This window comes from Stappia sp. TSB10GB4, from assembly GCF_900185745.1.
Classification (GTDB): Bacteria; Pseudomonadota; Alphaproteobacteria; order Rhizobiales; family Stappiaceae; genus Stappia.
This window is the reverse complement of the sequence record NZ_FYAV01000082.1, coordinates 1-56883: the sequence shown is the minus strand read 5'-3', so window position 1 is coordinate 56883 and position 56883 is coordinate 1. Positions and strand designations below refer to the sequence as shown.

The 56883-nt window shown below is 67.3% G+C and carries 46 protein-coding genes and 1 tRNA gene (1 of these 47 only partly in view); 21 read left to right on the top strand and 26 right to left on the bottom strand.

The window, feature by feature from the left end; all coding sequences use genetic code 11:
- From tilS to serA, 6 genes are all read left to right on the top strand, one after another.
- Nucleotides 1-728: the 3' portion of a tRNA lysidine(34) synthetase TilS gene (tilS, locus tag TSB10GB4_RS22450; RefSeq protein WP_186397554.1), read on the top strand. Its footprint begins 610 nt before the window's first position; 728 of the gene's 1338 nt are visible here — the last part of the coding sequence; the start codon falls outside the window, past its left edge; it ends in the stop codon at nt 726-728.
- Nucleotides 729-857: 129 nt separating this feature from the next.
- Entirely contained in the window at nt 858-2786 is a 1929-nt protein-coding gene (ftsH, locus tag TSB10GB4_RS22445) for an ATP-dependent zinc metalloprotease FtsH (RefSeq protein ID WP_186388427.1), read from the top strand.
- A 309-nt stretch (nt 2787-3095) separates the two neighbouring features.
- Nucleotides 3096-4442: a phosphoglucosamine mutase gene (gene glmM / locus TSB10GB4_RS22440; RefSeq protein WP_186388426.1), complete on the top strand. Its 1347-nt coding sequence runs from the start codon at nt 3096-3098 to the stop codon at nt 4440-4442.
- 271 nt (nt 4443-4713) lie between these two features.
- The gene (locus TSB10GB4_RS22435; RefSeq protein ID WP_186397553.1) at nt 4714-5511 is read left to right on the top strand and encodes an outer membrane protein; all 798 of its coding nucleotides are present in this window, start codon (nt 4714-4716) and stop codon (nt 5509-5511) included.
- 227 nt (nt 5512-5738) lie between these two features.
- Nucleotides 5739-6914 carry a phosphoserine transaminase gene (locus tag TSB10GB4_RS22430; RefSeq protein WP_186388424.1) on the top strand — a complete coding sequence of 392 codons (1176 nt, stop codon included), beginning with the start codon at nt 5739-5741 and terminating at the stop codon, nt 6912-6914.
- Between the two features lie 89 nt (nt 6915-7003).
- Nucleotides 7004-8590 carry a phosphoglycerate dehydrogenase gene (gene serA / locus TSB10GB4_RS22425; RefSeq protein ID WP_186397552.1) on the top strand — a complete coding sequence of 529 codons (1587 nt, stop codon included), beginning with the start codon at nt 7004-7006 and terminating at the stop codon, nt 8588-8590.
- A 129-nt stretch (nt 8591-8719) separates the two neighbouring features.
- On the opposite strand, the gene TSB10GB4_RS22420 is transcribed toward serA, so the two are convergent.
- The 3 genes from TSB10GB4_RS22420 to TSB10GB4_RS22410 form a co-directional block, all read right to left on the bottom strand.
- Nucleotides 8720-10450, bottom strand: coding sequence for a hypothetical protein (locus tag TSB10GB4_RS22420; RefSeq protein ID WP_186397551.1), 1731 nt, complete (start codon nt 10448-10450; stop codon nt 8720-8722).
- Between the two features lie 60 nt (nt 10451-10510).
- Nucleotides 10511-11800 (bottom strand): adenylosuccinate synthase, encoded by a 1290-nt coding sequence (locus TSB10GB4_RS22415; protein ID WP_186388421.1) that lies wholly within the window; start codon nt 11798-11800, stop codon nt 10511-10513.
- Between the two features lie 163 nt (nt 11801-11963).
- Nucleotides 11964-13232 (bottom strand): MFS transporter, encoded by a 1269-nt coding sequence (locus tag TSB10GB4_RS22410; protein ID WP_186397550.1) that lies wholly within the window; start codon nt 13230-13232, stop codon nt 11964-11966.
- Between the two features lie 179 nt (nt 13233-13411).
- Between TSB10GB4_RS22410 and TSB10GB4_RS22405 the strand changes: the two genes are divergently transcribed.
- Nucleotides 13412-14356 carry a DMT family transporter gene (locus TSB10GB4_RS22405; RefSeq protein WP_186397549.1) on the top strand — a complete coding sequence of 315 codons (945 nt, stop codon included), beginning with the start codon at nt 13412-13414 and terminating at the stop codon, nt 14354-14356.
- On the opposite strand, the gene TSB10GB4_RS22400 is transcribed toward TSB10GB4_RS22405, so the two are convergent.
- The 3 genes from TSB10GB4_RS22400 to TSB10GB4_RS22390 form a co-directional block, all read right to left on the bottom strand.
- A complete protein-coding gene (locus TSB10GB4_RS22400; protein ID WP_186397548.1) occupies nt 14353-16551 on the bottom strand; it encodes a CHASE2 domain-containing protein in 2199 nt (732 codons plus the stop codon). The genes TSB10GB4_RS22405 and TSB10GB4_RS22400 overlap by 4 nt on opposite strands.
- Nucleotides 16552-16731: 180 nt before the next feature.
- Nucleotides 16732-17634: an RNA polymerase sigma factor RpoH gene (gene rpoH, locus TSB10GB4_RS22395; protein ID WP_186388417.1), complete on the bottom strand. Its 903-nt coding sequence runs from the start codon at nt 17632-17634 to the stop codon at nt 16732-16734.
- A 157-nt stretch (nt 17635-17791) separates the two neighbouring features.
- Entirely contained in the window at nt 17792-18829 is a 1038-nt protein-coding gene (locus TSB10GB4_RS22390) for an RluA family pseudouridine synthase (RefSeq protein ID WP_186397547.1), read from the bottom strand.
- On the opposite strand from TSB10GB4_RS22390, the gene TSB10GB4_RS22385 reads away from it, so the two are divergent.
- Together TSB10GB4_RS22385 and TSB10GB4_RS22380 are read left to right on the top strand one after the other, a co-directional pair.
- A complete protein-coding gene (locus tag TSB10GB4_RS22385) occupies nt 18828-19187 on the top strand; it encodes a hypothetical protein (RefSeq protein ID WP_186388415.1) in 360 nt (119 codons plus the stop codon). The genes TSB10GB4_RS22390 and TSB10GB4_RS22385 overlap by 2 nt on opposite strands.
- 140 nt (nt 19188-19327) lie before the next feature.
- Nucleotides 19328-19403 (top strand) — tRNA-Glu (locus tag TSB10GB4_RS22380).
- 224 nt (nt 19404-19627) lie between these two features.
- On the opposite strand, the gene TSB10GB4_RS22375 is transcribed toward TSB10GB4_RS22380, so the two are convergent.
- The 7 genes from TSB10GB4_RS22375 to TSB10GB4_RS22345 form a co-directional block, all read right to left on the bottom strand.
- Nucleotides 19628-20491 (bottom strand): protein-glutamate O-methyltransferase CheR, encoded by an 864-nt coding sequence (locus TSB10GB4_RS22375; protein WP_186397546.1) that lies wholly within the window; start codon nt 20489-20491, stop codon nt 19628-19630.
- On the bottom strand, nt 20488-21702 hold the full coding sequence (locus TSB10GB4_RS22370) for a chemotaxis response regulator protein-glutamate methylesterase (RefSeq protein ID WP_186397545.1): 1215 nt from the start codon (nt 21700-21702) through the stop codon (nt 20488-20490). The genes TSB10GB4_RS22375 and TSB10GB4_RS22370 overlap by 4 nt, the downstream gene beginning before the upstream one ends.
- A 21-nt stretch (nt 21703-21723) precedes the next feature.
- Nucleotides 21724-22089, bottom strand: coding sequence for a PleD family two-component system response regulator (locus TSB10GB4_RS22365; protein WP_186388412.1), 366 nt, complete (start codon nt 22087-22089; stop codon nt 21724-21726).
- Between the two features lie 47 nt (nt 22090-22136).
- On the bottom strand, nt 22137-22616 hold the full coding sequence (locus TSB10GB4_RS22360) for a chemotaxis protein CheW (protein WP_186388411.1): 480 nt from the start codon (nt 22614-22616) through the stop codon (nt 22137-22139).
- Entirely contained in the window at nt 22613-25378 is a 2766-nt protein-coding gene (locus TSB10GB4_RS22355) for a chemotaxis protein CheW (protein WP_186388410.1), read from the bottom strand. The genes TSB10GB4_RS22360 and TSB10GB4_RS22355 overlap by 4 nt, the downstream gene beginning before the upstream one ends.
- A gap of 131 nt (nt 25379-25509) precedes the next feature.
- The gene (gene chpT, locus TSB10GB4_RS22350) at nt 25510-26154 is read right to left on the bottom strand and encodes a histidine phosphotransferase ChpT (RefSeq protein ID WP_186388409.1); all 645 of its coding nucleotides are present in this window, start codon (nt 26152-26154) and stop codon (nt 25510-25512) included.
- 205 nt (nt 26155-26359) lie between these two features.
- Complete coding sequence (locus TSB10GB4_RS22345; protein WP_208984930.1) at nt 26360-26866, bottom strand: hypothetical protein; 507 nt, start codon at nt 26864-26866, stop codon at nt 26360-26362.
- Between the two features lie 289 nt (nt 26867-27155).
- On the opposite strand from TSB10GB4_RS22345, the gene TSB10GB4_RS22340 reads away from it, so the two are divergent.
- A complete protein-coding gene (locus tag TSB10GB4_RS22340) occupies nt 27156-27746 on the top strand; it encodes a DUF1134 domain-containing protein (RefSeq protein ID WP_186388408.1) in 591 nt (196 codons plus the stop codon).
- 222 nt (nt 27747-27968) lie between these two features.
- Nucleotides 27969-29126: a hypothetical protein gene (locus TSB10GB4_RS22335; protein ID WP_186397544.1), complete on the top strand. Its 1158-nt coding sequence runs from the start codon at nt 27969-27971 to the stop codon at nt 29124-29126.
- Between the two features lie 39 nt (nt 29127-29165).
- On the opposite strand, the gene TSB10GB4_RS22330 is transcribed toward TSB10GB4_RS22335, so the two are convergent.
- The 7 genes from TSB10GB4_RS22330 to TSB10GB4_RS22300 form a co-directional block, all read right to left on the bottom strand.
- Entirely contained in the window at nt 29166-30002 is an 837-nt protein-coding gene (locus tag TSB10GB4_RS22330) for a dipeptide ABC transporter ATP-binding protein (RefSeq protein WP_186388406.1), read from the bottom strand.
- Nucleotides 29999-30877 carry an ABC transporter ATP-binding protein gene (locus TSB10GB4_RS22325; RefSeq protein ID WP_186397543.1) on the bottom strand — a complete coding sequence of 293 codons (879 nt, stop codon included), beginning with the start codon at nt 30875-30877 and terminating at the stop codon, nt 29999-30001. Before TSB10GB4_RS22325 ends, TSB10GB4_RS22330 begins: the two co-directional genes overlap by 4 nt.
- A gap of 4 nt (nt 30878-30881) precedes the next feature.
- Nucleotides 30882-31799 carry an ABC transporter permease subunit gene (locus TSB10GB4_RS22320; RefSeq protein ID WP_186397542.1) on the bottom strand — a complete coding sequence of 306 codons (918 nt, stop codon included), beginning with the start codon at nt 31797-31799 and terminating at the stop codon, nt 30882-30884.
- A 13-nt stretch (nt 31800-31812) separates the two neighbouring features.
- Complete coding sequence (locus TSB10GB4_RS22315) at nt 31813-32820, bottom strand: ABC transporter permease subunit (protein ID WP_186388403.1); 1008 nt, start codon at nt 32818-32820, stop codon at nt 31813-31815.
- 123 nt (nt 32821-32943) lie between these two features.
- The gene (locus TSB10GB4_RS22310; protein WP_305849871.1) at nt 32944-34548 is read right to left on the bottom strand and encodes an ABC transporter substrate-binding protein; all 1605 of its coding nucleotides are present in this window, start codon (nt 34546-34548) and stop codon (nt 32944-32946) included.
- A gap of 352 nt (nt 34549-34900) precedes the next feature.
- Entirely contained in the window at nt 34901-37378 is a 2478-nt protein-coding gene (locus TSB10GB4_RS22305) for a mechanosensitive ion channel domain-containing protein (protein WP_186397541.1), read from the bottom strand.
- Between the two features lie 118 nt (nt 37379-37496).
- Nucleotides 37497-39089, bottom strand: a complete 1593-nt coding sequence (locus TSB10GB4_RS22300; protein WP_186397540.1) for an aldehyde dehydrogenase (NADP(+)) — start codon at nt 39087-39089, stop codon at nt 37497-37499.
- 273 nt (nt 39090-39362) lie between these two features.
- Here TSB10GB4_RS22300 and TSB10GB4_RS22295 point away from each other — a divergent pair, with 273 nt between their 5' ends.
- On the top strand, nt 39363-40463 hold the full coding sequence (locus TSB10GB4_RS22295) for a DUF2336 domain-containing protein (protein WP_186397539.1): 1101 nt from the start codon (nt 39363-39365) through the stop codon (nt 40461-40463).
- 9 nt (nt 40464-40472) lie between these two features.
- Here the strand turns inward: TSB10GB4_RS22295 and TSB10GB4_RS22290 are convergent, their stop codons facing one another.
- The 4 genes from TSB10GB4_RS22290 to fliI form a co-directional block, all read right to left on the bottom strand.
- Nucleotides 40473-40910 carry a paraquat-inducible protein A gene (locus tag TSB10GB4_RS22290; RefSeq protein WP_186388399.1) on the bottom strand — a complete coding sequence of 146 codons (438 nt, stop codon included), beginning with the start codon at nt 40908-40910 and terminating at the stop codon, nt 40473-40475.
- Between the two features lie 3 nt (nt 40911-40913).
- Nucleotides 40914-41387 (bottom strand): acetyltransferase, encoded by a 474-nt coding sequence (locus TSB10GB4_RS22285; protein WP_186397538.1) that lies wholly within the window; start codon nt 41385-41387, stop codon nt 40914-40916.
- Nucleotides 41388-41512: 125 nt separating this feature from the next.
- Nucleotides 41513-41923, bottom strand: a complete 411-nt coding sequence (fliJ, locus tag TSB10GB4_RS22280; protein WP_186388397.1) for a flagellar export protein FliJ — start codon at nt 41921-41923, stop codon at nt 41513-41515.
- Nucleotides 41924-41952: 29 nt separating this feature from the next.
- Nucleotides 41953-43278 carry a flagellar protein export ATPase FliI gene (gene fliI / locus TSB10GB4_RS22275; protein WP_186397537.1) on the bottom strand — a complete coding sequence of 442 codons (1326 nt, stop codon included), beginning with the start codon at nt 43276-43278 and terminating at the stop codon, nt 41953-41955.
- 384 nt (nt 43279-43662) lie between these two features.
- Here fliI and ctrA point away from each other — a divergent pair, with 384 nt between their 5' ends.
- Entirely contained in the window at nt 43663-44352 is a 690-nt protein-coding gene (gene ctrA / locus TSB10GB4_RS22270) for a response regulator transcription factor CtrA (protein ID WP_067218837.1), read from the top strand.
- A gap of 99 nt (nt 44353-44451) precedes the next feature.
- Here the strand turns inward: ctrA and TSB10GB4_RS22265 are convergent, their stop codons facing one another.
- Nucleotides 44452-45615 (bottom strand): pyridoxal phosphate-dependent aminotransferase, encoded by a 1164-nt coding sequence (locus tag TSB10GB4_RS22265; protein ID WP_186397536.1) that lies wholly within the window; start codon nt 45613-45615, stop codon nt 44452-44454.
- A 146-nt stretch (nt 45616-45761) separates the two neighbouring features.
- Here TSB10GB4_RS22265 and TSB10GB4_RS22260 point away from each other — a divergent pair, with 146 nt between their 5' ends.
- From TSB10GB4_RS22260 to TSB10GB4_RS22250, 3 genes are all read left to right on the top strand, one after another.
- Nucleotides 45762-46442, top strand: coding sequence for a GntR family transcriptional regulator (locus TSB10GB4_RS22260; protein ID WP_244571008.1), 681 nt, complete (start codon nt 45762-45764; stop codon nt 46440-46442).
- A gap of 118 nt (nt 46443-46560) precedes the next feature.
- Complete coding sequence (locus TSB10GB4_RS22255) at nt 46561-47658, top strand: DNA adenine methylase (protein ID WP_244571007.1); 1098 nt, start codon at nt 46561-46563, stop codon at nt 47656-47658.
- Complete coding sequence (locus tag TSB10GB4_RS22250; RefSeq protein WP_186397535.1) at nt 47658-48497, top strand: DpnII family type II restriction endonuclease; 840 nt, start codon at nt 47658-47660, stop codon at nt 48495-48497. Before TSB10GB4_RS22255 ends, TSB10GB4_RS22250 begins: the two co-directional genes overlap by 1 nt.
- An 88-nt stretch (nt 48498-48585) precedes the next feature.
- Here the strand turns inward: TSB10GB4_RS22250 and TSB10GB4_RS22245 are convergent, their stop codons facing one another.
- Complete coding sequence (locus TSB10GB4_RS22245) at nt 48586-49302, bottom strand: GntR family transcriptional regulator (RefSeq protein ID WP_186397534.1); 717 nt, start codon at nt 49300-49302, stop codon at nt 48586-48588.
- 277 nt (nt 49303-49579) lie between these two features.
- Here TSB10GB4_RS22245 and TSB10GB4_RS22240 point away from each other — a divergent pair, with 277 nt between their 5' ends.
- The 5 genes from TSB10GB4_RS22240 (at nt 49580) to TSB10GB4_RS22220 (ending at nt 56677) form a co-directional block, all read left to right on the top strand.
- Complete coding sequence (locus tag TSB10GB4_RS22240; protein WP_186397533.1) at nt 49580-50473, top strand: dihydrodipicolinate synthase family protein; 894 nt, start codon at nt 49580-49582, stop codon at nt 50471-50473.
- Nucleotides 50474-50541: 68 nt separating this feature from the next.
- Entirely contained in the window at nt 50542-51786 is a 1245-nt protein-coding gene (locus TSB10GB4_RS22235; protein ID WP_186397532.1) for an FAD-binding oxidoreductase, read from the top strand.
- A gap of 29 nt (nt 51787-51815) precedes the next feature.
- The gene (locus TSB10GB4_RS22230; RefSeq protein WP_186397531.1) at nt 51816-52847 is read left to right on the top strand and encodes a 4-hydroxyproline epimerase; all 1032 of its coding nucleotides are present in this window, start codon (nt 51816-51818) and stop codon (nt 52845-52847) included.
- A 67-nt stretch (nt 52848-52914) separates the two neighbouring features.
- Nucleotides 52915-54027, top strand: coding sequence for an ATP-dependent RecD-like DNA helicase (locus TSB10GB4_RS22225; RefSeq protein WP_186397530.1), 1113 nt, complete (start codon nt 52915-52917; stop codon nt 54025-54027).
- A gap of 160 nt (nt 54028-54187) precedes the next feature.
- Nucleotides 54188-56677 carry a Tex family protein gene (locus TSB10GB4_RS22220; protein ID WP_186397529.1) on the top strand — a complete coding sequence of 830 codons (2490 nt, stop codon included), beginning with the start codon at nt 54188-54190 and terminating at the stop codon, nt 56675-56677.
- Nucleotides 56678-56883 lie beyond the last annotated feature (206 nt).

The following is a 56883-nucleotide window of genomic DNA, read 5'->3' as shown; positions in this document are numbered from 1 at the left end:
CGGCCTATGCGCGCACCCGCCTGCGCCGCCTGATGCCGGCGCTGGCCCGAGAGGGGCTCGATGCCACGACGCTTGCCGCCACCGCCGGGCGGCTGGCCTCGGCGGCGGCCGCCATCGACGCGCAGGTCGACGCGGCGCTGGCCGCCGGAGCCCTGCGCCATCCGGCCGGCCCGGTGCGGCTGCGGCTGGAGGCGATCGCCACCCTGCCGCGCGAGAGCCTGCTGCGCCTCTTCGCCAGGCTGCTGGCCGCGACCGGCGGCGAGCCCTATCCGCCGCGTCTCGCCCGGCTGGAGGGGCTGGTGGAGCGTCTGGCGGGACATGCCGAGATCCAGTCGACGCTGTCCGGCGTGGTGGCGCGCCGGCGCGGCGGCGAGATCGTCTTCTGGCGCGAGCCGGGGAGAGGCGGACTTGCGCCGGTGACACTGCGCGGCCCCGGCCGGGCCGTCTTCGACCGGCGCTTCCTGCTGGAGGTGGAGCGGGGCGAAACGGTTCGTGTCGTGCCCTTGGGGACGCTCTCGGAGCACGGCATCGACCGCAAGGCGGCGGGCGACTGGCCGGCACCTGCCTTCGCCGCCGCACCCCTGCTGCTCGGTCCGGGCGATGCGGCCTATTGTCCCGGCCTTGCCGGAACGCCGCCCGAACGGATCCGACTGGTTCCCTTCGGGCCGGAAGAAAGCCTGCGGCGGGCGGAACTTGCCGCCAATCCGTTCGCTGTCGAAGATTTTTAAGAAAAACGAGACCTGTTGCGTGCGAATCTCCATCGTCGCCTTGGCAGCCCCTTTCGGCGGACCTATCTTGGCCTTAAAGAACGTCTATCCAGCGCAGACCGCCGCCGTGCCGCGGTGAAGGAACCGCTCATGAACACCAATTTTCGCAATTTTGCCCTCTGGGTGATTATCGGCCTGCTGCTGATCGCCCTGTTCCAGCTCTTCCAGAGCCCGGGACAGCGCACGGTGACGAACGACATCCCCTTCTCTCAGTTCCTGAACCAGGCCGAGCAGGGCGATGTGCGCGAGGTGACGATCCAGGGCCAGCAGATCATCGGCACCTATAACAGCGGCGGTGCGTTCCAGTCCTATGCGCCCGAATCGGCCGGCGAATATGTCGAGCTGCTGCGCTCCAGGGATGTGCGCATCATCGCCCGTCCGCCGCAGGAGAGCTTCTCGCTGCTCGGCGCGCTGATCTCCTGGTTCCCGATGCTGATCATCCTCGGCATCTGGATCTTCGTGATGCGCCAGATGCAGGGCTCGGGCGGCAAGGCGATGGGCTTCGGCAAGTCGAAGGCCAAGCTGCTGACCGAGGCGCATGGCCGCGTCACCTTCGAGGATGTCGCCGGCATCGACGAGGCCAAGGAAGACCTGCAGGAGATCGTCGAGTTCCTTCGCGATCCGCAGAAGTTCCAGCGCCTTGGCGGCCGCATCCCGCGCGGCGTGCTGCTGGTCGGCCCTCCGGGCACCGGCAAGACCCTGACCGCGCGCGCCGTCGCCGGCGAGGCGAACGTGCCCTTCTTCACCATCTCGGGCTCCGACTTCGTCGAGATGTTCGTCGGCGTCGGCGCCAGCCGTGTCCGCGACATGTTCGAGCAGGCGAAGAAGAACGCGCCCTGCATCATCTTCATCGACGAGATCGACGCGGTCGGCCGCCATCGCGGCGCCGGCCTGGGCGGCGGCAATGACGAGCGCGAGCAGACGCTGAACCAGTTGCTCGTCGAGATGGACGGCTTCGAGCCGAACGAGGGCGTCATCATCATCGCGGCAACCAACCGTCCGGACGTGCTCGACCCGGCGCTGCTGCGCCCGGGCCGCTTCGACCGGCAGATCGTCGTGCCGAACCCGGATGTCACCGGCCGCGAGAAGATCCTCAAGGTCCATATGCGCAAGGTGCCGCTGGCGCCGGACGTCAATGTCCGCACGCTGGCGCGCGGAACCCCCGGCTTCTCCGGTGCCGACCTGATGAACCTGGTCAACGAGGCGGCGCTGCTGGCGGCTCGCCGCGGCAAGCGGCTGGTGACCATGGCCGAGTTCGAGGACGCCAAGGACAAGGTGATGATGGGCGCCGAGCGCCGCACCCTGGTGATGACCGAGGAAGAGAAGAAGCTCACCGCCTATCACGAGGCAGGCCACGCGCTGGTGGCGCTGCACATGCCGGCGTCCGATCCGATCCACAAGGCGACGATCATCCCGCGCGGACGCGCGCTTGGCATGGTCATGCGCCTGCCGGAGAAGGACCAGGTCTCGCTGACCCGCGCCAAGTGCAAGGCCGACCTTGCGGTGGCGATGGGCGGCCGCGTCGCCGAGGAGATGATCTTCGGCTACGAGAAGGTGACCTCGGGCGCCTCGGGCGACATCCAGATGGCGACCCGTCTGGCGCGGGCCATGGCGACCCAGTTCGGCATGTCCGACAAGCTCGGTCCGCTGCTCTATGGCGAGAACCAGGAAGAGGTGTTCCTCGGCCATTCGGTCGCCAAGAGCCAGCACGTGTCGGAAGACACCCAGCGCATTGTCGACGCGGAGATCAAGGCCTTCGTCAACACCGGCTACGAGACGGCGAAGCGCGTTCTGTCCGAGCACGAGGATCAGCTCCACATCATCGCCAACGGTCTTCTCGAATACGAGACGCTGTCGGGCGACGAGATCCGCGACCTGCTCGACGGCAAGCCGCCGGTGCGCGAGACCGACGACGACCAGCCGACGGCGCGCGCCTCGGCGGTGCCGAAGACCGGCGCCAAGCGGCGCGGCGAGGGCGATGCTCCGACGGGCGGCATGGAGCCGCAGCCGCAGGGCTGATCCTTGCGCGGCTGACGGCCCGAGGCCGTCCTCCCGTCAACGCGAAACGGCCCGGCAGGCTACTGCCGGGCCGTTTTCATGCGGCGGCGCGGTCCCGCGCGGCCTTGCCGGCTGTAACGAACGAAAACAAATTTTGAACTCCTTTCTGGCAGCTTGGTGCTACATGGAGGAACCGCCGGCCGGGCTGGAGTTCGTGCCGCGCTTGGGACACCGGACCGGCCACAGGCCGGCGCGGCCGACACGCGGACGCAGGCCGATGTGCCGACCGGCCGAACCGGCTGGCCTCCCGCCGCAAAAGACAGGGTCGACATGACGCGCAAGTATTTTGGAACCGACGGCATTCGCGGCACGGCCAACCGTGCGCCGATGACCCCGGACATCGCCCTCAAGGTCGGCATGGCCGCCGGTCTGTCGTTCCGCAACGGCTCGCACCGTCACCGGGTGGTGATCGGCAAGGACACGCGCCTGTCCGGCTACATGATCGAGAATGCGCTGGTCGCCGGGTTCACGGCGGTCGGCCTCGACGTGCTGCTGCTCGGGCCGATGCCGACGCCGGCGGTGGCGATGCTGACGCGCTCCGTGCGTGCCGATCTCGGCGTGATGATCTCCGCCTCGCACAACCCCTACCAGGACAACGGCATCAAGTTCTTCGGCCCCGACGGCTACAAGCTCTCCGACGAGGCGGAAAGCGAGATCGAGAAGCTGATCGAGCAGGACCTGTCGCGGCAACTTGCCTCTCCCTCCGATCTCGGCCGGGCCAAGCGCATCGACGGCATGCGCGATCGCTATGTCGAATTCGCCAAGCGCACCCTGCCGCGGGAGATGAGCCTTGCCGGCCTGCGCATCGTCGTCGATTGCGCCAATGGCGCCGCCTACAAGGTCGCCCCCGAAGTGCTGTGGGAACTCGGCGCCGAGGTGATCGCCATCGGCGTCGATCCGGACGGCTACAACATCAACCTGAAATGCGGCTCCACCGACACCGATGCCCTGTGCCGCAAGGTGCATGAGGTGCGCGCCGATATCGGCATCGCGCTCGATGGCGATGCCGACCGGGTGATCATCGTCGACGAGAACGGCAAGGTGGTCGATGGCGACCAGTTGATGGCCGTTGTCGCCCAGTCCTGGCTGGAGGATGGGCGTCTGGCGGCCTCCGGCATCGTCGCCACGGTGATGTCCAATCTCGGGCTGGAGCGCTATCTCGGCGGTCTCGGCCTGACGCTTGCCCGCACCAAGGTCGGCGACCGTTATGTGGTCGAGCACATGCGCCAGCACGGCTACAATGTCGGCGGCGAACAGTCGGGCCATATCGTCCTGTCCGACTTCGCCACCACCGGCGATGGTCTCGTCGCCGCGCTGCAGGTGCTGGCCTGCGTGTCCAAGCTCGGCCGGCCGGTTTCCGAGGTCTGCCGCCGCTTCGATCCGGTGCCGCAGATCCTGCGCAATGTCCGCTATTCCGGAGCCACGCCGCTGGACGATCCGGGCGTGCAGCAGGCCATCGAGGATGGCCGCAAGACGCTCGGCACCAGCGGCCGTCTGCTCATCCGTCCGTCCGGCACCGAGCCGCTGATCCGTGTGATGGGCGAGGCGGACAACGAGGATGTGCTGACCGGGGTCGTCGACCGGATCGCCGCGGCGGTGGCGCGCGCCGCCGCCTGACGCCGAACGGTCGTTCTGCTCGCCAAGCTGCAAGGGCCGCTTTCCGAAAGGAGGCGGCCCTTTCGTATGGTTAACAGTCTGCAAAGATGCGGGGAGACTGTTGCTTATCGCAATTTCTCTCTTCTTTTGTTTACTATTCATTAACGTAAAAAAACACGGTTAAATTTTACGGTTAAGCCCACCTTAAGCATTTTCGGCAAATCTAGCCTCGTGTTTCACGTGCGCGGCCGGCAAACGAAGACTGTACGGACGCACTTACGAGGACCGAGACATGAGCAGCCAAATCAAGAAAATGTGCCTGGCTGGCGTCGCGATGATCGTCTCGTCAGCCGTCCACGCAGCGGATATGCCGATCCCGGTGATCGAGCATGTTCCGCAGGTGCCGGTCGTGACGGGAGGGTGGTATCTGCGTGGCGACATCGGCTACAAGATCTACCAGACCCCGAGCGTTGCCTACGGGCCGCTGCACTTCCGGAACGAGAAGATGGCCCGCACCGGCATGATCGGTGCCGGCGTCGGCTACAAGTTCAGCGACTATCTGCGCGCCGACGTGACGGTCGACTACGAGTTTCCGGCCAAGGTCACCGGCTATGCGCCGTGCCCGGCGCCGTGCGGCGGCCCCGGCATTGGCGGGTTCTCCAAGGAGACGGCGAAGATCGACGTCCTGACCTTCCTGGTCAACGGCTATGTCGACCTCGGCACCTGGGCCGGCTTCACGCCCTATGTCGGCGGCGGCATCGGTACGTCCTACGTCACCGCCAGCGACGTGAAGTTCCTCAATCCGGACGGCGCCTCCGGCAAGTATCCGGGCGGCAGCAACTGGAACTTCTCCTGGGCGCTGATGGCGGGCGGGTCGTATGAGTTGACGCCGAACTGGGCGATCGACGCCGGCTACCGCTACCTGAACATCGGCAATGCCTACACCAAGAGCTTCAGCACGGGCGGCGCCAATCCGTCCTACAAGATCCGCTACCAGGATCTTGCCGCGCACGAGTTCCGGGTCGGCATGCGATACACGTTCAACTCCGGCCCGACCTTCATGCCGGAGCCGATCGTCGCCCGATACTGATCGGACCGCCCTCCGCGGCATGGCGCCGCGGATGGCTGCCATGGACAGTCGAGACAGTCATGGGACCGGGCCTTGTACCCGGTCCTGTGCGTTCTGCTCTTCCCTTCGATCGGGGCCCCCAACCGGCTCCGTTGTTTTGACCGCTTGCGGGCCACACGCGCTTCGGCTATCTCCGTCAGCGGGACACTCCTCCCCAACGAGGAGCACCTATCTGGAAGGGTAGTCAGATGACGCAGCATGCAGAACCGGCCGTTCGGCCGGAAAATCCCCGTTTCTCCTCCGGTCCTTGCGCGAAACGTCCCGGCTGGTCCGCCGCGGCGCTCGCCGACGCGCCGCTCGGCCGCTCCCACCGCGCCAAGCCGGGCAAGGCCAAGCTCGCCGAGGCAATCGAGCTTACCCGCGAAATCCTGCAAGTGCCGGCGGACTATCGCATCGGCATCGTTCCGGCGTCCGACACCGGCGCCGTCGAGATGGCCATGTGGACGCTGCTCGGCCCGCGCGGCGTCGACCTGCTGGCCTGGGAGAGCTTCGGCTCCGGTTGGGTGAGCGATGCGGTCAAGCAGTTGCGCCTGGCCGACACGCGGGTCATCGAGGCGCCCTATGGCGCGCTTCCCGATCTTTCCACCGTCGATTTCGCGCGCGACGTGGTCTTCACCTGGAACGGGACGACCTCCGGTGTGCGCGTGCCGGATGCCGAGTGGATCGCGGCCGACCGTGACGGCCTGACGATCTGCGACGCCACCTCGGCCGCCTTCGCCCAGCCGCTGGACTTCGCCAAGCTGGATGTCGTCACCTTCTCCTGGCAGAAGGTGCTGGGCGGCGAGGCGGCGCATGGCATGCTGATCCTCAGCCCGCGCGCGGTCGAGCGGCTGGAGAGCTACACCCCGGCCTGGCCGCTGCCCAAGATCTTCCGCATGACCAAGGGCGGCAAGCTGATCGAGGGCATCTTCAAGGGCGAGACCATCAACACGCCGTCCATGCTCTGCGTCGAGGACTATATCGACGCGCTGAAATGGGCGAAGGAGATCGGCGGCCTTGACGCGCTGATCGCCCGTGCGGACGGCAATGCCGGCGCCATTGCCGACTGGGTCGCGCGCACCGGCTGGGTCGACTTCCTGGCGAGCGATCCGGCGACCCGTTCCAACACCTCCGTCTGCCTGCGGATCGTCGATCCGCGCGTCGCCGGGCTCGATGCCGGGCAGCAGGCCGGCTTCGCCAAGGCGATGGCCACCGCGCTCGAGGCTGCCGGTGTCGCCTATGACATCGGCTCCTATCGCGACGCGCCGTCCGGCTTCCGCATCTGGTGCGGCGCCACGGTGGAGCAGGCCGATGTCGAGGCGCTGCTGCCCTGGCTCGACTGGGCCTTCGAGCAGCAGTTGCAGGCGCTCGGCAAGGCCGCCTGAGCCTTTCCCCACACGACAGACGAACACAGGCCGTCCGGTCCCGCGCGAGGGCGCGGGACCGTGGTCCGGCAAGCCAGGGAGACTGACCTATGGCCCCCAGGGTTCTCATTTCCGATCAACTGTCCGAGGCCGCCGTCGAGATTTTCCGCTCGCGCGGGGTCGAGGTCGACTACCGGCCGGATCTCGGCAAGGACAAGGACGCGCTGCTTGCCGCCATCGGCGACTATGACGGCCTTGCGATCCGCTCCGCCACCAAGGTGACGGCCAAGCTGCTTGCCGCCACCGACCGGCTGAAGGTGGTCGGACGCGCCGGCATCGGCGTCGACAATGTCGACATTCCGGCGGCGTCCGCCAAGGGCGTCATCGTCATGAACACGCCCTTCGGCAATTCGATCACCACGGCCGAGCATGCCATCGCGATGATGTTCGCCGTCGCCCGCCAGATCCCGGCCGCCGATATCTCCACCCAGGCCGGCAAGTGGGAAAAGTCGCGCTTCATGGGCGCGGAGATCACCTCCAAGACCTTCGGTCTGATCGGCTGCGGCAATATCGGCTCCATCGTCGCCGACCGGGCGATCGGGCTGAAAATGCGGGTGGTGGCCTATGATCCGTTCCTGTCCGACGAGCGCGCCGTCGACCTTGGCGTCGAGAAGGTCGATCTCGACACGCTGCTGGCGCGCGCCGATGTGATCTCGCTGCACACGCCCTTGACCGACAAGACGCGCAACATCATCGACGCTGCGGCGATTGCGAAGATGCGCGACGGCGTCATTCTCATCAACTGCGCCCGCGGCGGGCTGGTCGACGAGGCGGCGCTGCGCGCGGCGCTGGACAGCGGCAAGGTCGGCGGTGCCGGCGTCGACGTCTTCGTGGACGAGCCGGCGACGGAGAACGTGCTGTTCGGCGCGCCCAACCTGGTCTGCACCCCGCATCTGGGCGCTTCGACCAGCGAGGCGCAGGAGAATGTCGCCCTGCAGGTCGCCGAACAGATGTCGGACTACCTGATGAAGGGCGCCGTTTCCAACGCGCTCAACATGCCCTCGATCACCGCCGAGGAGGCGCCGCGCCTGACCCCGTTCGTCAAGCTGGCGGAACTGCTCGGTTCTTTCGCCGGCCAACTGACGGAGACCAGTCTCAGCGGCATCCGCCTCGAATACGAGGGGGCCGTCGCCGAGATGAACATCAAGGCGCTGACGGCAGCGGCGCTGACCGGCGTGCTGCAGCCGCTGCTGCAGACCGTCAACATGGTTTCGGCTCCGGTGATGGCGCGCGAGCGCGGCATCATGGTGGAAGAGGTGCGCCGGGCCCAGGCTGGCGCCTATGAGAACTATATCCGCCTGACGGTGAAGACCGAGCGCCAGGAGCGCTCCGTCGCCGGCACGGTGTTCTCCGACGGCAAGCCGCGCGTCATCCAGGTGAAGGGCATCAACATGGAAGCCGAGCTCGGCTCCCACATGCTGTATGTCACCAACGAGGACAAGCCGGGCTTCATCGGCCAGCTCGGCACGGTGCTGGGCGAGGCCGGGGTCAACATCGCCACTTTCAACCTCGGCCGCACGGCGCCGGGCGAGGATGCGATCTGCCTGGTCGAGGTGGACGGCGAGGTGCCGGAGGCGGTGCTGGCAAAGATCGCTTCGCTGCCGCATGTGAAGCAGGCGAAGCCGCTGGCCTTCTGATCCGGCGCCGCGGCGCTGCGCTGGGCACGATGCGAAAAGGGCCGGAGCGGGATGCCGCTCCGGCCCTTTTCATGTGTGCGTGTTCAAGTGTGCGTGTTCATGTGCGCGCGTCGCGCGGGGGCGCCGCCGTCAGCCGGCGCGCCAGGCGTCGGTCGCCTGCTGGACGGCACGGCTGCCGGGCGTGCCCTTTTCCAGCGTCAGGATCGCGCGCTTGCCGTTCTCGTAGAGCATCGGGATGTCGATCCAGCCGCGATCGCGCAGCAGCATCAGGTTGCGCTCCTGCTCGTCCGGCAGGTTGGACAGGGCGACCCAGAAGTAGCCGTCGGCGACCTTCACCGAGGCGCCGATCAGCGCATCGCCGCGCGCCTCCTCGGTGGTCTTCATCACAAGGCCGGGCACGTCGGCGACGCCCTGGCCGGAGAAGCCTTCCGGCAGTTCGAACTGCACTTCGAGCAGGTGGCTCGCCGGCAGCGTTTCGTCCCGGTTGGGCTTCAGGGTCAGATTGGCGGCAATGTTGCGGTCCGGCACCTCGATGCGCATCTTCAGCACCGTCTCGGCGCGCCCGTCGACGGTCTCCTGCGCGACACTCCACACCGCGCGGCCGGCCGAGGCCTGGCCGGCGCTGCCGGCGGTCGGGCCCTCCTCGTAGAGGATGGCGCGCTGGGCGACCGGCGCCTCGGTGCTGGCGGTCGGGTCGGGTTGCGCGGGGGCGGCGGCGGTGCGGGTGTCCTGTTGCGGCAGGGCATCGGCCGGGGTTTCGACGGCCAGATCCTCCGCCGTCGCGGCCGCTTCCGGCTCCTCGGTGGTCTCGCTGTCGGCCTGCTGCGAAGCCGGTGTCTGCGGCTCGACCGTGCGCACGCCGCTGTCCGCATCCGTGGGCGCCAGCGTGTCGGTCTGCGGGCCGTTCGGGGTGATCCGCGTCGTCGTCACGGCGCGTGCATCCGGCGCCGGCCCGTCGAGCAGGCGGGCAGTGTCCTTGCGCGAGGCGGGGGTGGTGTCGGCGCCGTTGCCGGTCGGCGCGGGGCCGGTGTCCGTGGTCTGCCGGGACGGCGCCGGGGCGCTGTCGTCGGAGGAAAACAGGCCCAGCAGCGTCTCGCGCTGGGAATAGGTCACGGCGCCGATGCCCACGACGACGAGCAGCAGGGCGAGGCCGCCGAGGAGCGCCGGCAGGCGGGACGGGCGCATGTCGGCGTCGAGCGGCAGCGGCGACGGGCCCCTGGACGGGCCCATATCGCGGCCGGACGCGCGCGAGCCGCGCGATCCGGCGAGCGGACGGCGCTCTTCCTCGTCCGCGGCCATCGGTGCTGTGCGGAGCGAGGGCTCGGCGCCGAGCGTCGGCTCGCGCTTGTGCGAGGCCGCGGGTGCCGGCTCGTCCTCAAGGGCGCTGCGGGCGGAGCGGCTCGCCTGATCGGCGGCCTCGCCCAGCTTGCGCGCTTCCTCGATGGCGCTCTTCAGCGTGTCGCGCGGCGGTTCGGCGGCAACTGTTGGCCGGGCGGCCGCCGCTGTCGGCGCTGCGGGCGCCGGGCGCGCGGGGGCAGCGGCTTGCGGGGCGGCTGGCCTTGCGGCTGGCTGCGGGGTCGCGGCCGGCGGCGGAGCGGCCGGGCGAGGCGTTGCCACGGGCTGCTGGGCGGCGGAGAAGCCAAGGGTCTCGCGCGCGGCTTCCGCCTCCACCTTGCGGATGGATTCCTCCAGCCGAAGCTGTTCGGCGGTGATCTCCGACGGCGACAGGGGCGGATCATAGGCCTTGAGCTGGGCGACGATGGCCTTGCGCGCGCGCTGATAGATCTCGCGCCGGGCTGCTCCGGTGTTCTCTGGAAGCGCTGCGACGGTTTTTTTCAAAACCGGGTAGTAATCTGCCATGTCGCCACTCGTGATCGCCGCACATAGGATCGCGCCGGGGCGCGATCCGCGATTTAACGCTTAATCCTGAAACGGATTCTGGACAAGGATTGTGTCATCCCGTTCCGGTGAGGTCGAGAGCAGCGCGACCGGCGTGCCGATCAGCTCCTCGACATGGCGGACATACTTGACCGCCTGCGCCGGCAGTTCGGCCCAGCTTCGGGCGCCTTCCGTCGATTCCTTCCAGCCCGGCAGGGTCTCGTAGATCGGCTTGACGCGGGCCTGCGCGCCCTGGGAGGCGGGCAGGTGGTCGATGCGCTGGCCGTCGAGCTCGTAGGCGACGCAGATCTTGATCTCGTCGAGCCCGTCCAGCACGTCTAGCTTGGTCAGGGCGATGCCGTTGATGCCGTTGATGCTGCAGCTCTGGCGCACCAGCACCGCGTCGAACCAGCCGCAGCGGCGCTTGCGCCCGGTCACGGTGCCGAACTCGTGGCCGCGGGTGCCGAGGAACTCGCCGATCTCGTCGGTCTGCTCGCTGGGGAACGGGCCTTCGCCGACGCGGGTCGTATAGGCCTTGGTGATGCCGAGCACATAGCCGATGGAGCCGGGGCCAAGGCCGCTGCCGGCCGCCGCCTGTCCGGAGACGGTGTTCGACGAGGTGACGAACGGATAGGTGCCGTGGTCGATGTCGAGCAGGGTTCCTTGCGCGCCCTCGAAGAGGATGCGCTTGCCGTCGCGGCGGCACGTGTCGAGCAGCGACCAGACGGTCTGCATATAGGGCAGCACCTGGCCGGAGACGCTTTCGAGTTCGGCGAAGATCGTCGCCGGATCGATTTCCGGCTCGCCGAGCCCGCGGCGCAGGGCATTGTGATGCGCCAGCAGCCGGTCGATCTTGGCCGGCAGGCTCTTCAGATTGGCAAGGTCCATGATGCGGATGGCGCGGCGGCCGACCTTGTCCTCATAGGCCGGGCCGATGCCGCGCTTGGTGGTGCCGATCTTGGTGCCGGTGGCGGCGTTCTCGCGCAGCGCGTCGAGTTCGCGGTGCAGCGACAGGATCAGCGTCGCGTTGCCGGCGATGGCCAGCGTGTCCGGCGACACCTTGATGCCCTGCTCGGCAAGCCGGCCGATCTCCGCCACCAGCGCATGCGGGTCGATCACCACGCCGTTGCCGATCACCGACAGCTTGCCGCGCACCACGCCCGAGGGCAGCAGCGACAGCTTGTAGCTGACACCGTCGATCACCAGAGTGTGGCCGGCATTGTGGCCGCCCTGGAAGCGCACGACGACGTCGGCCTGTTCCGACAGCCAGTCGACGATCTTGCCCTTCCCCTCGTCACCCCATTGAGATCCGACGACGACGACATTGGCCATGCGATACGTTCCTTCGATCACTCGAAACCCGGCTGGCAGTGGTGCCAGCACACACGAAAAACCCCGGTTCAGCCGACCGGGGCAAGGTGAGGCGGACTATAACGGCGGCAGGGCGGATTGACGAGCCCCAAGACCCGCTTTCCCGGCCGGCGCGGCGGAAAAGTCACTCCCGATCCGGCTTGTCCTGTCCCTTCTGACTGCTTGCCAGGCGAAAGATCGCCGGCGAGGTGCGCAGCAGCCAGACGAAGCGGCCGCGTCGGCTCGCCGGAGCCGCCTCGCGGACCAGAAGCCGCAGGCCGACAAAGGCGACGAAGGCGAGGTGCAGCCCGCCGGTATAGACGAAGAAGGCGGCGGGGCCGAACCGGTCCATCACCGCCGAGGCGATCAGCGGGCCGACCATGGCGCCCAGCGCGAAGAACATGGTCAGCCCGGCGGCGAGCTCGACATATTGGCCGGGACCGGCATGGTCGTTGGCATGGGCGGCGGAGAGCGAATAGAGCGGCAGCGCGAAGCCGCCGAACAGGAAGGCGCCGAGGAAGATTGCCGCCTCAGCGGTGACGCCGGACAGGAACAGGCAGGAGAGGCCGGCGCCGAGCGTCGCCATGATCAGCACGTAGCGCCGGTCGATGCGGTCCGAGGCCCAGCCGAGCGGAAACTGGAAGATGGCGCCGGCGATCACCCACAGGCTGATCAGGAGCGCCAGCCCATCGGCGTCGAGGCCGACCCCTTGCGCATAGACCGGGCCGACGGTGCGGAAGGCGCCGTTGGTCAGGCCGATGGTCAGGCAGCCGACGGCGGCGACCGGCGAGATCGCCCAGATCGACAGGTAGTTGATCCGCGTCGTGTCGGAGACGGGGGGATTGCCCTCGCGGGCGAGCGAGACCGGAATGAGGGCAGCGCAGAAGACAAGGCCGATCACCACCAGGATCTCGACGCCGCCGGCGCCGAAGGCCGGCAGCAGGAACTGCCCGCCGGTCACCGCGCCCAGGTCGACGATGCGGTAGATGCTGAGGATGCGGCCGCGCTCGGCATTCGAGGAAAGAGCGTTCAGCCAGCTTTCCAGCACCATCGCCGTGCCGCAGAAGGCGATGCCGCTGACGAAGCGCAGGCCCGCCCAGGTGAAGCCCGGCGCGGTGAGCAGCAACAGCAGCACGGAGATGGCGCTCAGCGCTGCAAGGGCCGAGAACACCCGGATATGGCCGACGCGCTGGATCAGGATCGGCGTGACCAGCACGCCGAGAATGAAGCCGGCATAATAGGCCGAGCCGAACAGGCCGATGGTCGTGTCGGAAAGGCCGTTCAGCCGGCCGCGCACCGCGATCACGGTCATCGCCACGCCATTGGCGCCAAGCAGCAGAGCCGCGGCGACAAGCAGCGGGATCAGGCGGAAGAGCAGCGGACGCGAGGCGAGGGAGGACGAATTGTCGGGCATGCTGGCCAGCACTCGGGGCGGCGGGAACGCCGATCCTGACCGCGGCGGCCGCCAGCCACAAGCCCCTGTTTCGACTTTTCAACCTGGATGGCCGCAACGCTCGCCTATCGGGTGGGTGCGACGGGCGGCCGGCGATAGGCATGTCGAGGCGCCGGGCAAGGCGTTGGCGGAGAGGGACAATGAGCTGGAAGAACTGGGTGCTGCTGGTCGTCTTGGCGCTGGTGTGGGGCGCGACCTTTCCCTTCGGCAAGATTGCCCTTGGCGAGATCCCGCCCTTCGTCCTCGCCTTCCTGCGGGTGGTCCTCGCCGCGCTGGTGCTGCACGCAGTGCTGCGGATCTACGGGCTTGCCTTCCCGCGCGATCGTTCGACCCTCGGCGCCTTCCTGCTGATGGGGCTGCTCAACAACGCGATCCCGTTCTCGCTGATCCTGTGGGGGCAGACGGGCATCTCGGCGAGCCTTGCCTCGATCCTCAACGCGACGACGCCGATCTTTACCGTGCTCGTCGCCTCGCTGCTGTTTCACCAGGAGGTGTTGCGGGCGCATCGGGTCGCCGGCATCGCCGTCGGCTTCGCCGGGGTGGCGCTGCTGCTGTTGCCGGGGCTGGAGGCGGGCGCGCTGGCGGGGCTTGTCGGCGAGCCGGCCTGGGCGCAGCTCCTGTGTCTCGGCGCGGCGCTGTCCTATGCCTTTGCCGCCGCTTTCGCCCGGCGCTTCCGCGGTGTGCCGGTGATGGTGGCGGCGACCGGGCAACTCACCGGCTCGAGCCTGTTGCTGCTGCCGCTGGCGCTTTGGCAGGCGTCCACGGTTCCCGGCGGCTGGTCGCCCGCCATGGCGGGGCCGGCGGCCTGGGCCTCGGTCGCGGCGCTGGGCACCGCCTGCACAGCCTTTGCCTATCTCATCTATTTCCGCCTGTTGAGCGAGGGCGGCGCCACCAATGCCTCGCTGGTCACGCTGCTGATCCCGGTATCGGCGACGCTGATCTCCGCCCTGCTGCTCGGCGAGGCCCTGTCGGGGCTGCAACTCGCCGGCATGGGCGTGCTGCTCGCCGGTCTGGTCCTGCTCGACGGGCGCGTGCTGGCGGTCTTCGGCGGTTCGCGCCGCCCGGCCGGGAGCGACCCTCGCTAGGCCGGGGCGCGCTGCGGCATCGCCTCGATGCGTTCGGCGAAGCGGTCGTAGATGTCGTGGAGCCGCTCTGGCGCGCGTTCCCGGCAGGCGGCAAGACGCGCAAGCGCCGTCTCGCGGTCGCCGTCGTCGATCGCCGCGACCAGTGCTGCATGGGCCTCGGCGAGGGCCTGGAACTCGGCACTGGTCGCATAGTCGGGATCGCCGACCAGCGCGAACAGGCGGATCGGCACGCTCTTGCCCTTCAGCGGGATGGCGCCGGCCTCCAGGAAGGCGAAGCCGGGGGCCGCGCGCGCGGTGTCCTCGGAGACGACGCAATCGGCGCCGACCGCCTTGCAGCTCGATTCGATTCGCGCCGCGACGTTCACTGCATCGCCGATCACCGAATAGTTGAAGCGCCGGTCGGAGCCCATGTTGCCGACGCAGGCCTCGCCCGTGTTGAGGCCGACGCCGATGCGCACGCTCTGCGTCGGCAGACCGCGCTGGCGGAAGTGGAAGGCATCTGCCGCGTTCAGCCGGTCGACGATCCGCACCATCTCCAGGGCCGCCCCGCAGGCCTTGGCGGCATGGTCGCCGACATCCATCGGCGCGTTCCAGAACGCCATGATGCTGTCGCCGATATATTTGTCGATGGTGCCGCTGCGTGCCTGGATCTCCTCGGAGAGCGGCGACAGCAGGGCATTGAGGAAGGCGACCAGATCCGTCGGCGTCAGTTGCTCGGAGATCGGCGTGAAGCCGCGCACGTCCATGAACATGATGGTCATGTCGCGCATCTCGCCGCCGAGCCGCAGGGCGTCCGGCGCCGTCTCCAGCCGCTTGACCATTTCCGGCGCCAGATACTGGCCGAAGGCGGCGCGTACGAAGCGCTTTTCCCGTTCGGTCAGGACGTAGAGCAGGGCGGTGGCGGCGGCGTAGACGGCGAACAGGTTGACCGCGGTCGGATAGACGGGATCGAGCAGCAGCCCTTGCGTGCGGAACAGGTGGATGGCGCCGGCATAAAGGACAAGGGCGATGCCGCCGCCGATGGCCGCCGCCCAGATCGCGCCGAAGGCGAGGGTCAACGCGATGACGGCGATGCCGAGCAGCACGGTGACGATGATCTCGGCGCCGTCGGCCCAGTCGGGCCGGTTGAGGAAGCTGCCGGCAAGGATCTGTTCCGCCGCCTGCGCATGCACCGAGACACCGGGGACGAGGTCGCCGAGGGGTGTCGCGCGGATGTCGAAGAGACCCACCGACGAGGTGCCGACGAAGACGATCTGACCCTCGATCTGCGCGGCGAGCCCGGCCCGCGTCGCCGGGTCCAGCACGTCGGCGGCGGAGACGTAGCGATCGGGCCGGTCCTCGTTGAAATAGACCCAGAGCTCGCCCTGCGCCGTGGTGGGGAAGGGAACCGCGCCGACCTTGATGTCGGTGACGGCCGCCGCGCCGGTGCCCAGTTCCCCGCTCGCATCGGTGGAGCGGATGATGTAGCTGCCGGCGCCCTGGGCGACCCGCAAGGCCTCCATCACCAGGCTCGGGAACAGCGCCTGCCCGTCGGTGAAGACCATCGGCACGCGCCGCACGATGCCGACCGTGTCGCGGCTGGACAGGCTGAGGCCGCCGCTTCCCGTCGCCGCCTCCTCCAGCACGGGCAGGCTGGCAAGCACCGAGGGGAAGGCGGGAAGGCTGGCGGCCGGGTCGCTGCCGGCATGGGCGAAACCGGCCTTGGCGGCCGGCCGGCCGCCATCGGCATTGGGCAGGATGGCGAAGCCGAGGACGACGGGCGCCTCGGCAATCGCCTCCGCGAACAGTTGGTCCGTGTCCGGGAGCCGGTCGGCGAGCCCCTCCAGTGCGGCATCGCTGCCGAGCTTCAGGTCCGGCACATAGCGGTGTGGCGACAGCCGGTCGGGCTCCGCAAAGATCACGTCATAGGCGATGGCGGCGGCTCCCAGCTCCGCCAGCGCGCGGGTCAGGTCTGCCAGCTTGTCACGCCGCCAGGGCCATTGGCCGTGCACGGCCAGCGAGCGCTCGTCGATGTCGACGATACGGACGGGAAAGTCATCGTGAGGGCGTGGCCAGAAGCGCTGGTAGCTGTCGAGGCCTATCAGACGGATCTCCGAGACGAAAGGCGGATCGTAGGCGCGCAGCGCGGTAACGACGGCGAGCACCAGGCACCCGACCGCCGCCACGAACAGGCGCTTGCGTCGCGTGATGCGCATGGGGTCTTCCGCCTTTCCTGCCGCCGGCCGTCATGCCGGTCCGATGCTCTAACCTTCCCGGCACTGCCGGGAAGGTTAGAGCATCGGATCTGAAAGGGGAATCCGCTTTGCGGCAAACGCGCGTCCCGCGCCGGGGGCGCGGGACTGCGATTTGCACGAGGCGAGAGGCGCTCGTGCCCGTCAGGCCGGGCCGGCGATCTGTGCCTGCGGCTGTTCCAGCTCGCGCGCGCCCCGGCGGACCGCCTTTTGCACCTTCTCGAAGGCGCGGACCTCGATCTGGCGGACGCGCTCGCGGCTGACGCCGAACTCGCTCGACAGGTCCTCCAGCGTCACCGGATCCTCGGACAGCCGGCGGGCCTCGAAGATCCGCCGCTCGCGGTCGTTGAGGACCTCCATCGCGTCGCCGAGCAGCTTGCGCCGCTGGTCGAGTTCTTCCTGCTGGGCGAAGATCGCCTCCTGGCTGTCGCTCTCGTCGACGAGCCAGTCCTGCCACTCGCCGCTGTCCGCCTCCGCGCGGATCGGCGCGTTGAGCGAGGCATCGCCGGCGAGCCGCCGGTTCATCGAGACGACCTCCTCCTCGCTGACGCCGAGCTTGGTCGCGATCTCCGTGACATGCTCCGGGCGCAGGTCGCCCTCGTCGAGCGCCTGGATGCGGCCCTTCAGCCGGCGCAGGTTGAAGAACAGGCGCTTCTGGTTGGCGGTGGTGCCCATCTTCACGAGCGACCAGGAGCGCAGGATGTATTCCTGGATTGCCGCCTTGATCCACCACATCGCATAGGTGGCGAGGCGGAAGCCCTTGTCGGGCTCGAAGCGCTTGACCGCCTGCATCAGGCCGACATTGCCTTCCGAGACAACCTCGGAGATCGGCAGGCCGTAGCCGCGATAGCCCATGGCGATCTTGGCGACGAGGCGCAGATGCGAGGTCACGAGCCTCTCGGCCGCGGCCGGGTCGTCATGCTCCTTGTAGCGCTTGGCGAGCATGTATTCTTCCTGCGGCTCCAGCATCGGGAACCGCCGGATCTCGTCCAGATATCGGCTGAGCCCGCCTTCGCCGGAGCTCAGCGCCGGAATGTTCTGGGCCATGAAAGCACCCTTTCTCCCACGATCCCTCCGGGGACGCATCGGCCCTGGCCGAGTGTGCGACCGCCATCGCAGGGCATTCGGTTGCGGCGCCCGAATGGCACGCCGAAGCTCCCAATATAGGTGTCATTTGGACAATATCAGGACAAAACTTTGCTAATTATGCCGGGGAAATTGTCCGGATTGCCACGATCAGGGCAGCCATGTCGTCGGGAAGGGGGCTTTCGAAACGCAGGGTTTCCCCGCTCGCCGGATGGGCGAAGGCCAGCAGGCCGGCATGCAAGGCCTGACGGGGAAAGGCGTCGACGACCGCACGGACCTCGTCCGGTAGCCGTGCCGACTTGGTGCGGAAATGGGCGCCGTAGTCGGCATCGCCGATCAGCGGATGACCGATATGGGCCATGTGCACGCGAATCTGGTGGGTGCGGCCGGTCTCCAGCCGGCAGGCCATCAGGGCGGCCAGAGGGGCGGCGTCCTTCGGGCCGAAGCGCTCGCGCACCTGCCAGTGGGTGACGGCATGGCGGCCACCGGATTTCGTCACCGCGATCTTCTGGCGGTTGGCCGAGGATCGGGCAAGGTCGGCATCGACGGTGCCGCGAAGCTGCATCGGCGCGCCCCAGACGAGGGCGACATATTCGCGCTCCAGCGGGCCGGTGCGGCCATGGTCGGCGAACTGGGCGGCAAGGCCCTGATGGGCGAGATCGGTCTTGGCGACGACCAGAAGGCCACTGGTGTCCTTGTCGAGCCGGTGGACGATGCCGGGCCGCTTGACGCCGCCGATGCCCGACAGGCTGTCACCGCAATGGTGCAGCAGGGCGTTGACCAGCGTGCCGCTCCAGTTGCCGGGGCCGGGATGGACAACGAGGCCGGCGGGCTTGTCGACGACGACGAGATGCTCGTCCTCGTAGACAATCGTCAGCGGGATCGCCTCCGGCGTCGGCTCGGCCTCTTCCGCCTCGGGAAGCTCCAGCGCCAGGTCCTCGCCCGAATTGACCCGGTATTTGGGCTCCAGTATGGTCCGCCCGTCGACGCGCGCCCGGCCCTGACGGATCAGCGACTGGATGCGGCTGCGGCTGATTTCCGGCAGATGGCGGGCAAGGCACGCATCAAGGCGGCTGCCGGCATCCTCCTGGGAAACGGCAAGGGCTGCGATCGCGACGCCATCGGCATCGCCTTCCTCTTCAATGGACATAGACATGACACATCCGGCAATGGACGACGAAGACCGCAACGCGGAAGCCCCGCTGGATCCGGCGATGGAACGGGTTCAGAAGAAGCTGAAGCGGCTGCTCGCCGTCTCGAGCCTCGTCATGGTGCTCGGCTTCATGGCCGTTCTCGCGGCCATCATCTACAAGCTGTCCGAAAGTGGCAAGCGGGCGGACGGCAGCGATATAGCCGCAACCGTCGCGATCGGCAAGGACGGACGGGTGGAAAGCATGATCCTGTCGGGCGATCGGCTGATCCTGCTGGTGCGCGACGGCACGACCAGCAAGCTGCTGCATCTGGAGGCGACGACCGGACGGCTGATCGGCGAGACCACGTTCGTCGCGCAGTAGTGAGCGACGGGAGGCCGCCGGGGCCACCGGCGGTCGGCATGGCGGTTTTTCAACTGTCCACAGGCTTTGCGAAAAATGGGGCTTGCATTCGGCGCGCGGGCGTTCTATTGACGCGGCCTGTTCGTAACTGACCGGCCGACGCCCCCATCGTCTAGCGGTCTAGGACGCCGCCCTCTCACGGCGGAAACAGGGGTTCGAGTCCCCTTGGGGGTGCCAATTTTCGCAAGCGCTTGCGATATGAGCGACTTGCCGCCGGCTCTAGGACATTTCCGGAAAATCGAAGCGTCCAGGCTGCCTGCGGGCAAGGCTTTTCGAGTGCGCGGCATACGGCCCCGTGCCGTTGCCGGTTGCCCCTTTCCCTCCAGTCCCTGCCGCCGATGCAAAACGCCGACGCGAGGGCGCCGGCGTTTCGTAGTCGTGCAAATGTGGTTTGCGGCGGCTCAGCCGGCGACCTGGAAGCGCGAGCGGGCCGCGAGGCCCTGCGTGCCGGCGGCCTGGGCCGGCTGGTAGAGACCGCGCAGTTCCGGTACCGGACGGAAGGCATCGGTCAGGCCGACCACCGTCTCGGCCGCACCCAGCACCAGATAGCCGTCGGCCGGCATCTGCCTGGCGATGCGCTGCAGCACGTCCACCTTGGTCGGCTGATCGAAGTAGATCAGCACGTTGCGGCAGTAGACGATGTCGAAGGAGCCGAGCGTGGAAAAGCTCTCCAGCAGGTTCAGCTTGCGCCACTGCACCATGGAGCGCAGTTCCGGATTGATCTGCCACAGGTCACCCTTCTGGGTGAAATACTTCAGCAGCATCTGGATCGGCAGGCCGCGCTGCACCTCGAACTGGCTGTAGATGCCGTTCCTGGCCTTTTCCAGCACTTCGTTCGACAGGTCCGTGCCGATGATCTCGACGCGGTAGCCGGCCAGTTTCGCTGCCGCTTCCTTCAGGCAGATCGCGAGCGAATAGGGCTCCTGGCCGGTGGAGGCGGCGGCGCACCAGATGCGGATCGCGCGGCGGTCGGCGCGCGCCTTCAGCATCGCCGGCAGCATCACCTCGCGGAAATGCTGGAACGGGGTGCTATCGCGGAAGAAGAAGGATTCGTTGGTGGTCATCGCCTCGACCACGTCGGAGCAGAGCTGCATCGCACCGGGCTTCTGCATCGCCTGGATCAGCTCGGCAAGGCCGGCATGGCCGTGACGCCGGGCGACCGGCAGCAGGCGGCTTTCCACCAGGTACTGCTTCTCGTTGGTCAGAACCAGTCCAGACTTGGCCTTCAGGAACTGCTTGAGATATTCGAACTGGGACGCAATCACCTGGGGCCTCCACTCAACAATCCGGAGATCTTGGGGCCGATCCGGGAGATCGGCAGGATCTCGCAACACATGCCGGTCTGCGCGGCCGCACCTGGCATGCCCCACACCACGCTGGTCGCCTCGTCCTGGGCGATGACGCTGCCACCGCCGGCGGCGATGGTGCGCACGCCCGCGGCGCCGTCGTGACCCATGCCGGTCAGCACCACCGCCAGGGTGGCGGAGCCGTAAACCTTGGCGACGCTGTCGAACAGGGGATCGACCGCCGGCTTGCAGAAGTTCACCGGCGGGCCGTCGTTCAGCCGGGCCAGCACCTGGCCGCCGTCCTTGTCGACGGTCATGTGCAGGCCGCCCGGCGCGACATAGATGTGGCCGGGCTTCAGGACCTCGCCGTTCTCCGCTTCCTTCGCCGGCCGGAGCGAGGCCTTGGCGAGATGTTCGGCGAGGATCGCGGTGAAGGTCGGCGGCATGTGCTGCGTCACCACCACCGGCACTTCGCGGATGGCCGTGCCGATGTCGGCCAGCAGTTTCTGCAGCGCCTGAGGGCCGCCGGTCGAGGAGCCGATGGCCAGGATGCGCGGGCGGGCCGCCGAATAGGGCCGGGTGCGGATCGCCGGTGCGGCGGGCGCAGCGGCGGGACCGGCGGCAAGGCGGCTGTAGCCGGCAGGAGCGGCGCCGGCCGGGGCTTGCGACGCGGCGCGTCCGGCCGCGGTCTGGGCGCGCATCATGCGCCCGCCGCCGGCGGGCCCGAGATTGCGGCGGCGCTGGCCGAGAGCCTTGACCTTGTCGATCAGCTCGCGGCGGAAATCGATCGAGGTGGTGACCTCGCTGGTCGATTCCGGCTTCGGAACATAATCCTGGGCCCCGAGCGACAGGGCGCGCAGGCTGACCTCGGCGTTGCGGCGGGTCAGGGTGGAGGCCATGATGACGACGAGATCACGCTTCTTGCGCAGCATCAGCGGCAAGGCGGTCAACCCGTCCATTTCCGGCATCTCGATGTCGAGGACCACCACGTCCGGATTGGAGCGTTCGATATCGTCGACGGCCAGCTTGCCGTTGCGATGCGAGCCGACGAGCTGCAGCGCCGGGTCGGCCTCGACCCAGCGGCTGAGCAGGCCGCGAATGACGACGGAATCGTCGACAACCATGACGCGGATACAATCCGCCTTGGCACCGTCCCGGTGAGGGGCCGGCGCTGAAGAACTGACGTTCATGTGGTTTGCCCTTGAAAAGGGTTACAGCAGCCCGGCCTCGTGGAATTTCGCTTCCACGATGTCCTTGTCGAACGGCTTCATGATGTACTCGTTCGCGCCTGCCCGCATGGCCCGGGTGATATGCGCGACGTCGTTCTCCGTCGTGCAGAACACGACGACGGGCTTTTCTCCGCCATATTCCTTGCGCAGGGCCAGCAGGAACTCCAGGCCGTCCATTTCCGGCATGTTCCAGTCGAGCAGGATGGCATCCGGCATGCGCTTGCGGCAGGCCTCCAGCGCCTTCAGTCCGTCCTCCGCCTCCGAGATCTCGAAGGACAGGTCCTCCAGGATGCGGCGTGCGACCTTGCGGATGACGCTGGAATCGTCGACGACGAGACAGTGTTTCATTTCTTGGTCTCCCGATTGCCGGGTTTCAGTTCACCGGTACGGCCGCTTCAGGCCGCGACCATCGGCTCGAACATCGCGCCGAACAGGCGGCCGACATCGAGGATGATCATGAGCTTGCCGTCGAGGCGGTGGACGCCGCCGGAAATCTCGGCCCAGCGCTTGTCGAGATTCGACGGATTGGGTTCCATGGAGTCGTTCGACAGGCGCAGCACCTCGCCGACCTGATCGATGACGAGCCCGTAGCTTTCGCCCTTGTGCTCGATGCCGACCGCCATGACCTGGGCGTTCTCGCCGCGGTCGGGCAGGTGCAGCCGCTTGCGCATGTCGATGGCGGTGACGATGCGGCCGCGCAGGTTGAGCACGCCGGCGACCTCGGGAGCGGCCAGCGGCACGCGGGTCACGCTCTCGGGAACGAAGACGTCATGCACCTGGCTGATCGGCAGCCCGAAGAGCTGGCCGCCGATGATGACGGTGACGTATTGGATGGTATCGTCGATACCGGCTGCGAGATTGTCGTTGTGCCTCATGCCGCAATTCCCATTTCACCGGCGAACAGGTCCTTCAGCGAGGCGATCAGCCCCGGACGGTCGAACTTTGCCACATAGTCGTCGAAACCGGCCTGGCGGCCGCGCTCGATGGAGGCCGGAGAGACCACCGCCGACAGCGCCAGGATCGGGATCTTGCGGAAGCGCGGATCGCGCCTGAGCGCCTCGCAGAACTCGAAGCCGTTGATCTCGGGCATCTCGATGTCGCTGACGATCGCCTGGAACGCGTCGCCGTTCTCCAGCAGCTCGAAGGCCTGGTGCGGACCGGTGACGGCGGTGACGTCGTAGCCGGCCGCCTTGAGGACGGGCGTCAGCATGTTGCGGAAGAAGGCGCTGTCGTCGACCAGGAGAACCTTCTTGGTCAGCGCGGAGATGTCCATCTCCTTGCGCATGAACCAGTCCTCGAAGGCCTGCGGCAAGTAGTAGCCGAGGTCGATGATCTCGGTCGCCTTGTCCTTGATGACCGCCGAGCCGAGGATGCCGGGCCGGTCGGAGCCGACCTCGATGTTCAGGCGGTCCTCGACGATGTCGACGATCTCGTCGACGACGAGGCCCATGGACCGGCCGGCATCCGAGAAGACCAGCATCGGCTGGGTTCCGTCGGCGCGGCGGGTCTGCGAGGCCTCGATATAGACCAGCGGCATCAGGGCGCCGCGATACTGGACCAGGTCGCGGCCGTTGGAGTGCTCGATCTTGGAGACTTCGAACTCCTCCAGGCGCGTGACCAGCGACAGCGGCACCGCCTTGGGCTCGGGCGAGCCGGCGCGGAACAGCAGCATCGACACGGTCGACTGGCCGTCGAGGGCGGAGGTCATCGCCTCCTCGGCCTCCTTGCGCTCGCCTTCGGCGACGACGCTGGACGCGTGGCTGGCCATGGCGGAGGCGACGCCGTTCGGATCGATGATCATGATCACCGCACCGTCACCCAGGATGGTGTTGCCGGAGAACATGGTCAGGTTGCGCAGCATGGAGGACATCGGCTTGACGACGATTTCCTCGGTATGGAAGACCCCGTCGACGACGACGCCGAAGGTCTGGCTGCCGACCTGCATCACGACGATGAAGCCGGTATCGGACTCGATCTCCTGGCCGCCATTGTTCGGGCCGACGCCCAGCAACTGGGACATGTGCACCAGCGGCAGCAGCTTGTTGCGCAGACGCAGGACCGGGGTGTCCTTGATGCGCTCGATCCGGTGTTCGGAGTTCGACTGCACGCGGACCAGCTCGACCACCGACAATTGCGGGATGGCGAAGCGGTCGCCGCCGGCCTCGACGATCAGCGCCGAGACGATGGCGAGCGTCAGCGGGATCTTGATGATGAAGCTCGATCCGCGGCCCGGAACCGAGCGCAGGTCGATCGTTCCGCCGATCAGCTCCACATTGTTGCGGACCACGTCCATGCCGACGCCGCGGCCCGAGACGCTGGTGACGTTCTGCGCCGTGGAGAAGCCGGCGTGGAAGATGAACTTGTGGATCTGCTGATCCGTCATCTTGTCGAGCTCGGCCTCGCTGGCCAGCCCGCGCTCCAGCACCTTGGCCTTGACGCGGTCGACATCGATGCCGCGCCCGTCGTCCTTGACCTCGATGATGATATGGCCGCCCTCATGATAGGCGGACAGGGTGATCGTGCCCTTTTCCGGCTTGCCGGCGGCGCGACGGTCGACCGGCATCTCCAGCCCGTGATCGGCGGAGTTGCGGATCATGTGGGTGAGCGGATCCTTGATCAGCTCGAGGACCTGGCGGTCGAGTTCGGTCTCGGCGCCGATCATCTCCAGTTCGATCGGCTTGTCGAGTTCCTGGCTCAGGTCGCGGACGATGCGCGGCAGCTTCTGCCAGGCATTGCCGATCGGCTGCATGCGCGTCTTCATGACGCCTTCCTGCAGCTCGGCGGTCACGTTCGACAGGCGCTGCAGCGGCACCTTGAACTCGGAATCCTCGTGCCGGCGGACGATCTCGAGAAGCTGGTTGCGGGTGAGGACCAGCTCGGAGACCATCGTCATCAGGTGTTCGAGCGTCTCGACCGCGACGCGGATCGACTGGCTCGACACGGAGGCTTTCTTCTCGCCCTTCTCGGCGCTCTCGCGCGGGGCGGCCTCTTCCTCGCGGACGCGGGGACGGATGGCACGGGGGGGCGGCGGGGCGGCGGCTTCCGCCTCCATCTCCGCATCGGCCTCGATTTCGGACACGGGAGCGGAAACCGGGAGCTCGACCTCCACCTCGGCTTCGCGGAAGGCGCGCTCCAGCTCGTCGAGGGAGACTTCGCCGGGACGGAGCGGACGCTCCAGCACCTGTTCGACGAGGCCGCCGCTGGCAACGCCTTCTTCCTCGGCGACGGGTTCGTCCTGGGCGGCGGCGCCCCCGGCCACGGCCGCGAGCGACATGCGCTCGAGCTCGGAGATCAGGTCGTCGTCGCTGCCCTCGGGCTCGGTTCCGCCGGCCGCCTCGAGATCGGCAAGGATCTCCTTGATGCGGTCGATGGAGGAGAGGATGAGCGAGACCGCCTCGGGCGTCACCTTGGCGCCGTCACGGAACTTGCCCATCAATGTCTCGCCGGCATGGGCCAGCGCCTCGAGGCGCGGCAGGCCGAGGAAACCGCAGGTTCCCTTGATCGTGTGGACCAGACGGAAAATATTGTCGAGAATCTTCGCGTTGTTCGGTTCCTGCTCGAACTTCACAAGCTCGACGTCGACGACATCCAGGCTCTCGTTCGTTTCTGTAAGGAACTCGCTAAGCAAGTCGTCCATGGCCACACTCACCCGACTGGTTACTGGTACACGATCCGGATCCTGCATCCGGACCACCCATCCCTGACGGAGACAATGCGGCTCAAACAGTTAAGATAGACTGAAACGACGTAGGGTACTTTTGAAGCAGTTTAACCCGCGGAGGTGGCAGTAATCTTGACTCCATCGTCTTCCTTAACGACTTCTAAAGCCATACCGGAGTCACGGGCGAGCAAGACGGCGTAGACCGGCTGAACGGTGTGGGCGTCGATTCTTTCCGGTTCCTTGCCGGAGGTCATGTCGAGAACAAGGGCCGGAACCTTGGTTGTCGATCCCGTTACTTTCAACCGGAAGGTGGGAGCCTGCGCATCGCCGTCCATGGTGACGGTGATCAGGCCGCCGCGCGGGACGCACTGGTTGGCCAGCAGCACCAGGTTGAGCAGCAGCTTGACCCGGTTCTTGGCCATCAGGAGACGGGGCACCTGCCAGTCGAGATCGGCCTTCTCGTTGGCGAGGAAGCCGGCGGCAACCGAATGAGCGTCGCCAAGGTCGATCTCCGCGCCGGCCGAGCCGGCGGCGCCGAAGGCAAGGCGGGCGAATTGCAGCTTGGCCGAGGCCTGACGCGCGCTCTTGCGGATCAGGTCCATCGCGAATTCCTTCATGTCCTCGCTGTTGTCCTCGTCGAGGACTTCGAGGCCGTTGGTGATCGCGCCGACCGGAGAGATGATGTCGTGGCAGACGCGGCTCGCCACCAGGGCGGCAAGGTCGAGGGCGCTGAGTTCGTCGATGGCGGTCATGAAGTGTCCTTGGCGATATCCCTGGGAGGCCCCTGGCGATACATGCGCCTCGACGAGTGGCAGCGTCCCTGACCGGCCGTCCTGGTTGTCCCGGACGATGCCAAGGCCGTGCCTGCCGTCGCGGCACGATTCGATCCTCGCGAAAGGGTTACACCGCCCGTTCCGCGCTGCCAAGCGGTCCGGTCTCCGGCCGGTCTCCCGCCGGTCAGTGGCTGCAGCCTTCGGCGCGGGCATGGCCCCTGGCGGCGGCCAGCAGGTTGTCCGGATCGGCCAGGAACAGGAAGCGGTTGATTTCGGAATGGAAGAGCAGGAGGTGGCCGTTGTAGAGGGCGAAGATCATCGGGTTGCCGATGGTGACGAAGCCTTCGGCGAGCGCCAGCGGGTCGCAGCCCCGCAGAAACGGCGCGTAGACATGCGGATCCTTCAGGAAGGCGGCGCGATTGCCTTCGTTGACGAACATCCAGACGGTGTCGTCCCAGCGCAGCTCCTGCCGCCGGCTGCCCTGGCGCGGCGCGCGGTCGATGAAATAGGCGACCGGATCGTGGCCGCCGAGCGCATAGCCTGACATCGGATCGGTGGCGTAGTCGATGGCCGGAGCCGGGGCGGCGATCAGAAGGACGCCCAGCAGGCCGGCGACAAGGGCCGGCAGGCTCCGTCCGCCGCGCCGGGCCGGCGACCATAATCTTTTCCGATTTGGACTACACTCTGGCATCGAATCAGTCCGCGTTCCCCGGGGCGACGACTGTGCCCACAAGCCGGGTTCGAGGGCAACCGCGGAGGAGCCCGGCCGGGGGCCGGCGGCCCTTGCCGAATGCGGCAGTGTCACTGGAAACGTGTCACTGGAAACGCGTCACTGGACGCGTGTCGCCGGAACGAGGTGTCTGTCGGCGGTCCGCGCAGGTTCGACAGGGCGTTTGGGCGGCGGCAAAGGTTGACCGCGGAAAACGCGCGGATGCCGGAAGCGAACCGCTGGCACGCGCGAGCATCGAGGATGGAGCATCATGACGTCACTTTCCCCTTTCCGCGCCGGCACGATCGCCGCCACCCTGGTGTTCGGCCTTCTCGCGCTCGTCGCGGCCGGCCTGCCGCAGGCGCGGGCGCAGCAGCCCGAGCAGTACAGCCAGGGCGAGTTGCTCGATACCGGCCATCGCTTCTTCGGCCAGTTGTCGGGCGGCCTTGCCTCGGTGGTGGAGCGCGCGGTGGCGCAATACGGCCAGCCCAACGGCTATATCCTCGGGGAGGAAGGCTCCGGCGCGCTGATCGCCGGGGCGCGCTATGGCGAGGGGCAGCTCTACACGCGCAATGCCGGCACCCACAAGGTGTTCTGGCAGGGGCCGTCGCTTGGCTGGGACATCGGCGGCGACGGGGCCCGGGTGATGATGCTGGTCTACAATCTGCCCGACACGTCGGCGATTTATCGCCGCTATGTCGGCGTCAACGGCTCGGCCTATCTGATCGGCGGCTTCGGCATGACGGTGCTGTCCAACCACGACATCTATGTGGTGCCGGTGCGTGCCGGCGTCGGCGCGCGGCTCGGGGTCAATATCGGCTACCTGAAGTTCACCGACCAGCCGACCTGGAACCCTTTTTGAGCGGAGCCGTGCCGAGGCGCTTGGCGGGCGACCCTGCGTCTTGTATCAGGAAGGCATGGTAAAATGTGCAGGTGACGGGGCGTCGATGTCCCGCGGCCTGCAAGGCCGAGGCACGCGAGGCGCCAGGGTTTCGGTGCCTGGGTCCGGGTGCGGGGCCTCCATGGCCGGAACCGTCCGGCGCCCGTGCTCCAACGGTGGTGAGCGGTCTTGATTGAAGCGGCAATGTATGTGGCCCTCGGCGTCTGCCTCGCCGGCCTGCTGGCGGTGGCGCTGATCCCGACCGTGTGGCGCCGGGCGGTGCGGCTGACGCGCGCCGCCGTCGAGGCGACGACGCCGATGACCCATGCGGATGTGCGCGGCGAGATCGCCGGCCTGCGTGCCCGCCACGCGGTCGAATACCGCAAGCTGGAGGCGGGGCTGGAGCGGTTGCGGCAGCAGGCGACGGAGAACCGTATTGCCCGCGACCGGGCCGAGGCGCTGGCCGGCGACCTGCGCGCCGAATTCGGGGCGAAGGATCAGGCGCTGGCCGAGGCGATGGCGCGGGAGGAGGATCTGCGCCGCGAGATCCATGACGGCGGCGAGGCGCTGGCGCGGGCAAAGGCACGCATCCGCGAGTTGGAACGCAGCCTCAAGCGGCTGATGGCGGCGGAGGCCAGCGGCGACAGGGGCGGCGGATCCGGCGAGGCCGTTCACGTCCAGCCTCCTGTTTCGATCCACCCCCCGACCGTGGCGGAGGTCGAGGTGCCGATGGTGGCGGTACGCGGCGACGATCCGCTCGGCAAGGTTTCCGAACTGACCAGGGTGACGGCGCTGGAGGGCGAGATCGCCTCGCTGAAGCGCCGGCTCAAGCGCGCCGAGGAGCGCGCCGCCGCGGCCGGCGGGATCGACGAGGCGTCCGGCACGCAGGGTGCGGGCCGGGGCGCCGGCCTCAGCCGGCAGGAACTGCGCGCCCGCGACGACCGGCTGTTCGAGACGGAGTCGCGGCTCATCGCCGCCCAGGCGGAAATCACCCGCCTGTCGGTGCTGGCGGAAGGGACTTCGGGCGAGGAGACGCTGGCCGGGGAAGCGGCGCGGCTGCGCACCGAGAACGAACGGCTGCGGGCGGAACTGCGCGGCAATGACGATTTCGTCGCCCTGCGCGCGGAGCTTGCCGGCCTTGCCGCCTCCGTTGCCGCCTCGCTCGGGACCGACGAGGATCTGGCGCCGGTGCTTGCGGCAACGGACGCGCCTGATGCTGTCGCCCCGTCGGTGGCTCAGTCGCTGGCCGCACGCATCCGCGCGGTGCGCGAGCGCAAGGCGCCGGCAGCGGACGGGGCAGTCCAGCCGCCGCCGCAGGCGCCCAAGCGGGAGACGCGCAGCAAGGCCAAGGCCGGCGGCTGATCCGGCCGCCGCAACCGAGCGAAATGGCCGCCCCGGCGTTCAGCCGGCGGCGGCCGACTTCTTCTCCAGTCGGGCCCGGATGCTGGCGACATCGGCTTTCGGGGTGGCGGCAAAGAGCGTGCGCGTATAGGCGTGCTGCGGATTGCCGAAGACCTCGTCCCGCGTGCCGTATTCCACCGCCTCGCCGAAATACATCACCATCACCTTGTCGGCGATGTAGCGCACGACCGAGAGGTCGTGGCTGATGAACACATAGGTGAGGCCGAATTCGTCCTGCAGATCGGCCAGCAGATTGAGGATCTGCGCCTGCACGGAGAGATCCAGCGCGGAGACCGGCTCGTCCAGCACGAGCAGGCGCGGGCGCAGCATGATCGCGCGGGCAATGGCGACGCGCTGGCGCTGGCCGCCGGAGAACATGTGCGGATAGCGCCCGTAATGCTCCGGCTTGAGCCCGACCTTTTCCAGCATGGCGAGCGCCGCGTCGCGCCGCTCGGCCGCGCTCATCGAGGTGTTGAGCAGCAGCGGCTCCTCCAGCACGGCGCCGATCTTCTGGCGCGGATTGAGCGAGCCATAGGGGTTCTGGAAGACGATCTGCACCGCCTGGCGCATCTCCCGGGTGATGCCGTGGCGGGTGATGTCGATCGGCGTGCCGTCGATCTCGATGGAGCCGGAGGTCGGGGCGTCGATCATCGTCAGCATGCGGGCGAGGGTCGACTTGCCGCAGCCGCTTTCGCCGACCACGGCCAGCGTCGTGCCCCGCTCCACGTCGAAGCTGACACCCTTGACCGCATGCAGCAGGCGCGGCGCGGAGAACAGGCCGCCGCCGATCTGGTAGTCGCGCTTGAGGTCGCGGACCTTGAGGATGACGTCGCTCATGGGCGTGCCTCCCGGCCGCTATCCGGGCCGGCCTGGGTTTCCCTGGCGAAGTCCCTGGCGAAATCCGCGACGGTCGGCAGCCGGTCGCCGGTGGCGTTTTCCGGCAGGGCCGAGAGCAGGGCCCGCGTATAGGGATGGCTGGGGTTCTCGAACAGGGTGAGCACGTCGGCGGTCTCCATCTGCCGGCCCTGGTACTGGACGACGACCCGGTCGGCGGTCTCGGCGACGACGCCCATGTCGTGGGTGATCATGATCAGCCCCATGCCGTGGTCGCGCTGCAGGCGGGTCAAGAGGTCGAGGATCTGCTTCTGGATGGTGACGTCGAGCGCCGTGGTCGGCTCGTCGGCGATCAGCAGCTTGGGATTGCAGGCGGTGGCGATGGCGATCATCACCCGCTGGCACTGGCCGCCTGACATCTGGTGCGGGAAGGCGCCGATCCGGCGCTCCGGCTCGGGAATGCCGACGGCGGTGAGCAGTTCGATCACCCGGTCGCGGCGCTGCCGGCGGTTGAGGCTCGTGTGGGTCTTCAGCGCCTCGTCGAGCTGGAAGCCGACGGTGAAGCAGGGGTTGAGGCTGGCGATCGGCTCCTGGAAGATCATCGCGATGTCCTTGCCGATGACCTTGCGCCGCTGCGCCGCCGAGAGGGACCTGAGGTCGGTGCCCTCGAAGGACATGCGCTCGGCGGTGACCGTCGCGGTGTCGGGCAGCAGTCCCATCACGGCCAGCATGGCGACCGACTTGCCGGAGCCGCTCTCGCCGACGATGGCGAGCACCTCCCCGGCCTCGACCGTGTAGTCGACGCCGGCAAGCGCGCGGAACGGGCCGCTGGCGGTGTCGAACTCGACGCTGAGATTGCGGATTTCGAGCAGGCTCATCGGGTCAGCTCCGCTTCAGCTTCGGATCGAGGGCATCGCGCAAGCCGTCGCCGACCAGATTAATGGCGAGCACGGTGATCAGGATCGCAAGGCCGGGGAAGGTGACCACCCACCAGGCGCGCAGGATGAACTCGCGCGCTTCCGCCAGCATCGTGCCCCATTCGGGGGTCGGCGGCTGCGCGCCCATGCCGAGGAAGCCGAGGGCAGCCGCGTCGAGAATGGCGTTGGAGAAGGACAGGGTTGCCTGCACGATCAAGGGCGCCAGGCAGTTCGGCAGGATCGTCTTGAACATCAGCCGCAGGTTGCCGGCCCCGGCCAGCCTTGCGGCCACCACATAGTCGCGGCTGCGCTCGGCCAGCACGGCGGCGCGGGTCAGGCGGACGAAATGCGGCTGCAGCACGATGGCGATGGCGATCATCGCATTGCCAAGGCCGGGCCCGAGCACGGCGACCAGCACCAGCGCCAGCAGCAGCGAGGGGAAGGCGAGGATCACGTCCATCACCCGCATGATCACGGTGTCGACCCAGCCGCGGAAATAGCCGGCGACGAGGCCGAGCACGATGCCGCCGGTGAGCGCGATCGTGACCACCACCAGGCCGATGAACAGCGAGAAGCGGGCGCCGAAGATCAGGCGGGAGAGGATGTCGCGGCCGACGGCGTCGGTGCCGAGCAGGAAGGCGGCCTTGCCCCCTTGCGCCCAGGCCGGCGGGGTCAGGAAGCTGTCGCGATACTGCATGTCCGGATGGTGCGGGGCGACCAGCGGGGCCGCGAGCGCGACCAGCACCAGGGCGCCGAAGACGACGAGGCCGGCGACGGCACCGCGGTTGCGCGAGAAGTAGAACCAGAACTCCGCCAGCATCTTGCGGGTGGCGTTGCGGCTTTCCGCCTCGACGGCGGCGGTGGAAACGGGTGTGTCGGTCATGGTCGGCCCCGGCTCAGGTGTGACGGATGCGCGGATTGACAAGCCCGTAGAGCATGTCGACCGTCAGGTTCACGATCATCACGATCAGCGCGATCATCAGCAGGCCGCCCTGGACTACGGGATAGTCGCGGCGGGAGATGCTGTCGATCATCCACTTGCCGATGCCCGGCCAGGAGAAGATCGTCTCGGTGAGGATGGCGCCGGCGAGCAGCACGCCCACCTGCAGGCCGATGGTGGTGATCACCGGGATCATGGCGTTTCTGAGCGCGTGCAGGCCGATGACGCGCAGCGGCGCCAGGCCCTTGGCTCTTGCGGTGCGGACATAGTCCTCGCCCAGCACTTCCAGCATCGCCGAGCGGGTCTGGCGGGCGATCACGGCGAGCGGGATCGTCGCCAGCACCAGGGAGGGCAGGATCAGGTGGCTGACCGCCGACTGGAAGGCGCCCTTCTGTCCGGACAGCAGGCTGTCGATCAGCATGAAGCCGGTGACCTGCGGGAAGAAGTACATCAGCGAGATGCGGCCCGAGACCGGCGTCCATTGCAGGATGCCGGAGAACAGGATGATCAGCAGCAGGCCCCACCAGAAGATCGGCATGGAATAGCCGACCAGCGCGGTGCCCATGATCGCCTGGTCGGTGACCGAGCCGCGGCGCACGGCGGCGAGGATGCCGGCGGGGATGCCGAGCGCCACCGCGATGATGATCGCGCAGATCGCCAGTTCGACGGTCGCCGGGAACAGCGCCATGAATTCGTCGAAGACCGGCTTCTTGGTGACGATGGAGTTGCCGAGATCGCCGGTGAGAACGCCGGCGAGATAGTCGAGATATTGCTGCCAGACGGGCTTGGAAAAGCCGAACTGCTCCATCAACTGGGCGTAGCGTTCGGGGCTGAGGCCGCGCTCGCCGGCGAGCAGCAGCACCGGATCGCCGGGCAGCAGGCGGATGAAGCCGAAGGCGATGATCGTCACACCGATGAAGGTCGGGACGAGCAGCGCCAGGCGTGCGAACAGGAAGCGGATCATCGGACGTGTCCAAAACGACCGCACTGGCCCCGGAAGAGATCCGGGCCGGTGCGGGATGGCGTTGGCCGGGCATCTCCACCCCGGACCTTGCAGCCGGAGCGGAGAGACCGCGGCGCGCGCGGTTTACTCGGCGATGTCGACGCCGTCAAACCAATGGCCGCCGAGCGGGTCCATGACATAGCCGGACACCTTGGCCGACATCGGCATGAACACGACCGAATGGGCGATGGTGGCCCACGGCGCCTGCTCCTTGAACACGACCTGCGCCTGTTCGTAGAGCTTGGTGCGCTCTTCCTTGTCCGCGGTGACCTTGGCCTTCTGGATCAGATCGTCGAAGGTCCTGTCGCACCACTGGGCGCGGTTGGCGCTGCCGACGCTGTCGCAGCCGAGCAGCACGGCGAGGAAGTTGTCCGGATCGCCGTTGTCGCCGGTCCAGCCGAGCAGGATGGCACCGTCGCGGTCGAGCTCGGTCGAGCGCTTCAGGTACTCGCCCCACTCAAAGGAGACGATCTCGACCTCGACGCCGACCTCGGCGAAGTCGGCCTGGATCAGTTCGGCCATGCGGCGGGCGTTCGGGTTGTACGGGCGCTGCACCGGCATCGCCCAGACCTTCATCTTGAGACCTGAGACGCCGGCTTCCTCGAGCATCTTCTTGGCGGTTTCCGGATCGTAGGGATCGTCGACGATGGCCTCGTTATAGGACCACATGGTCGGCGGGATCGGGTTCTTGGCCGCCTGGCCGGCGCCCTGGAACACCGCGTCGAGGATCGCCTGCTTGTTGATCGCCATGTTGAGGGCCTTGCGGACCTTGGCATTGTCGAAGGGGGCGATCCGGGTGTTGTAGCCGAGATAACCGACGTTGAGGCCTTCCTGCTCCATCAGGTTCAGATTGGCGTCGGCCTTGATGTCGGCGAGATCGGCCGGTGCCGGATAGGGCATCACGTGGCACTCGCCGGCCTTCAGCTTCTGCAGGCGCACAGAGGCGTCAGGCGTGATCGCGAAGATCAGGTTGTCGATCGGCTGCTTGCCGCCCCAGTAGTCGGCGAAGGCCTGGTAGCGGATGACCGCGTCCTTCTGGTAGCCGACGAAGGAGAACGGACCCGTGCCGACCGGCTCCTGGTTCATCATCTCCATCTTGCCGTCGGCGGCGAGCTTGTCGGCATATTCAGCCGACAGGATCGAGGCGAAGTCCATGGCGAGATTGGCGATCATCGGCGCTTCCGGCCGGCTGAGCACGAACTTCACCGTATGATCGTCGACCTTGACGATCTCCTTGATGAGATCGGGCATCGACATGCTGTCGAAATATTCCCAGGAGGCGCCGGCAGTATAGGCGTTCCACGGGTGGTTCTTGTCGCCCTGACGCTGGAAGGAGAAGATCACGTCGTCGGCGTTGAAGTCGCGGGTCGGCGTGAAATACGGTGTCGTGTGGAACTTCACGCCCTGGCGCAGGGTGAAGGTGTATTCCAGGCCGTCATCGGAGACTGACCAGCTCTCGGCGAGGCCCGGCAGGATCTCGGTGGTGCCGCGCTTGAACTCGACCAGCCGGTTGTAGATCGGCTTGGCGGAGGCGTCGAAGGTGGTTCCGGCGGTGAAGAGGGCGGCATCGAAGCCCTCCGGCGACCCTTCCGAGCAATAGACGAGGTTCTTGGCGGAGGCGGCGCCGGTCGCGAACAGGGCGAGGCTGACGCCCAGAAGGGCGGCCTTCATGCTGCGGCGGATGATCATGGATACTCTCCCAGTTAAAGGTTCGGCGCGCCCCGATTTATCTTCCCTTGGGGAAGTCTGTTTTCCTGCGGGACGGCCTTGAGGGCACATTAATGGCGCCCGCACAGGCTTACAACAGAATGATGGTTTCTATTTTCATCAAACTGGGGAAGAAAAATCCGGCAAAAGCCGCCTGCCGGAAGGCTCTCCCGCGCCGGCGGCAAGGCTGCGTTTACTTTGCGTCACCTAACGGTAACCGCAACGCTCACGTACAGGGCGAAACCACAACCCGGTCATTGCTGCGCTGATCATCGCTGCCGGCCCGTTGCCGGCTCCATGCGGCGGTCGAGGGAGCGCGCAGAGCCACGGCCCGTCACACATCGTCCTCGGACGGCACGTCCTGAGGCTTCTTGCGCCGCCGCCGGCGGGCTGGTTTGGGTCTCGCACCGGCCTCTGCCGGAACTGGCGTGTCGGCGGCCGGTGGTGCCGCCTGCACCGGCGCCGCGGCCGTGGCGAGGCTGCCCTCTTCGACCGCCGGGGCCCTGTCGGCCATGTGATAGGTGACCTGCGGGAAGGGGATCTCGATGCCGCGCTCGTCGAACACCGCCTTGATATGCTCGTTATAGGCGCGGCCGACCGACCATTGCGAGCCGGGGCGGGTCTTGATGCGGGCGCGCACGGTGATGGCGCTGTCGCCGAAGGTGGTGATGCCGTGCATCTCCAGCGGTTCGAGGATCTCGGCCTTGAAGTCGGTCTGCATCAGTCGGTCGAAGGCGGCATGCATCGCCAGCTTCACCTCGGTCAGGTCGCTGTCATAGGCAACGCCGATCGCCGCCACGTGATAGGCCCAGCCGCGCATGAAGTTCGCCACCCGGTCGACGGTGGAGAAGGGGATCATGTGGGCGGCCCCGTCGATGTCGCGCAGGCGCACCGAGCGGATCGTCAGCTTCTCCACCGTGCCGGTGACGCCGCCCAACGTGACGACGTCGCCCTCGTTCATGGCGTTCTCGAACTGGATGAAGGCGCCGGTGATGATGTCCTGCACCAGCTTCTGCGAGCCAAAGGAGATGGCAAGGCCGAAGACGCCGGCACCGGCGATCAGCGGGCCGATATTGACGCCGATCTCCGACAGGGTGAGCAGCGCGATCATCACCAGCAGCAGGATCGAGAAGGCGTTGCGGAACAGGTTGAACAGCGTCTTCTCGCGCGAGGTCGGCAACCGGCCGCGCGGATTGAGGCGCAGGTCCACCCAGGACATCACGGCGAGCCAGATCAGGAAGCCGATGCCGAGGATGATGCCGGCGGAGGCCAGCCGGCTGACCAGGTCCTGGCCGTCGCTGGAGTGGAACCAGGACAGGGCGTCGACCGTGCCCCAGGCGTGCAGGATGCCGAGCACGACGCCGACGAAGACGGCGAGGCGGACCAGCGAGAGCACCCTCGGCACGAAGGTGTTGAGCCGCCGCTCCAGCATCGGCAGCCGCTCGTGGATGTTCTGCGGCAGGTGCACGCCGCCGGCGATGGTCCGGGTCAGCGCCAGCGAGACGATGGTGCCGACCATCACCGTCAGCACCGACAGGCCAGTGGCGCGGACCATGAAGGTGACGGCGTCGAACGGGCGGGACAGCCAGACGCCGAGCAGCATCAGCACATAGACGATGGCGACCAGGTGCCAGATGCGGGCCGCGACCTCCACCAGGCCGGTGGCGACGACGTTGGACTGGCGTTCGGCATAGGCGAGGATCCGCTCGCGGGTGTCCTGGCGGTTGCGCAGGATCGCGACGATCGCGATGGCGACGCTGGCCAGCACGATTATCATCCGCAGCGAATCGGCGAGCAGGAAGGAGATGTTGCTGGCGACCAGCGGCACCGCCACCATCGTCCCGTAGCCGAGCAGGTTGTAGATGACGAAGAGCCAGCGCCGCCAGTACAGAGCCTGTTCGTCGTCGAGCGGGACGAGGCGCAGGATGCTGAATTCCGGGCTGAGGGCGAAGCGGGTCAGCACCTTCGCCACCTGGGTGAAGAAGAAGGCGTTGAGGAACAGCGATTCCACCAGTTCGACGCGGCCCCTCGTGTCGCCGGCATAAAGGGCGATCGCATAGCCGGCGCCGAGCGCGATGGCGACGACGATCGCCTCCGCCACGAGATGGAGAACCAGCAGCACGACGCGCCGCAGCACCGTGACCGAGCTGCCGTCGCCGATCAGCCGGGCAAACAGCCGGTCGGCGAGCCGGTGCAGCAGCGAGACGATCGCGAACACGGCGAAGGCGAGCACGGCCAGCCGCAGCACGATGCTCTGGACACGCTCCCAGTTGGCGCCGGCGCTATAGGCGAGCGCGGTCGGCAGCGAGGTGAAGGAGCGGGTGATCCGCTGCACATAGACCATGCCCTCGCCGAGCACGTTCTGGGTCGCGGCGGCGATGCGCAGCGCAATATGGGTCGGCTGGCGCGGAAACTCCGCCGCCGGAGCCTCCTCAGCCTCCGCCGCTGCCGCCGTGTTGGTTGCCGTGTCGGTTGCCGCGGCGGGGCGCGCTGCCGGCGGCGGCGTCGTGCCTGCGGTCGGCGGGGCGTTTCGCAGATAGTCGATCAGCGCGTCGCGGGCGCCCGGATCCTGCAGCAGGCGGATCAAGGCTTCCGCGTCCTGGCGGGCGCCGGCCTGCGGGTCCGCGTCCCCTGCGCCGTCCGCCTGGCTGCCCGCCTGACCTGTCGTCTGACCTGTCGCGGCGCCGCCCGGCTGCTGGCCGGATTGCTGGCCAGTCTGGGCGAAGCCCGGTCCGACATGGGCGGCCGAGAGCAGCAGAACGGCGGCGAACAGGAGGGCGAGGAGACGGGTCAGGCGTCCGTGGAAGGGCATGCGGCTTCCTTCTTGTGCCGCGCCGGCGTCCCTGCCTCGCCCGGAAGATGAGGACGGGACCGCATGGCGAGCGGTGGCGGAGGCGGCAGGAATGGCCGCCTCCTCCCGGAGGGTTCCCTTAACTCCTACCCGATAGGGGCGTGCCGTCAACCAGACGGGGTCCTGCGGCATCCTCGCCGATGCCTTCGGGAAGCAGCGCCGCCGGCAGGTTCTGATAGGCGACGGGGCGCAGGAATCTGAGGATCGCGCGCGATCCGACCGAGGTCGAGCGGGTGTCGGTGGAGGCGGGATAGGGGCCGCCATGCATCATCGCATGGCAGACCTCGACGCCGGTGGAAAAGCCGTTGGCGAGCAGGCGGCCGGCCTTGCGCTCCAGCACGGGAACCAGCTTGCGGGCGATCGCCATGTCGGCCTCGTCCGCCGTCTCCAGCAGCAAGGTGGCGGTGAGCTGGCCTTCAAGGGCGGCAGCGACCGCGAGGCGCTCGTCCTCGCTGCGGCAGCGCACGACGACGGCCGCCGGGCCGAAGACCTCTTCCTGCAGGGCGTGCGAGGCAAGGAAGGCTTTGGCCGTCGTCTCGAACACGGCCGGCGTGACGTGACAGGCGCCCGGACCTTTGCCGGCCGGCGCGGCTGAGACCCGTGCCGACAGCGCCGCATCCTGCGCCCGGGTGCCGACGGCGCGGCGATAGGCGCCGGCAATGGCGGGGGTCAGCATGGCCTGCGCCGGCATGTCGGCAAGCACCGCGTCGGCGGCGGACAGGAACGCCTCCAGCCCTTCGCTCTCCAGCGCCACCACGACGCCGGGATTGGTGCAGAACTGGCCGGTGCCGAGCGTCAGCGAGCGGGCCCAGTCTGCGCCGAGCGTCGCCGCGCGTGCGGCGAGCGCCGCCGGCAGGGCGAAGACCGGGTTGATCGAGCCGAGTTCGCCATAGAAGGGGATCGGCTGCGGCCGCGAGACGGCGATGTCGAACAGCGCCCGGCCGCCGCGCAGCGACCCGGTGAAGCCGACGGCGGTGATCAGCGGATGGGCGGCGAGAGCTGCGCCCGAGGCATGGCCCGCGCCCTGCAGCAGCGAGAAGGTGCCGGCCGGCATGTTGCAGGCGCGGATCGCGGCGGCGACGGCGCGGGCGACCAGCTCGGCGGTGCCGGGATGGGCGGGATGGCCCTTGACCACGACCGGGCAGCCGGCGGCGAGCGCCGAGGCGGTGTCGCCGCCGGTGGTCGAGAAGGCGAGGGGGAAATTGGAGGCGCCGAAGACGGCGACGGGGCCGAGCGGGCGCAGGATCGAGCGGATCTCGGGACGCGGCAGCGGCGTGCGGTCCGGCTGCGCCGTGTCGATGCGGGCGTCGAAGCAGTGGCCGGCCTCGATCCAGTCGGCGAAGAAGCGCAACTGGCCGGTGGTGCGGCCGAGTTCGCCGGTCAGGCGAGCTTCCGGCAGGCCGCTCTCGCGCATGGCGCGGGCGACGATGGCGGGGCCGTCGATCTCCATTTCGCGGGCGATGCGGCGCAGGAAGGCGGCGCGTTCCGCGATAGGACGGGCGGCATAGTCGGCAAAGGCGGCCTCGGCGGCGCGGGCGGCGCGGTCGACAAGAGCCGCGTCGGCTTCCGCGAAGGCCGGGGCGAGCTGCTCGCCGGTTGCGGGGTCGAGGGCGTGAAACGCACCCGTTCCGGCGATCCAGTCGCCGGCGACAAGGTGATGACCGTTCGGCATGGGTATCTCCAGCGCGTCGGGGGGTTGGCAGGCGAGTTTCGGGCAACGTATCGCCCCGACTACTCGACTAGTGATATATCAGAGTGAAATCAACCAGTCGATCCGCAGTGCGAGGGCAGCCGGCGGCAATCGGCGCGGCAGGGGTGGCGGCAGGGGTGGCCGGATGGGGCGAGGCCGGCCGGAAACGACCGGATCGCTCGAAAGCGCGCCTCGACCGACAAGGGATTGGTAACCGTCCCGTGTCAGGCTCAAGGGGCCGCGGAAGGAAACCGGATGCTCAACGAACTGTTGAAGCTCGCTCGCACCACGACTCGCGAGGCGCGCCGCAGGTTGCTGCAGCGCGTGGCGGACCTTTTTCTGGAGCGGGTCGGCGAGCACAGCGACGAGGAACTGCGGCTCTTCTGCGATATCATCATGAAGCTGCTCGACGAGGCGGGGTTGAAGGACCGGGCGCATCTGTCGAAGCGGATGGCGCCCTGGAGCCAGACGCCGCATCCGATCGCCTACCGGCTGGCGACGGACGAGATCCTGGTCGCCTCGCCGATGCTTGAGCTCAGTCCGGCGCTGACCGAGACCGACCTGGTCAAGATCGCCCGGCGGATGCCGGAAAGCCATCTGCTGGCGATGGCCCGCCGTGCCGATCTGCCCTGCCGGGTGTCCGACGCGCTGGTCGAGCGCGGGCCGACCCGGGTGTGGCGAGCGGTGGCGGAGAACCGGCGCAGCGGCCTGTCGGACTGGGCGCTGCGGACGCTGGCCAAGCGGGCGCTGTCCGACACCCGCCTGCGGGAGAGCGTCGCAGTGCGCGGCGATCTGACGCCGCTGATCTGCGAGTGGCTACTGCCGCATGTCAACGCCCCGACCCGGGCGCGTCTCGAGGCGATCCTCAGCGGCGCCGATCCGCGCGAACTGTCGGCGCCGGATCTGGACAGCGAGGAACTGCGGACGAAATACAACCTGTTCATGGAGTCCTGCGACGTCGACGAGGCCTGGCGGCTGGTGCAGGACGGCACCTACAGCTTCGGCTCGATCGTGCTGGTGCTGCTGGCCGAGGGGCGGCAGGGCGATGCCTTCGACCTGCTGTCGCGCCGCACGCGCGAGAGCGTCGGCGCGGTGCAGCGGGCGGTGTTCCAGGCCGGCATCGACGAACTCATCGGCCTGTGCCGGGTCGCGGCAACCTCCGACCAGGTGTTCCTGGCGCTGGCGCATCTGCGCTGCCGCCACCTCGGCATTCCCGAGACCCAGGCGATGCGCTGGCTCGATGCCTATCGCCGCTCGAAGCCGGCCGTGGAGGCGGGCATCGGTGCGGGGGGCGGCGCGGGGGGCGGCATGGCGCAGCCGCGCAGCCATCGGCCGAACGGGGCACCGCTTTCCTGATCCCTGCGCTCAGCGGCTGCGGGCAAGGATGGCCGCGGCGAGAGCGGTCGTCAGCGTCGCCGCCGCATAGAACCACAGGCCGGGCAGGGTGATCGCCGAGGCAAGGCCGCTGGTCTTGGCGGCGAAGACGACGAGCGCCACCAGCATCACGTCCATCATCGACCACTTGCCGAGCGCATGCATCAAGGCGTGGCCGATCCCCGAGCGGCCGGCCACCGCCGCCACATGCAGGGCGAGGATCTTGACCGCCGGAAAGGCGATGGAGAACAGGCCCACCACGACCGCGAGCAGCGTCTCGCCGTCGCGCCACAGGCCGGAAACGAGAGCCAGCAGCGCCGGTCGGTCGGTGAGGAAATAGAAGCGCTCCAGCTCGATCAGCGGCAGGGTCAGGCCGAGGATGAAGCAGGTCGTGGCCGCCGGCAGCAGCAGGGCAAGGACGAGGCGCATGGTTCAGCCGTCCTGCAAGGCCGCATCCGCGGGGGCATCGGCCGCCTCATGCACCAGGTGCAGCAGCGGATAGGGTCGGCCCTGGTCGTCGCGCTCCGAGCGGCCGGTGACGGTGAAGCCGAGGCGGGCATAGAAGGCGGCAGCGCCCGCGTTCTGCTCGTTGACATCGGTCACGAGGCGGGAAAACCGCGCCAGCGCATGGGCAACGAGCGCGCGTCCCGCGCCCCGGCCATGCGCGGCCGGATCGATGAACAGCGCGTCGAGATGACCCTCGCTCAGCACCATGAAGCCGGCCACCGTGCCGTCCCGGTCGACAGCGAAGGTCAGCGGCACCTCCGGCAGGAAGTCCCGCACCATCGCCTCGATCTCGGCGAAGTCCTCCGGGGTGAGGAAATCGTGGGTGGCCGCGACCGCGCGCCGCCAGATCGCGATGGCCGTTGCGCTTTCGCCCGCGCTTGCGTCTCGTATCGTCCACATGGCGCTGCTATCCCATGCGGCGATCTTTCGCGCAAATGCAAAAGGGCCCGCGCTGCGGGCCCTTTGGGAAAGTGTGGCGGGAGAGTGTTCCGAGCCGGTCGCGGGCCGCGCGCGGGCGGCGGTGCTCAGATCCGGGTCTTGCGACGGGAGGCGACCTCGTCGAGATCGTCCTGCTCGGCCGCTTCGCGCTCCTGGCGCTCGCGAATCTGGTCGCGCTCTTCCAGCAGCTCGAACTTCTTCAGCTCCTCCAGAGCCTCGCGCAGGTCCTCGCGTGCCGCCTCGAGCTGGCCGTTCAACTCCTCTGCCGAGTTGAGCAGGTTGTCGCGGCGCTGGGCGGCGGCCTTGGCGAAGGTCGGATAGGCGAAGTGGGTCACGTCGGTGATGCCGACGCGCTCCTGCTCGGCGAGGATCTGGTCGTCCAGCTCGCGGGCCATGCGCTTGAACTCGTCGACCATCGACTCGATCTGGGCCAGTTGGCGACGACGCTCGTCGACCTGAAACTGCTTCAGGCGAATGAGACTCTCACGCGACTTCATTACTCAGTACTCCCGTTGCGCAGGCCAACTTAAGCGAGAGTCATTTCCAAAAGGTTGGCAAGTTCACTATAGCCCTCGGTGATCGTACTTGCATCGCCCTTTGACTGGCCGAGAAAGGTTTCCAGCCGGTCGTGGCGGAAGATCGCCTCGTCGACCACCGGGTCCGAGCCGCGCCGATAGGCGCCGAGGCGGATCAACTCCTCCATGTCGGAATAGGTCGCCATCAGCGCCCGCGCCTTGCGCAACACCGGCTGGACCGGTTCCGGCACGCAGCGCGGCATGGTGCGCGAGACCGACTTCAGCACGTTGATCGCCGGATAGCGGCCGCGCTCGGCGATGGCCCGCTCCATGACGATATGGCCGTCGAGAATGCCGCGCACCGCGTCGGCGACCGGCTCGTTATGGTTGTCGCCCTCCACCAGCACGGTGAACAGGCCGGTGATCGAGCCCGATCCCGGCCGCCCCGGTCCGGCGCGCTCCAGCAGCTTGGGCAGTTCGGTGAAGACGGTCGGCGTGTAGCCCTTGGAGGTCGGCGGCTCGCCGATCGACAGGCCGATCTCGCGCTGGGCCATGGCGAAGCGGGTGACGGAGTCCATCATGCACATGACATTGCGCCCGGCATCGCGGAAATGCTCGGCGACGGTCATCGTCAGATAGGCGGCCTGGCGCCGCATCAGCACGCTCTCGTCGGAGGTGGCGACGACGACGACCGAGCGGGCAAGGCCCTCCGGCCCCAGGTCGTCCTCGATGAATTCCTGCACCTCGCGGCCGCGCTCGCCGATCAGGCCGATCACCGCGACATCGGCGGACATGTTGCGGGCAATCATCGACATCAGCACCGACTTGCCGACGCCGGAGCCGGCGAAGATGCCCATGCGCTGGCCCTCGCAGCAGGTGACGAAGGTGTTGAGCGCGCGGATGCCGAGGTCGAGCGGCGGGCCGACGCGGCCGCGCTCGCCGGCGGCCGGCGGGAGGCTGCGCAGCCGCCGCGGCTCGCCGCCGGCGGGCAGGGGGCCGAGGCCGTCGATCGGCTCGCCCATGGCGTTGACGACGCGCCCGAGCCAGGCCTCGCACGGATGGGCAAGGCTCTCGCGCGCCATCAGCACGGCGCGGCAGCCGAGGCGCACGCCCTCCAGCCCGGCAAAGGGCATGCACAGCGCCCGCTCGTCGCGGAAGCCGACCACCTCGGCCGGCACGGCCGGGCCGTTCTCCCCGCTCTCCACGGCCAGCACGGCGCCGACGCTCATTTCGTGCACGGGGCCGGCGACCTCGACCAGCAGACCCTGCACGGCGACCACCCGTCCGTAGATCTCGGCGGGCATCAGGGCTTCGAGTTCGGCGAAGAGCGGGTCCATCTGATCCTCAAGGCTCGGTAAAGAAGGTCCCGAAAAGCCAGGATACGGTAACCTATCATTTACGAGTTTGGTTAATCTTAGTCACGAGGGTTCATGGATGGTGAGCCATCCTGGGTCCCGCGTTCGGCGTAGAGGTTGAGTCACCTGAGTCGTTTGCCGCGGCTTCTTAATGTGACACTTGAAGATTTTATGGAAAGGATTTCCATTGAATTTTCAAGCATTTGGAAAAGTTTTCCAAACTGGCCTCATCGGCGCTTGCAGGTGTGAAACAGAATTTGTTAACCATTGTCTCACACAGTGAGTCGAGGTTAACCGCAGTCCTTAGCACCGGGAGCGTATCGGCCGGCGCGGCTTGCCCAGGATAGGCAGACATAGGGGATTGGCATGCGTGTCCTGTTGATCGAGGATGACAGCGCCACGGCGCAGAGCATCGAGCTGATGCTCAAGTCCGAGAATTTCAACGTCTATACGACGGATCTTGGCGAGGAAGGCATCGACCTCGGCAAGCTTTATGATTACGACATCATCATGTTGGACCTCAACCTGCCCGACATGTCGGGCTACGAGGTCCTGCGGACGCTGCGCGTGTCCAAGGTGAAGACGCCGATCCTGATCCTGTCCGGCCTTGCCGGCATCGAGGACAAGGTGCGCGGTCTCGGCTTCGGCGCCGACGACTACATGACCAAGCCGTTCCACAAGGACGAGCTGGTCGCGCGCATCCATGCGATCGTGCGCCGCTCGAAGGGTCATGCCCAGTCGGTCATCACCACGGGCGACCTGGTCGTCAATCTCGACACCAAGACGGTCGAGGTCTCGGGCCAGCGCGTGCATCTGACCGGCAAGGAATACCAGATGCTGGAGCTGCTCTCCCTGCGCAAGGGGACGACGCTCACCAAGGAGATGTTCCTCAACCATCTCTATGGCGGCATGGACGAGCCGGAGCTGAAGATCATCGACGTGTTCATCTGCAAGCTGCGCAAGAAGCTGGCGGCCGCCACGTCGGGCAAGAACTATATCGAGACCGTCTGGGGCCGTGGCTACGTGCTGCGCGAGCCGGAAGAGAAGGCGGCCTGAGCCGGCCTCTCCCGCATCCGAGGTTTCGAGATGTGATCGAAGGCTCCGCCGTCCGGCGGGGCCTTCGTCGTTTCGGCCTGTGTCGTATTGCGCCGCGCGTCACATCCCCCAGGCGGCGCGGAAGCGTTCGCGGATGCCGGCAAGGCGGGCGCGCGGCTCGTTGGCGAAGACGAGGCGCAGGTAGCGCCCGGCCCGGTCCGGCGCGCCCCAGCCGGTCATCGCGGTCGCTGCGATCCGCCCCTTGTCGAGCAGCAGCGCCGAGGCCCGCTCCGGCGGCAGGCCGAGCGCGGCCGTGTCGATCAGCAGCGACCAGCCGCCATCGGGCTTGACGCAGGGCAGGTCGGCGAGCTCGGTGAGGATCAGGTCGCGCCTTGCGCGCCAGCGGGCGGTCGCCTGCGCCACCCCGTCGTCCTGCGTCGTCAGCGCGGCGGCCGCGCCCGGCATGCCGATGCCGACCTGGCAGACGACGTTGGACAGGCTGACAAGGCCGACATCGTTCATCAGCTCGCGCGGGCCGACGATCCAGCCGACGCGCCAGCCGATCATCCGGTATTCCTTGGAGACGCTGCCGACCGTCACCGTGCGTTCGCGCATGTCCGGAAACTGCAGCGGATGCAGCATAGGCGCGTCGGTATAGAGGATCCGCTCCATCGCCGCATCGTGCAGCAGCCAGGCGCCCGTCTGCCGCACCAGGTCGCAGATCGCCTGCCATTCCTCAAGAGTGTGGACGATGCCCGATGGCATCGACGGGCTCATGGTCAGCACCGCGCGGGTCTTGTCCGAGCGGGCGGCGGCCAGCGCCTCCAGGTCCAGCCGCCAGCCGCCCTCCGCTACCGTCAAGGGCACCAGGCGCGGCACGCCGCCGGCCAGGCGGATGCGGTTGAGCAGGCCGGCATAGGCCGGGTCGGTGATGATCACCTCGTCGCCCGGCTCCAAGATCGCCAGCAGCACGTTGAGAATGCCGGAGAGGCCGCCGGCCGAGACGATGCATTCTCTTTCCGGATCGTACGCGACGCCCGTGTCGGCTTCGATCCGGGCGACGGCCGCCTGGCGCAAGGCGTGGATGCCGAGGAACGGCAGGTAGCTGTTGGCCGCGTCCGCATCGACGGCAGCGCGGGTCGCCTCCAGCGCGGCGCGCGGCGGGGCGATGTCCGTGTCGAGGTTCTCCAGCCGCAGCATGTCCGGATCATCGAGCGCGTCGGCGGCAGTGCCCATCTTGTCGACATTGATGCCGGGGATGTGGCGCAGGCGAGAAACTGTCATACGATTCTCCATATTGGATCCAATTAAAGATATTGAATGCAGAACTTGCCGGGCTATGTCAATTGTCGAAGGTGGGGAATCAGGGTGGGTCGTGGCGAGGCGCGCGACCCGCCTTGCTGCCAACAGGCAAGACAGGCAGGCGGATCATGACGGCGAGCGGATCGGGCGACAGCGGGCAGGGGATGCGAGCAGCGGGGGCCAAGGGCCGCGACCAGACGCAGTCCGTCGCCGACCGGCTGCGCGCGCGGATCATTTCCGGGGAGCTCGCCGCCGGCCAGCCGCTGCGCCAGGAGACGATTGCCGAGGCCTATGGCGTCAGCCGCATGCCGGTGCGCGAGGCGCTGCGCCTGTTGCAGGCGGAAGGCTTCGTGGAGATGGTCCGCAATCGCGGCGCCAGCGTCGCCGCCATCGACGCGCGCGATCTTGCCGAGATCCACGAGATGCGGGTGCTGGCCGAGTGCCTTGCCCTGCGCCACGCGATCCCCGAACTCACCGAGAGCCGCATCGACCGGGCGGAAAGCATCCAGGGCGAACTGGAAACCGCGCCCATCGAGGCGTTCGGCGCGCTCAACAAGCGTTTCCACATGACGCTCTACGAGGCCTGCGGCCGGCCGCGCCTGCTCGCGCATATCTCATTGCTGCACGATGCGGCGGACCGCTACCTGCGCATCGCCATCCGCCAGCTCGACTACGCGGTGCGCTCCGACCGCGAGCACCGCGAACTCCTCGCCGCCTGCCGCCGCCGCGATGCGCAGGCCGCGGAAGTGATCCTGCGCACCCATATCGAGGAAGCCGGCAAGGCGTTGCTGGGGGCATTGCGGGGGTAGGGGAGATTTGACAGTGAAGGCTGGGCGGTTCATCCATTGCAGCCTTGGCCTTCTTAGATGATATGAATAATCGGGATTCAGAGGCGATTGAGTCGGATTAGCAAGAGAGGCACCTTCTATGGTCCCGGAGAGAAATTACGCTGCGAACTCAAATGTCGTCTCCATCAAAAATAGAGAAGATGTATATGGTATCCCTGAGAAAGCAATTCGTTATCCCGAGATGCGTTACATGGGATCAAAGAAGCGCTTGCTCCCGTGGATAAATCAGGTCCTTGATACTCTGGACTTCGAAAGTGCTATGGATCCATTCTGTGGCACAGGGAGTGTGGCGTATCTGATGAAGGCAATGGGAAGGCGCGTGATTGCATCCGATTTCCTTAACTTTACAAGCTTGGTTGCAAGGGCCACAATCGAGAACAGTTCCATTCGTTTGGACGGAAAAGCTATCAGGCAGCTAATGAACCGGACGGCGGATGGGCATAATTTTATTGAAAATACATTTTCTGGTATTTTCTATACGAGGGAAGATTTAAAGTTCCTAGATTCGGTATCGGGTAATATTCGACAATTAGAAAATCCCTATGAGCAAGCTCTTGCTTTTGCAGCTCTATTTCGCTCATGCCTAAAGCGGCAACCAAGGGGCGTCTTTACGGTGTCTGGAGACCTGTCTCGGTATGATGATGGGCGCCGCGATCTTCGGCTCACTCTTGAAGAGCACTTCCTTGAGCAAATTGAAGTTTACAATTGTTCCGTCTTCGACAACGGCCGGAGAAATGCTGCATATAGATCGGATGTATTTGATGCGCAAAAAAAGCACACAGATTTGGTCTACCTAGATCCTCCCTACGTCCCTAGATCAGATGACAACTGCTACGTGAAGCGCTATCATTTTATTGAAGGGCTCTCATGCTACTGGCAGGGTCTGCCAATTGATTGGACCACAAAAGTTAGGAAAATTGAAAAGAAATACACGCCATTCAGCTATCGACGGACCGCTTTGGATGCGTTTGATCGAATGTTTTCCCGTTTTTCAAAAAGCAAAATCGTTTTATCTTACAGCTCAAACGGCTATCCTAACCTCGAGGAGCTGATTTCTCTGATGCAGAAATACAAGAAAAACATACAGGTATTTGAAAAACCGCACCGATATCACTTCGGTAACCACAAAAAAACAAAAAGATCGTCTGCTCTCGAGTATCTCATTGTAGGCACATAATGCAGGTTATTGAGCAGAGTATCGACGAAATCCTGAAAAGTCTCAGCCCTTTGGATGTGGATTGGATGGACGACATGGCGACCGCAACGATCGCCAAGTTATCAGATATAGAAAAGAAAGAGAAATATGACCGATCCGACTTAGAAGATCTTTTTTCTGGATCTTTTGATGTTGGCCTCCTTTGTGCACGCCTTTTCCTTATCATGTCTAAAGATAAAATGGATGAAGAGCTCAGGAGAACCCTAGGCCCTGGCGGAGCTGGCTCAAAGCGAATGAAGTCTTCTCCCGATCAGTTCTTCGGTTCGTTGGAGAAGTTGGGGTTACTGGAGGCGATGGCGACGGCAATCAACCATCGCCCAGTTTGGAGTGACATCCTTGTTGAACGTCTTCGCGCTGGGAGAGGTTCTGCAATCTCTGGCCAGAAGCGAGGTAGAGGGCTAGAGGACGTTGTGGAATCACTCGTTTCAGAAGTGTTTGGTGAAAATGGATATGAGGTTAGATGTACCTTTACCGGAGCAGGCGGCAGAACCGCCAAGTGTGACATTGCGATCCCAAATCGAGACCGCCCTCGAATAATTCTTGAGGTGAAGGGTTATGGAGCAACTGGCTCCAAAATGTCGGATATTATTGGCGATCTCGATGCTATTATCGAAGCTAAAAGGCATGATACAACACTGCTTTTCTTCACAGATGGCACGACTTGGGCGGCTCGGGTCGCTGACCTGCGTAAAATTATAGACAGACAGAACGATGGGAAGATTGCTCGCATTTACACTACGAACATGCGTGAGCAGCTAATAGATGATCTAAAAACACTGAAGTCAGAAACAGGCTTGTAGCCAAGTAAGGCTAATTTTCGAGAAAAATCTCAGATTGGTAGGGTAGGCAGGCCGTTGCCAGACTATGCTCTCACTTTAAGCTACCCCCCTACCGCTCCAACCCACCCGTCAGCGTCATCGCCTGGCGGCGCAGATAGTGCATCAGGTCGTCGGCGCGGGCGCGGGCGAGGGCGACGTCGCCAGAGGCGATGGCCTGCATCAGTTCCATATGGTGCCAGGCGGCGGAGTTGAGGTCGCTCTCGCCGAAATAGCGGAACCAGAACCGCCGCGAATGGCTCTGCAGCGGCGCCACCACCCGGGCGGCGAAGGGGTTGCAGGAGGCGACCGCGACGATTTCGTCGAAGGTCTTGTCCTCGCGCAGGAAGGCGGCGACATCGCCCTTGGCGGCGGCATCGCGCATGGCGCGGGCGCAGTCGGCCAGCCGGTCGCGCTCGTCGCGGCTGGCGAGATGCGCGGCCGAACCGGTCAGCAGGATCTCAAGGGCGTGCCGCGCCTCGAGCACGCGGGCGAAATCGGCCGGGTTGATCTCGGCGACGAGAATGCCGAGGCGCGGGCGGATCGTCACCAGCCCCTCCCAGGCGAGGCGCTGGATCGCCTCACGGATCGGCGTGCGGCCCATGTCGAGCAGCGCCGCGATGCGGCTTTCCGTCATCGCCGTGCCGGGCGCAAGGCCGAGCGTGACGATCTGCTCCTCCAGCGCGCGATAGGCGCGGGCCGCGCGGCTTTCCTCTCCCTCCTGGCCGCCTGCGGCGGCGGGCTCGGCGGTGTCGGCGGCGCGGCTGCCTCCGGCGGGGCTGGCTGTCATGGCGCTCTCCTCTGGCCGGTCACCCGAAGCTGAAGTTCGTCACATCTGGCGGCGTACCTTGAGCGAACTTCAGATTTAACAGGGTGACGAGCGAGTTCCGTTTCCAGCGCAGTTTTCGAATTTGAAACACGCCCTGGAGGGGGTGGCCAACATGAGGCCTATCTCAAATTCACCACACTGCCTCCTCTTGATATATCAGTTGTTGACAGAAAGAAAGCCGCATGGGAATGTGCACCCGACAACTGATATATCAGATGACGGCAAGGGAGTTTCGATCATGTGGCGCGGTGTCTTTCCGGCGGTAACCACCAAGTTCACCAGCGACGACAGGCTCGACATGGCCGAGATGGAGCGCTGCTTCGCGCTGCAGGTCGAGGCGGGCGTCGACGGGCTGATCGTCTGCGGCTCGCTCGGCGAGGCGATGGCGCTCGAGGGAGACGAAAAGCTCGAGATCCTCAAGCTGGCGAAGTCGGTGGCCGGCAGCCGCCCGGTGCTGATGACCGTGTGTGAAAGCTCCACCCGCCGGGCGGTTTCCGCCGCGCAGGCCGCGGCCAAGGCCGGCGCCGACGGGCTGATGGTGCTGCCCGGCGTGCCCTATCGCTCGGCCCCGCACGAGACGCTGGCGCATCTCTTCGCGGTCACCCGCGGCTCCGGCCTGCCGTCGATGATCTACAACAACCCGGTCGCCTATGGCGTCGACGTGACGCTGGAGATGTTCGAGGAACTGGCCGCCGAGCCACTGGTCGTGGCGATGAAGGAGTCCACCGACGACATCCGCCGCGTCAGCGAGGTGATCTCGCGCTTCGGCGATCGCTTCGACGTCTTCACCGGCGTCGACAATCTGGCGCTGGAAAGCCTCGTGATGGGCGCCACCGGCTGGGTCGCCGGCCTCGTCGTCGCCTTCCCGAAGGAGACTGTGGCGATCTGGAAGCTGGCAGAAGCCGGCCGCATCGAGGAAGCGCGGGCGATCTACCGCTGGTTCCGCCCCTTGCTGGATCTCGATGTCTCGACCAATCTGGTGCAGAACATCAAGCGCGCCGAAGTGCATGCGATCGGCTCCAACGACCGCTGCCGGGCGCCGCGCATGGCACTGTCCGGGGCCGAGGCCGAGCGGGTCGACGGCATCATCCGCGCCGCGCTGGCGGTCCGGCCGACCCTGCCGACACTCTGAGGCACTGCGGATCCGCGATTGGTGGATCCGCGCAACAGGCGGGGCGCGCCCCGGGACAGGATGAGCGCATGAGCGACAGATCCGAGGTCACGATCATCGGTGCCGGCATCGTCGGCCTCGCCACGGCGGCGGTGCTGCTGGCGCGCGGCCATGCGGTGACGGTGATCGACCGGGACGCGCCGGGCAGCGGCGCCTCGCGCGGCAATGCCGCCGCCGTCGCCTGGACCGATGTCGCCCCGCTCGCCTCGCCCGGCATCTGGCGCAAGGCGCCGGGCTGGCTGCTCGATCCGCTCGGCCCGCTCGCCATCCGCCCCGCCTATGCCCTCTCCATCCTGCCGTGGATGCTGCGCTTCATGCAGGCTTCGCGGCCGGCCGCCTGGCGCCGGTCGATTTCCGCCATCGCCGCGCTCAACGGTGCGGCGTTGCCGGCCTGGGAGCGGCTGTGGCAGGGCAGCGGGACACTCGGCCGGGTGAAGCGCGAGGGCTGTCTCGACGTCTTCGACAAGCCGGGCGAGGTGGCGCGGGCCCGGCCCGGCTGGCAGTTGCAGCGCGACCACGGCATCGAGGTGCGCGAGGTAAGCGGGGCGGAGCTGCGCGAGATGGAGCCGGATTTGGGCCCCACGGTCGCCGGCGGCGCGTATCTTCCCGGCTGGGTGCAGGTCGACGATCCGCACGGGCTGTGTCTCGACCTTGCCGCCCATGTGCGGGCGCGCGGCGGCGCCATCGAACAGGGCGAGGTGGTGACGCTGGTGCGCGGCGGCGAGGGCATCACGCTGCGCCTGCGCGAAGGGCCGGTGCGGCGGTCGCCGCATGTGGTGCTGGCCTGCGGCGCCTGGTCGCGCCGGCTTGCCGCCGGCCTCGGCGAGGACGTGCCGCTCGACACCGAGCGCGGCTACAATATCACCGTGCCCGAGCCCGGCGTCTCCTTCCGCCGCTTCATCATGCTGGCCGGCTACGGCTTCGTGCTGTCGCCGCTGGCGAGCGGCCTGCGCATCGGCGGGGCGGTGGAGTTCGGCGGGCTGTCCGCCGACCCGGACTGGCGGCGCGTCGACGCGCTGGTCGCCCGCGCCGGCAAGGTGGTGCCGAAGCTCGATGCGACGACCGGCGAGCGCTGGATGGGCTTCCGCCCCTCGCTGCCTGACAGCCTGCCGGTGATCTCGCCAAGCCGGCGGATCCCCGGCCTCATCCATGCCTTCGGCCATGCCCATCACGGCTTGACGCAGGCGGCGGTGACGGGCGAACTCGTCGCGGCGCTCGTCGCCGGCGAGCGGCCCTCCGTCGACCTTGCCCCCTATGCAGTCGACAGGTTCTGACAGACGGTTCTTTTCTGAAGGAGGCAGCCGTGGCGCGGCATACGTTCTTCTGCATCGACGGACACACCTGCGGCAATCCGGTGCGGCTCGTCGCCGGCGGGGGACCCAACCTTGCCGGCGACAGCATGCTGGCGCGGCGGGCGGATTTCCTTGAGCGCTACGACTGGATCCGCACCGGGCTGATGTTCGAGCCGCGCGGCCACGACATGATGTCCGGCTCGATCCTCTATCCGCCGACGCGCGCGGATTGCGACATCGGCGTGCTCTATATCGAGACCTCCGGCTGCCTGCCGATGTGCGGCCACGGCACCATCGGCACCGTCACCATGGCGATCGAGGAGGGGCTCTTGGTGCCCCGCACGCCCGGCCAGGCGCGGCTGGAAACGCCGGCCGGTCTTGTGCTTGCCGATTACGAGATGGAGGGCGAGCATGTCGCTTCCGTGCGGCTGACCAATGTGCCCTCCTTCCTCGCGGCAAGGGACCTTGAGATCGACTGCCCGGAGCTCGGCCGGCTGACCTTCGATGTCGCCTATGGCGGCAATTTCTATGCGATCATCGAGCCGCAGGAAAATTTCCCCGGCGTCGGCGCCATCGATGTCGACCGGCTGGTGGCGATCAGCCCGGCGCTTCGGGTTGCGCTCAACGAGGCATACGAGATGGTGCACCCGGAGGACGGGCGCATCCGCGGCATCACCCATATCCAGTGGACGGGTCCGGCGACCCAGCCGGGGGCGGATGCGCGCAACGCCGTCTTCTACGGCGACAAGGCCATCGACCGCAGCCCCTGCGGCACCGGCACCTCGGCCCGCCTTGCCCAGTTGCATGCGCGCGGCCGGCTGAAGGTCGGCGACCGCTTCGTGCACGAGAGCGTCATCGGCTCGCTGTTCGTGGGCGGTGTGAAGTCCGAGACAACCGTCGGCGGCCGGCCGGCCATCGTGCCGACCATTGAGGGCTGGGCGGTGAAGACCGGCACTTCGACGATCACGCTCGACGAGCGCGACCCCTATATGGCCGGCTTTTCGGTCACGGGCACGGGGGTGAAGCTGTACCCACGGCCCTAAGCGGGTGCACAGGCGGGCGCGAAGCCTGTAGGAAGGAAGCGAACCAACTCGGGATCCGATTCGCTTCATGGACTGGTCGCCCCAGCAGCGGCACGCGCTCGACGAAACGGCGCGCTGGCTGAAATCGAAAGACAAGCAGGTCTTCCGCCTGTTCGGCTTCGCCGGCACGGGCAAGACGACGCTCGCCCGCCATCTGGCGGAGGGCATCGACGGCGATGTCGCCTTCGGCGCCTTCACCGGCAAGGCCGCCCATGTGCTGCGCCAGAAGGGCTGCGTCGACGCCACCACCATCCACGCGATGATCTACCGGCCGCGCGGTCGCAAGGAGGAGAGCGAGGACGAGGAGGAGAGCCTCAGCTTCTCGATCAACCGCGACAGCATCGCCTCCAAGGCCAAGCTGATCGTCATCGACGAATGCTCGATGGTCGACGAGGATCTCGGCCGCGATCTCCTGTCTTTTGGCACGCCGGTGCTGGTGCTCGGCGATCCGGCGCAGCTTCCCCCGGTCAAGGGCGGCGGCTTCTTCACCGAGGCCGAGCCCGACGTGATGCTGTCGGAAGTGCACCGCCAGGCGCGCGACAACCCGATCGTCCACATGTCGATGCTGATCCGCGAGGGCGGCGAGCTGGAGCCGGGGCGCTACGGCGACAGCCGCATCATCTCGCGCCGCGAGATCGACGCCGCCTCGATCCTCGCCAGCGACCAGGTGCTGGTCGGCACCAACCGCACGCGGCGGCTCTACAATGGCCGCATCCGCGAGCTGAAGGGCTACACGACGCCGATGCCGGCGGTCGGCGACAAGCTGGTGTGCCTGCGCAACGACAAGGCCAAGGGCCTGCTCAACGGCGGGCTGTGGACCGTCGCCCGGCTGCGCCCGTCCAAGGGCAACACGCTGCGCTTCGACGTGCGCCCGGAGGACGAGGCCGCCGGCAAGGGCCGGGTGCAGGTCAAGGTGCTGCCGGGCCTGTTCGAGGAGGGCGCGGACCAGATCCCCTACGCCCTCAAGCGCCGCTCCGACGAGTTCGACTACGGCTATGCGCTCACCGTCCACAAGGCGCAGGGCTCGCAGTGGGACGACGTCGTCCTGTTCGACGAGAGCTGGGCCTTCCGCGAGTATCGCGACCGCTGGCTCTACACGGCGGTGACCCGCGCCGCGCAGCGCATCACCGTGGTGCGCTGAGCCAGAGCCGGACCTCGCCTGGCCCGGCTGTCGCCGTTTTCCACTTTCGCCCTTGCCTCTTGGCGTCCTGCACTGGCGTCGCGGGCGCGGCTTGCGTAAAGTGCCCGGCCCGCCGGCCGGCCCTCGCCCGGCGGCCCGATGTCGTCGACAGGCCCGTAAAATGACCGATCTTTCCTCCTTTTCGCCGGACGTTCCGGCTTCCCGTCCCGCGTCCGCGAAGACGGCGCTGCCGCCGGAGATTTCCGCCCGCATCGCCCGCATCATCGCGGCGGAGCTCGTCTGCCGGCCGGAGCAGGTCTCCGCGACGGTGGAGCTGCTCGACGGCGGCGCCACCGTCCCCTTCGTCGCCCGTTACCGCAAGGAGGCGACCGGCGGTCTCGACGACACGCAGTTGCGCCGGCTCGAGGAGCGGCTGACCTACTTGCGCGAGATGGAGGAGCGGCGCGGCGCGATCCTGCGCTCCATCGAGGAGCAGGGGAAGCTGGACGACGCGCTGGCCGGGCGCATCCACGCGGCCGAGACCAAGGCGCAGCTCGAGGATCTCTACCTGCCGTTCAAGAAGAAGCGGCGGACCAAGGCGCAGATCGCCCGCGAGGCGGGGCTGGAGCCGCTGGCCGACCTGTTGATCGGCGATCCCTCGCAGGACCCGCAGGTGGCGGCGGGCCGCTTCGTCGACGCGGAAAAGGGCGTTCCGGACACCAAGGCGGCGCTGGACGGCGCGCGGCAGATCCTGATGGAGCGCTTTGCGGAGGACGCGGCGCTGGTCGGGCGGCTGCGCTCGCACATGACCTCTGGCGCGGTGCTGCGCTCGCGGGTGGTTGAGGGCCAGGAGCAGGCGGGCGCCAAGTTCTCCGACTATTTCGACTATCGCGAGAAATGGGCCGACGTGCCGAGCCACCGGGCGCTGGCGCTGCTGCGCGGGCGCAACGAGGGCGTTCTGGCGCTGGAACTCACCGTCGACGAGGACGACCAGCGCACCTTCAAGCCGGTCGAGCTGATGGTGATGAAGGCCGCCGGCATCGAGGACCGGGGCCGGCCGGCCGACCGCTGGCTGGCGGAGACGGCGCGCTGGGCCTGGCGGGTCAAGCTGGCGCTGCATCTGGAACTCGACCTGATGAACGCGCTGCGCGAAAAGTCCGAGGAGGAGGCGATCCACGTCTTCGCCCGCAATCTCAAGGACCTGCTGCTGGCCGCTCCCGCCGGCCACAAGACGGTGCTGGGCCTCGATCCCGGCATCCGCACCGGCGTCAAGGTGGCGGTGGTCGATGCCACCGGCAAGCTGGTCGAGACGGCGACGATCTACCCGTTCCAGCCGCGCAACGACATCACCGGTTCGATGGCGGCGCTGAAGGCGCTGATCGCCCGGCACGGCATTTCGCTCATCGCCATCGGCAACGGCACGGCGAGCCGCGAGACCGACCGGCTGGTCGCCGATCTGCTCGGCGAGATCCCGCCGGCGAACCGCCCGATCAAGGTGATCGTCAACGAGGCCGGCGCCTCGATCTACTCGGCGAGCGAGCTGGCCTCGCGCGAGCTGCCCGGCGTCGACGTGTCGCTGCGCGGCGCGGCCTCCATCGCCCGCCGGCTGCAGGACCCGCTGGCCGAACTCGTCAAGATCGAGCCGAAGTCCATCGGCGTCGGCCAGTACCAGCACGACGTCAACCAGACGAAACTCGCGAAGGCGCTGGATGCGGTGGTCGAGGATGCGGTGAACGCGGTCGGCGTCGACCTCAACACCGCCTCCACCGCGCTGCTCGCCCGCGTCTCGGGCCTTTCCGCCGGCCTTGCCGAGGCCATCGTGGCGCACCGTGAGGCGGCAGGCGCCTTCCGCGACCGCAAGGCGCTGCTCAAGGTGGCGCGGCTCGGGCCCAAGGCCTTCGAGCAATGCGCCGGCTTCCTGCGCATTCCCGGCGGCGACAATCCGCTTGATGCGTCTTCCGTGCACCCGGAAGCCTATCCGGTGGCAAGCCGCATCGTGCAGGCCTGCGGCCGGCCGCTGTCCGAGGTGATGGGCAATGCGGCGCTGCTGAAGGGGCTCGATCCCGCGCGCTTCGCCGACGACACGTTCGGCCTGCCGACCGTGCGCGACATCCTCGCCGAGCTGGAAAAGCCCGGCCGCGACCCGCGTCCGGAGTTCAAGACCGCCAAGCTTGCCGACGGCGTCGAGACGATGAGCGACCTGCGCCCCGGCATGGTGCTGGAAGGCACGGTCACCAATGTCACCAATTTCGGCGCCTTCGTCGATATCGGCGTCCACCAGGACGGCCTTGTGCATGTCTCGCAGATCGCCGACCGCTTCGTGCGCGATCCGGCGGAGGTGGTGAAGGCCGGCGACATCGTCCGGGTGAAGGTGGTCGAGGTCGACATGGCGCGCAAGCGCATCGGCCTCACCATGCGCAAGGACGGCGGCGAGGCGGCCGGCGGGCGGGGTGCCGGTGGCTCCGACCGGCCGCGCGGCGGCCCCGGCGGTTCTGGTGGTGGCGGTGGTGGTGGCGACCGTCCGAAGGGCGGGCCCGGCGGCCCGCGTCGCGGCGGACCTGGCGGTGGCGGTTCTGGTGGCGGTTCTGGCGGCTCGCGGCCCTCGCAGGGCGGCGGCGACGGCGCCATGGCAGCGGCGCTGGCGGCGGCCTTCAACAAGAAGCCGCGCTGATCGGGAAAGGGCATCCTTCTCCATCGACCGCTCTGGGAACGAATGGACCCCGTTGGGGTGGACGGCCCCCATCCGGCGCCGTTTTGCGCCAAGATGATGGTCCCAACACATCGAAGGAGCCGCCCAATGAACGAGATTACGCGCATCGGCATGGACACGTCCAAGCATCTCTTCCAACTCCACGGGGTTGATGCCGCCGGAGAGAC

Coding starts and splice junctions, on each gene's coding strand:
- ftsH (WP_186388427.1), top strand. CDS start 858: ATGAACACCAATTTTCGCAATTTTGCCCTCTGGGTGATTATCGGCCTG.
- glmM (WP_186388426.1), top strand. CDS start 3,096: ATGACGCGCAAGTATTTTGGAACCGACGGCATTCGCGGCACGGCCAAC.
- TSB10GB4_RS22435 (WP_186397553.1), top strand. CDS start 4,714: ATGAGCAGCCAAATCAAGAAAATGTGCCTGGCTGGCGTCGCGATGATC.
- TSB10GB4_RS22430 (WP_186388424.1), top strand. CDS start 5,739: ATGACGCAGCATGCAGAACCGGCCGTTCGGCCGGAAAATCCCCGTTTC.
- serA (WP_186397552.1), top strand. CDS start 7,004: ATGGCCCCCAGGGTTCTCATTTCCGATCAACTGTCCGAGGCCGCCGTC.
- TSB10GB4_RS22420 (WP_186397551.1), bottom strand. CDS start 10,450: ATGGCAGATTACTACCCGGTTTTGAAAAAAACCGTCGCAGCGCTTCCA.
- TSB10GB4_RS22415 (WP_186388421.1), bottom strand. CDS start 11,800: ATGGCCAATGTCGTCGTCGTCGGATCTCAATGGGGTGACGAGGGGAAG.
- TSB10GB4_RS22410 (WP_186397550.1), bottom strand. CDS start 13,232: ATGCCCGACAATTCGTCCTCCCTCGCCTCGCGTCCGCTGCTCTTCCGC.
- TSB10GB4_RS22405 (WP_186397549.1), top strand. CDS start 13,412: ATGAGCTGGAAGAACTGGGTGCTGCTGGTCGTCTTGGCGCTGGTGTGG.
- TSB10GB4_RS22400 (WP_186397548.1), bottom strand. CDS start 16,551: ATGCGCATCACGCGACGCAAGCGCCTGTTCGTGGCGGCGGTCGGGTGC.
- rpoH (WP_186388417.1), bottom strand. CDS start 17,634: ATGGCCCAGAACATTCCGGCGCTGAGCTCCGGCGAAGGCGGGCTCAGC.
- TSB10GB4_RS22385 (WP_186388415.1), top strand. CDS start 18,828: ATGACACATCCGGCAATGGACGACGAAGACCGCAACGCGGAAGCCCCG.
- TSB10GB4_RS22390 (WP_186397547.1), bottom strand. CDS start 18,829: ATGTCTATGTCCATTGAAGAGGAAGGCGATGCCGATGGCGTCGCGATC.
- TSB10GB4_RS22370 (WP_186397545.1), bottom strand. CDS start 21,702: ATGAACGTCAGTTCTTCAGCGCCGGCCCCTCACCGGGACGGTGCCAAG.
- TSB10GB4_RS22365 (WP_186388412.1), bottom strand. CDS start 22,089: ATGAAACACTGTCTCGTCGTCGACGATTCCAGCGTCATCCGCAAGGTC.
- TSB10GB4_RS22360 (WP_186388411.1), bottom strand. CDS start 22,616: ATGAGGCACAACGACAATCTCGCAGCCGGTATCGACGATACCATCCAA.
- TSB10GB4_RS22355 (WP_186388410.1), bottom strand. CDS start 25,378: ATGGACGACTTGCTTAGCGAGTTCCTTACAGAAACGAACGAGAGCCTG.
- chpT (WP_186388409.1), bottom strand. CDS start 26,154: ATGACCGCCATCGACGAACTCAGCGCCCTCGACCTTGCCGCCCTGGTG.
- TSB10GB4_RS22345 (WP_208984930.1), bottom strand. CDS start 26,866: ATGCCAGAGTGTAGTCCAAATCGGAAAAGATTATGGTCGCCGGCCCGG.
- TSB10GB4_RS22340 (WP_186388408.1), top strand. CDS start 27,156: ATGACGTCACTTTCCCCTTTCCGCGCCGGCACGATCGCCGCCACCCTG.
- TSB10GB4_RS22335 (WP_186397544.1), top strand. CDS start 27,969: ATGTATGTGGCCCTCGGCGTCTGCCTCGCCGGCCTGCTGGCGGTGGCG.
- TSB10GB4_RS22330 (WP_186388406.1), bottom strand. CDS start 30,002: ATGAGCGACGTCATCCTCAAGGTCCGCGACCTCAAGCGCGACTACCAG.
- TSB10GB4_RS22325 (WP_186397543.1), bottom strand. CDS start 30,877: ATGAGCCTGCTCGAAATCCGCAATCTCAGCGTCGAGTTCGACACCGCC.
- TSB10GB4_RS22320 (WP_186397542.1), bottom strand. CDS start 31,799: ATGACCGACACACCCGTTTCCACCGCCGCCGTCGAGGCGGAAAGCCGC.
- TSB10GB4_RS22315 (WP_186388403.1), bottom strand. CDS start 32,820: ATGATCCGCTTCCTGTTCGCACGCCTGGCGCTGCTCGTCCCGACCTTC.
- TSB10GB4_RS22310 (WP_305849871.1), bottom strand. CDS start 34,548: ATGATCATCCGCCGCAGCATGAAGGCCGCCCTTCTGGGCGTCAGCCTC.
- TSB10GB4_RS22305 (WP_186397541.1), bottom strand. CDS start 37,378: ATGCCCTTCCACGGACGCCTGACCCGTCTCCTCGCCCTCCTGTTCGCC.
- TSB10GB4_RS22300 (WP_186397540.1), bottom strand. CDS start 39,089: ATGCCGAACGGTCATCACCTTGTCGCCGGCGACTGGATCGCCGGAACG.
- TSB10GB4_RS22295 (WP_186397539.1), top strand. CDS start 39,363: ATGCTCAACGAACTGTTGAAGCTCGCTCGCACCACGACTCGCGAGGCG.
- TSB10GB4_RS22290 (WP_186388399.1), bottom strand. CDS start 40,910: ATGCGCCTCGTCCTTGCCCTGCTGCTGCCGGCGGCCACGACCTGCTTC.
- TSB10GB4_RS22285 (WP_186397538.1), bottom strand. CDS start 41,387: ATGTGGACGATACGAGACGCAAGCGCGGGCGAAAGCGCAACGGCCATC.
- fliJ (WP_186388397.1), bottom strand. CDS start 41,923: ATGAAGTCGCGTGAGAGTCTCATTCGCCTGAAGCAGTTTCAGGTCGAC.
- fliI (WP_186397537.1), bottom strand. CDS start 43,278: ATGGACCCGCTCTTCGCCGAACTCGAAGCCCTGATGCCCGCCGAGATC.
- ctrA (WP_067218837.1), top strand. CDS start 43,663: ATGCGTGTCCTGTTGATCGAGGATGACAGCGCCACGGCGCAGAGCATC.
- TSB10GB4_RS22265 (WP_186397536.1), bottom strand. CDS start 45,615: ATGACAGTTTCTCGCCTGCGCCACATCCCCGGCATCAATGTCGACAAG.
- TSB10GB4_RS22260 (WP_244571008.1), top strand. CDS start 45,762: ATGACGGCGAGCGGATCGGGCGACAGCGGGCAGGGGATGCGAGCAGCG.
- TSB10GB4_RS22255 (WP_244571007.1), top strand. CDS start 46,561: ATGGTCCCGGAGAGAAATTACGCTGCGAACTCAAATGTCGTCTCCATC.
- TSB10GB4_RS22250 (WP_186397535.1), top strand. CDS start 47,658: ATGCAGGTTATTGAGCAGAGTATCGACGAAATCCTGAAAAGTCTCAGC.
- TSB10GB4_RS22245 (WP_186397534.1), bottom strand. CDS start 49,302: ATGACAGCCAGCCCCGCCGGAGGCAGCCGCGCCGCCGACACCGCCGAG.
- TSB10GB4_RS22240 (WP_186397533.1), top strand. CDS start 49,580: ATGTGGCGCGGTGTCTTTCCGGCGGTAACCACCAAGTTCACCAGCGAC.
- TSB10GB4_RS22235 (WP_186397532.1), top strand. CDS start 50,542: ATGAGCGACAGATCCGAGGTCACGATCATCGGTGCCGGCATCGTCGGC.
- TSB10GB4_RS22225 (WP_186397530.1), top strand. CDS start 52,915: ATGGACTGGTCGCCCCAGCAGCGGCACGCGCTCGACGAAACGGCGCGC.
- TSB10GB4_RS22220 (WP_186397529.1), top strand. CDS start 54,188: ATGACCGATCTTTCCTCCTTTTCGCCGGACGTTCCGGCTTCCCGTCCC.